Origin of the sequence: Cognatishimia sp. F0-27 (assembly GCF_020667845.1) — a bacterium.
Lineage (GTDB): Bacteria > Pseudomonadota > Alphaproteobacteria > Rhodobacterales > Rhodobacteraceae > JAFMPQ01.
The window spans coordinates 1-57,671 of the sequence record NZ_JAFMPQ010000013.1; the positions used below are offsets into that span (position 1 = coordinate 1).

The following is a 57,671-nucleotide window of genomic DNA, read 5'->3' on the forward strand; positions in this document are numbered from 1 at the left end:
CGCGGCGCGGGACTTGCCCGCGCCGCGTCTTGGCGGCATTGTGGCCATAGTCCAGCGGAAAAGAACCCATGCGCCTGATCGATCCGTCCCATCCGTTCTATCGCCCGGCGTGGCGTCGTTACCTGCTGGTCGCGGCGCCTTTTGTCTGGGCGGGAATCGAGCAGAGCATGGGCAATGGCATCTGGGCACTGCTCTTTGCCGCGATCGGCGGCTACCTCGCCTGGAACCTGATCATCTCCTGGCGCGGCTGAGCGTTACAGGTCCACCGGATCTCCCGTCTCGCGTGAGCGTGTCGCGGCATCGGCGAGGATCTGCGCCTGCAACCCATCGTTGATGTCCGGTTCGGCGGGGGTGCCGTCGGCAACGGCCTCGATGAAGCGCGTCATCTCGGCCAGGTAGGCGGCCCGATACCGTTCAAGGAAGAAATGCTGAGCCGGGTCGCGGCGAAAGCCAGCCTCGGTGGCGATCTCGACGGTGGTTTCCAGTTGGTTTTCGGCGCGCAGCATCCCCTCCGCGCCATGAACTTCGACCCGTTGGTCATAGCCATAGGCGGCGCGCCGGGAATTCGAGATCTGGCAGATCCGGCCCGTCGCGGTGGTCAGGATCACTGCGGCCGTGTCCACGTCGCCGGCTGTGCCGATCGCCGGATCCACGAGTGCCGAGCCCACCGCATGCAGCCGCACGAAGTCCTCGCCCATCAGGAAGCGGGCCATGTCGAAATCATGGATCATCATGTCCCGGAACAATCCGCCCGAGCGTTCGATATAGGACACGGGCGGCGGCGACGGATCGCGCGACGTGATGGCGACCAGTTCCAGCGCGCCGATGTCGCCGGCCGCAATCCGCGCGCGCAGGGCGGCGAAGTTCGGATCGAACCGACGATTGAACCCGGTCATGAACGGAACGCCGGCGGCGCCAACCGCGTCCATGCAGCGGCGGATGTTGTCGACCGACATGTCGATGGGTTTCTCGCAGAAGATCGCCTTGCCATACCGCGCAGCGCCATGGATCAGGTCGAAATGCGTGTCTGTCGGGGTGCCGATCACCACGGCGTCGATATCGTCCGACCCCATGATCGCCGTTGCGTCGCGCACGGCGCCGCCAGTTGTGGCGGCGAGGGCTTCCGCGGCGGCGGGCATTGCGTCGGCCACCGCGACCACCTTCGCGCCGTCCAGCGCCTTAATGCTGAGCGCGTGGACCTGCCCGATCCGGCCGCAGCCCAGAAGTCCGATCCGTATCGTCATGTCACCCCTTCTCCGATGCGCCGAGCCCGCGGATGACGGCACGGGCCGCCTCGAACACGGGGTCATGGGTTTCCTTGAGGATCGCTACCCGGTCAAAGCGGTCCGGGTCCGCGTTGACGGCACGGCGCAGGGCATTCCCGAAGGCGAGGCGCAGCTCCGTGCCGACATTGAACTTGGCGATGCGAGATCCCGCCGCCAGCGCGGCGCGCTGCGCGAGCGGCACGCCCGACCCGCCGTGAATCACCAGCGGAACCTCGGTGACCGCCTCGATGGCGCGAATGCGTGCCTCGTCCAGCCCGCCTTCGTGATCGGTTTGCAGGTGCACGTTCCCCACGCTGATCGCCATGGCGTCCACGCCGCTGTCGCGGGCAAACACGGCCGCGTCCTCCGGGTCTGTCCCGGCCGACGCATCGCCGCCGGCATAGCCGACAAAGCCGATTTCACCCTCGCACGAGATCCCCGCCTCATGCGCGAGCGCCACCACTTGCGCGGTTTCCTCGATGTTCTGGGCCAGCGGCTTGCGTGAGCCGTCATACATCAGCGATGTGAACCCGCTGTCCAAGGCCTCGCGGCATTCGTCCAGCGTGTAGCCGTGATCCAGATGGACGACGACGGGGACATCGACGCTGTCAGCCAGATGGCAGAACATCTTGCCCAGAACGGGCAAGGGCGTGTGCGCGCGGCACGACGGGCCGGCCTGCAGGATCACGGGTGCGCGTTCGGCCTGCGCGGCCATGGCGTAGGCGCGCATATCCTCCCACCCCAGACAAACCAGCCCCGGCACGGCGTAGCCGCCTCGCATGGCAGGATTCAGAACCTCGGATAGCGTGGCCAAGGTCATTTGAACTTCGCCACCATGTCCATGATGCCGGGGATCGTGTGCAGCTGTTCGGCGTGCGTTGGCTGGAAATATTGTTTCAGGCTGCGCTGTCTTTGTCCGCCGAGGATCGTGAAGTAATACATCTCATAGCCGGGAAGCGCGCAGCAGGGGTGGTAGCCCTTGTCGATCAACACCGTCGATCCGTTGACGATGTGGTAGGCGTCGCCCGGTTCGTTGTCGACGCGTTGCAACATTTGCAACCCCGAGCCGTAGTCGGGCTTGAAGCGGAAATTGTAGCATTCGTCGTGGCGTGTCTCGATCAGGTCGCCCGCATCGTCGCGCCGGTCCGTGTCGTGCTTGTGGCTGGGAAAGCCCGACCAGCCGCCGGCGCCCACGGTGAACAGTTCGGACACCAGCAGGCGGCCCACGCGATCATGGTGGCTGGCGCCCAGAATGTGCTTGATCTTGCGGTGTGTCTTTGTGTCGTCCGACCCGTATTGAACAAGGTCGAGTTCATCCTTGCGCACGGCGAACGGCTTCAGCGTCTCGGCGAATTTGGCGCCGGCGATGAACACCTCGGTATTTGTCAGCGCGGTGATCCGCGCTGCGGTGTCCGTGGGGACGTAGACGCCTTCGGGTTCGCCATCCCAGACATCGGCGCCCCGGTTGCCGATCTCGGCAAAGGTCTGTCCCTCGGTTTCCACCGTGACCGTGCCGGTCGCGGGCACGACGCAGGTTTCGTAGCCGGGCACCCGATAGTCGTGATGCGCGCCTGCCTTCAGCTTGACGATGTTGAAATAGGTCAGCGGCACATGCGCGTCATCGATGTCGACGATCGGTGCGTTCTGGTTGTCGAAGGGGGGAATGTGCATGGTGCTGTCCTTGTCAGGCCGGGGCGTGGCCGGCGTGGTCACGGAGGAAGATGTCCAGTTCGTCGCGCGTGGGCATAGCCGGTGAGCAGCCCACACGCGCGACCACCATCGCGGCCGCGGCCGACCCCCGCAGCACGGCGTCGCGCACGGTAAGTCCCTCGGACAGCCCGGACACGAAGCCGCCCATGAAGCTGTCACCCGCGCCTGTCGGCTTGAGCGCCTCTGTTCGGTAGATGCCGGTGGTGATCTCGCCGTCGGGCGTGATGGTGATCGCGCCCTTCTCGCCCATCTTGTAGACGGCGATCTGCGCGCCCCGCGCGACAAGTTCGCGCGCCTTGTCCAGGCCTCGGTCGTAATCGCCCGCCATGAAGCCGAATTCGACATCGTTGCCGACGATCACGTCGCACAGCGCGCCGGCCTTCGAATAGACTTCGGCGGCGACCTCGGGCGAGGGCCAGGAATAGGGCCGGTAGTCGATGTCGAAGATCAGCGGCAATCCTGCCGCACGGGCCAGGTCGAAGCCGCGGAAGGCGGCGCTGCGAGACGGTTCGGATGCCAGCACCGTGCCGGTGGTGATCAGCGCGGAATAGGCGGAATAGTCCACCCCTTCGACGTCTGCCGCGGTCATCTCGAAATCGGCGGCGCCGTTGCGGTAGATGACCGATTGATGATCCTCGATCCGCGTCTCGACCACCGCAAGCGAGTTGCGTGCCTCGCCGCCAACCGAGCGGACATGCGCGCGGCCGACGCCGTATTTGTCCAACTCGTTCAGGGCAAATCGTCCGATGGCGTCGTCGGACACGCAGGTAACCAGATCGGCCTTGCCGCCGAGCTTGACAAGGGCGACGCCGATATTGGCCGACGATCCGCCAAGGCAGGCAAAAAAGCGGGTCGCGTCCTCGGTCCGGGTGCCGGGCGGATCCGGGTAGAAGTCCATCCCCGCTCGGCCGATGATGATGAAGTGTCCGCCCTTCAGGCGCGTCAGGTCGGCCATCAGACGCCCTGCCTCTGCTTGACGCGCTCGGCCTCAATCTCGGCGTGCTTTTCGCGGACCTTCTCGTTGTCGGATACCTGGGGCGTGCCGACCTCCCACCAGGCATGCCCTTCGGTTGTCCAGCCTTCGTAGGGATCGACCTGCATGCAGATCACGGTGGTCTTGTCAGAGGTTTTTGCCCGCTTGAACGCTTCAGCCAGTTCGCCGGGATGCGCGACGGTCACGGCATCGGCCCCCATCGACCGGGCGTGTGCCTCGAAGTCCACGGCGAAGGGCTCGGGGACGGTTGGACAATCCGCGATCAGGTTGTTGAAGCTTTCATTGCCGGTGTTGTTCTGAAGCTTGTTGATGACGGCAAAGCCGCCATTGTCCAGCACCAACATGATCAGTTTCTTCTGCGTCAGCACCGACGAATAGATGTCGGAATTCATCAGCAGGTAGCTGCCGTCGCCGACAAACACGATGGTGTCGCGCTCCGGTTCGACCTCGGACTGCGCGATGCGCGCGCCCCATCCGCCGGCGATCTCGTAACCCATGCAGGAAAAGCCGAACTCGACGTCCACGGTGCCGATATCCAGCGTGCGCCAGTTCGCCGTGACCTCGGCGGGCAAGCCGCCCGCCGCCGTGACGACACGGTCGCGCGGGTCGCACAATGCGTTCACGACGCCGATGGCCTGCGCGTAGGAATTGGGCCGGTTGCCATGTGCCACGTTGGCGGCGACATAAGCATCCCAGGTCTCGCGCTCGGTCTGCGCATACCGGGTCCAGTCTTGGGGCGCGCGATATCCGGCCAGCGCCCCGTTCAGCGCGTCGAGCCCGAGCTTCGCGTCGCCGACGACGGGCAGCGAGAGGTGCTTGTTCGCATCGTGCCGCCCGACATTCAGCCCGATCATCCGGGCCTCCCTGGCGAAGGCGGTCCAGGAACCGGTGGTGAAATCCTGCAAACGCGTTCCGACGGCCAGCACCACGTCGGCCCGCGCGGCCACGGCATTCGCGCTGTCCGAGCCGGTCACACCAACCGGGCCGATATTGAGCGGATGGGTTGCGAGCAAGTTGGCGCGGCCGGCGATGGTTTCGATGACCGGGATGCCATGGTCTTCGGCGAACCGGGTCAGTTCGGCAACCGCGCCGGAATACTGCACGCCACCTCCGGCGATGATCACGGGCCGTTCCGCAGCTTTCAGGGCCGCCGCCGCATCCGCGATCTCGGCGGCGTCCGGGGATTGCCGGCGGATACGGTGCACGCGCTTCTCGAAGAAAGCCGCCGGGTAGTCAAAGGCCCAGCCCTGCACATCCTGTGGCAACGCGAGGAATGCGGGGCCGCAATCTGCCGGGTCCAGCATCGTCGCCAGCGCCGCAGGCAGGGTCTGGATGACTTGCGCGGGATGGGTGATGCGGTCCCAATAGCGCGAGACCGCCTTGAACGCATCGTTCAGACCAAGAGCTGGGCTGTTGAAGTGCTCGAGTTGCTGCAACACCGGGTCGGGCAGGCGGGTCAGGAACGTGTCGCCGCACAGCATCAGCATGGGCAGGCGGTTGGCATGGGCCAGCGCTGCGGCGGTCAGCAGGTTCGCGGTTCCCGGTCCTGCGCTGGCGGTGCAGAACATGAACCGCCGGCGCAAGTGGTATTTCGCATAGGCTGCCGCGGCAAACCCCATGCTCTGCTCGTTTTGCCCGCGATACAGCGGCATCTCGTCCTGCACGGGATACAGCGCCTCGCCGAGGCAGGGGACGTTGCCGTGTCCGAAGATGCCAAAGCCGCCGCCGCAAATGCGCGTTTCGACGCCGCCAATCTCGATGAACTGGTTCATCAGGTATCGCACGATGGCTTGCGCCACCGTCAGCCGGATGGTGTTGCCGGTGCCGGTCATGGTTCCTCCCCGATCGCCTTCGCTGTGGCTTTGTCTTTGTCGCGGTTTCCAGATTGCCGGTTGCGACGGATCGAGTCTCAGGATACGAATTTTGCAACCGGTTGCAACGGGGTTTCAGGCTGGGAGGGTGCCTTGCGCGAAATCGGGATCGGCCTCATTGGAGGCGGCTACATGGGCAAGGCGCACGCGGTGGCGCTGTCAGCCGTGGGCGCGGTGTTCGGCACGGCGCTGCGGCCGCGTCTTGTCTCGATCGCGGCGTCCGGCCGGGCGTCGGCGGAGCGCTACCGTGCCGCTTACGGTTTTGCCAGGGCCGCAGACGACTGGCGTGGTGTGGTGGACGACCCGGAAGTCGAGGCGGTGGTGATCGCCGCACCCCAGGCCACGCACCGCGCCATCGCCGAGGCAGCGTTCGAGCTGGGCAAGCCGGTGTTCTGCGAAAAGCCGCTTGGCGCATCGATCGAGGATGCGCGCGCGATGGTCGCTGCCGCCGAGGCATCCGGCCTGCCCAACATGACCGGATTCAACTATGTCCGAACGCCCGCCACGCGGTTCGTGCGCGACCTGTTGGCGGAGGGTGCGATTGGGCACGTGACGTGGTTCCGGGGGGAGCATACCGAGGATTTTCTGTCCGACCCCGCGACTCCCGCGAACTGGCGCACCAGTGGACGGCCTAACGGCACGATGGGCGACCTGGCGCCGCACATGATCAACTGCGCGCTGGCGCTGGTGGGCGATATGACCGAGCTGTCGGCGCGGATCGAGACCCTGCACCCCACGCGACCCGGGCCGGGCGGGCCGGTTGCCGTCAACAATGACGATCACGGGCAGATGATGGTGCGGTTCGCGTCAGGTGCGATGGGGCACCTCTATTTCAGCCGCGCGGCGACAGGCCGCAAGATGGGCTATGCCTACGAGATTCACGGCACGCGCGGCGCGATCCGCTTCGATCAGGAAGATCAGAACTCTGTCTGGCTGTATCGCGCCGAGGGCCCCGAGGCGACCCGCGGCTTCACCCGTATTCTGACCGGCCCGGCGCATCCCGATTACGAGCCGTTCTGCCAGGGGCCGGGCCACGGCACCGGTTACCAGGATCAGATCATCATCGAGGCGCGCGATTTCCTGCGCGCCATCGAGACGGGCGAGCCCGTCTTCCCGACCTTTCGCGACGGGCTCGCCGTGGCCCGCGTGATCGAAACCGCCTTCGCCTCGGCCGAGGATGGTCGTTGGCATGCAATCCTGCAGGAGTGACCCGCACATGACAATCCGCATCGGCAACGCCCCCTGTTCGTGGGGGGTCGAATTCGCCAATGATCCACGCAACCCGGACTGGCGTTCGGTGCTGAAGCAATGCGCCGAGGCCGGTTACACCGGGATCGAGCTTGGCCCCGTGGGCTTCATGCCCGAGGATCCCGCGATCCTGTCCGAGGCGCTTGCCGAGCACCGGCTGGACCTGATCGGCGGTGTGGTGTTCCGCGCATTCCATGACCCGGCGCAATGGGACGATGTGCTGGACGGCGCGGTGCGCACCTGCAAGGCGCTGGTCGCGCACGGCGCGCAGCATCTTGTCTTGATCGACTCGATCTCGCCGCGCCGCGCGCCCACGGCGGGGCGACCCGACGACGCCGAGCAGATGAGCTCTGAAGAGTGGACCGCCTTTCGCGATCGCATCGCGCATGTCGCTCGCATGGGGGCCGAGGAATACGGCCTGACCGTGGGCATCCACGCCCACGCCGCGGGCTTCATGGACTTCGAGCCCGAGCTGGAGCGCCTGTTGGACGAGGTCGACGAGAGCATCCTCAAGATCTGCTTCGATACCGGCCACCATTCCTATGCCGGGTTTGACCCTGTGGCCTTCATGCGCCGCCATATCGGCCGGATTTCCTACATGCACTTCAAGGATATCGACCCGAAGGTGAAGGCTGACGTGATTGCCGGCGGCACGGGGTTCTACGACGCCTGCGGACGGGGGATCTTTTGCAATCTCGGCCAGGGGGACGTGGATTTCCCGGCCGTCCGGCAGATCCTGTTGGATGCGGGATTTGAGGGATGGTGCACGGTCGAGCAGGATTGCGACCCGACGCTGGACGTGTCGCCGATCGACGATGCCCGGGCGAACCGGGATTACCTGGCCTCGATCGGCTTCTGAGAAGGACCAAGGCAGATGACAAAGCTGAACTGGGGCATGATCGGTGGCGGCGAAGGCAGCCAGATTGGCCCGGCACATCGTCTCGGGGCGCAGGCGGACGGGAACTTTGCTTTTGTGGCAGGGGCTCTGGACGCCGACGCCGCCAAGGGGCGCGCCTACGCCGCGCGTCTGGGCATTTCACCCGACCGTGCCTATGGCGACTGGCGCGAGATGCTGGAGGGCGAGCGCAACCGCGCCGATCGCGTGGATCTGGTGACCGTGGCGACGCCCAATTCCACCCATTTCGAGATCACCAAGGCGTTCCTCGAGGCCGGCTTCAACGTGTTGTGCGAAAAGCCCATGACGATGACCGTCGAGGAGGGCGAGGAAATTGTGCGCGTGGCCCGCGCGAGCGGCAAGATCTGCGCGGTAAACTACTGCTATTCCGCCTATCCGATGGTGCGCGAGATGCGCCAGATGGTGCGCACCGGGCAGGTCGGGAAGGTGCGGCTGGTGGTCACCAATTTCAGCCATGGCCACCACGGCGATGCCACGGATGCCGACAACCCGCGGGTGCGTTGGCGCTACGATCCGGCGATGGCGGGCGTGTCCGGGCAGTTTGCCGACTGCGGCATCCATGCATTGCACATGGCAAGCTTCATCGTCGGCGACGAGGTCACGCGCGTCTCGGCCGATTTCGCCTCGACGATCGCCAGTCGCGTGCTGGAAGACGACGCGATGGTGAATTTCCGGATGGCGGGTGGCACGGTTGGGCGGCTTTGGACGTCCTCGGTGGCGATCGGCCGGCAGCACGGTTTCGACATCCAGGTCTTCGGTGAAACCGGGGGCATGCGCTGGGCGTCCGAGCAGCCCAATCAGGTCTTCTATACGCCGGTCGGAGGGCGCACCCAGATCATGGAAAAAGGCGAGGCGGGTCTGAGCGACGAGGCTGCGCGTCTGAGCCGGGTCGCCATCGCCCATCCCGAGGGCTTTCCGCTGGCGGTCGCCAATATCTACATCGACCTGGCTGCGGCGATCCGGGGCGAGGTCCGGGATGGTCTGCCCTCGGCGGAGGACGGTCTGCGGTCCATGGCAGCGGTCTACGCGGGGGTCGACTCGGCCAGGGCCGACGGGGCCTGGGTGGACGCGCGTCCGCCGATGTTCCGCTAGGCCCTCATCAGGCGGGGGGCGCGCGCAGCGTTCCCCGCTCGATCACCTTGCAGGAAAACAGCCGGGTTTCCGGGTGACGGGACGGCTTTTCGATCGTCGCGATGACCAGGTCGATCGACGCCTCGATTATCTCGGCCACGGGTTGATGGATGGTGGTCAGGTCGATCAGCTGCCACGCGGCCATTTCCATGTCGTTCAGTCCGATCAGGCCGATATCGCCTGGCACGCTCAGCCCTGCTTCCCGGATTGCGCTGAGCGCGCCGATCGACAACACGTCGTCGCCGCAGAAGTATGCCTCGGCCGGGTCCGATATCAGGCATTTGGTCATCTCGACCCGGCCCGCGTCAAAGGAATAGGCTGTCGCGTAGCTGAGTGTCGCGGTCACGTCGCGGTGCTTGCCGAGTGCGTCGAAGAAGCCAAGCGCGCGATCCTGTGTCGATGTCGCCGCCTCCGGCCCGCCGAGGAACGCAACCCTGCGGTAGCCGCGTGCGACCAGCGTTTCCGCCGCCATGCGCCCGCAGGCGATGTTGTCGATCCCCACGACATGGACCTGCGGCGCGCTGCGATACCGCCCGAAGGAGTGCACCACCGGCACGCCCGCGTCGCGGAATGCCTGCGCGAAGCTGGGCGGCAGGGTCGATGACGCCACGATCACGCCATCCACCGAATATTGCCGCAGCATCCGGACCGAGTTCGCCGGATCGGTTTCCTCGCTGAGATTGACCAGCAGCGGACGCAGGCCGCGTTCTTGCAGGCCGCGGGTGAACCGGTCGAACACTTCCAGGAAGAGCGGATTGTGGAAGTTGTTCGACACCAGCCCGATCAGCTTGGTTCGCCCCGTCGTCAGCGAAGACGCCAGCGCATTGGGGCTGTAGCCAAGTTCTGCGGCTGCCTTTTCGACCTTCGCGCGGGTCTTCTCGGAAACCGAGGCTCCAACCGTGAAGGTGCGGGACACCGCTGACCGGGACACACCGGCGCGTTCGGCAACGTCTTTCAATGTCACTGGCATGGTCAGCGGGTCTCCGGGCGTTAGTGCCGATGCGCGTTATACCTCGTTATCCGAGTGATCGCAGGATGTCATGGCGGCACCTTTTTGCAACCGGTTGCAATGAGGGGCGATTCGGGATTACCGTCATGGAACAGGCGGCGAGGCGAGAGATCTCGTCATGCCTTGAGACCGTCTTTGGGAGGACATCATGAACGGATTTTTCAGGACCGTTGCTACGACGGCCATCGCGGCCGCGGCGCTGATCGGCGCGACGACAGCGCATGCCGAGGGCGAGCGCTACGTGCTGGTCAGCCACGCACCGGACAGCGACAGCTGGTGGAACACGATCAAGAACGCACTGGCTCTGGCCGGCGAGCAGATGGATGTCGAGGTCGAATATCGCAACCCGCCCACCGGCGACCTGGCCGACATGGCTCGCATCATAGAGCAGGCCGCGGCCTCGGGTCCGCATGGCATCATCACTACGCTGGCCGATCCGAACGTGCTGTCCGGCCCGATCCGTGCCGCCGTGGATTCCGGCATCGACGTGATCATCATGAACTCGGGCACACCGGAGGCTGCCCGCGAAGTCGGCGCGCTGATGTATGTCGGCCAGCCTGAATACGATGCGGGCTTCGCCGCCGGTCAGCGCGCCGCGGACGACGGCGTGCAGTCGTTCCTGTGCGTGAACCACTACATCAGCTCGCCATCCTCGTCCGAGCGTTGCCAGGGTTTCGCCGACGGCCTGGGTGTCGAACTGGGCAGCCAGATGATCGATTCCGGCCAGGACCCGGCGGAAATCCAGAACCGCGTGATGGCCTACCTGAACGCCAATCCCGGCACCGACGCGGTGTTGACGCTGGGGCCGACCTCGGCCGATCCGACGATCCTCGCGCTCGAGCAGATGGGCCTTGCCGGCGACATCTACTTCGGCACCTTCGATCTGGGCGGCGACATCGTGCAGGCGATCCGCGACGGCATCATCCAGTGGGGCATCGACCAGCAGCCCTTCCTTCAGGCGTACCTGCCGGTGGTCGTGATGACGAACTACCACCGCTACGGCGTCCTGCCGGGCAACAACATCAACTCGGGGCCCGGCTTCGTCACCGCCGATGCGCTCGATCTCGTGTCGGAACTGGCGGGCGAATACCGCTGATCTGTTAAGTCCGGGGACGGGCGCCCGCTATGGTGCCCGTCCTCTTCGTCACAGAAACGAGGGTTGAGTCATGGCTGAGACCGGGCAGGGGGCAGTGGCTGCCCCGGTGAAAGACGAGCGTGTCAAGGAGACCTCGGCGCTGCGCAAGGCGCTGATCCGTCCCGAACTGGGCGCCATCGTCGGCACGATCGCCGTCTTCATTTTCTTCATTCTCTTCGCCGGCGACAGCGGCATGTTCAACGCGCAGGGCATCCTGAACTGGTCGACCGTGTCGGCGCAGTTCATGATCATTGCCGTCGGCGCGTGCATGCTGATGATCGCGGGCGAATTCGACCTGAGCGTCGGTTCGATGATCGGTTTCGCGGGCATGTCCATCGCGCTGATCGCGGTCACGCTGCAATGGCCCGTCTGGATCGCGATCCTGCTGACCTTCGCGCTCTGCGTCGCCATTGGGGCGCTCAACGGGTTCATCGTGGTGAAGACCGGGTTGCCCAGTTTCATCGTGACGCTGGCCTTCCTGTTCATCCTACGCGGCTTCACCATCTTCTTCCCGCAACTGATCGAACGGCAGACGATCATCGGCGGAATCTCGGACGCGGCCGAGGGAGATTGGCTGGCCCCGATGTTCGGCGGCAAGATTGCCGGCCCGTTCTTCGATTGGCTGGCGTCGATCGGCGTCATCGACGTGTTCGAACGCGGCACCCGGGCCGGTCAGCCGATCGTGGATGGTATTCCGATGCTGATCGTCTGGGCCCTGGTTCTGGTGGTTGTCGCGCACACCATTCTGACACGGACCCAGTTCGGCAACTGGATCTTTGCCGCCGGCGGCGACGCGCAGGCCGCGCGCTACGTCGGCGTGCCGGTGAACCGGGTTAAGATCCTGATGTTCATGTTCACCGCCTTTTGCGCCACCGTTTTCGCCACCTGCCAGGTGATCGAGTTCGGGTCCGCCGGGGCCGACCGAGGACTTCTGAAGGAATTCGAGGCGATCATCGCTGTGGTCATCGGGGGCGCGTTGCTGACGGGGGGCTATGGCTCGGTCGTGGGCGCGGCGCTCGGCGCACTGATTTTCGGCGTGGTGCAGCAGGGGCTGTTCTTCGCCGGCGTGGAATCCAGTCTGTTCCGGGTGTTCCTGGGGGTGATCCTGCTCTTCGCGGTGATCCTGAACACCTACATCCGGCGCATCATCACGGGAGAGCGGTGACATGGCCAGCTTTGACCACAACCCCATCGTCGAGATGAAGGGCATCGAAAAGCATTTCGGCCCGATCATCGCCCTGAATGGTGTCAGCTTCGATGTCCGGCCCGGCGAATGCCATTGTCTGCTGGGCGACAACGGCGCGGGCAAGTCGACCTTCATCAAGACCATGTCGGGCGTGCACAAGCCAACAAAGGGCGAGATCCTCTTCGAAGGCCGCCGGATGAACTTCGACAGCCCCCGCGACGCCATGGAAGCTGGCATCGCCACCGTTTACCAGGATCTCGCGATGATCCCGCTGATGAGCGTGACGCGCAACTTCTGGATGGGCCGCGAGCCGATCAAGAAGATCGGCCCGATGAAATTCATGGACTTCTCCACGGCCAACGCCGTGACGATGGAAGAGATGCGCAAGATGGGCATCAACCTGCGGTCGCCGGACCAGGCAGTGGGCACGCTGTCTGGCGGCGAGCGTCAGACGGTCGCCATCGCGCGCGCGGTTTATTTCGGAGCCAAGGTGCTGATCCTTGACGAGCCGACGTCCGCACTCGGGGTGCGGCAGACAGCGAACGTGCTGTCCACAATCGACCGAGTGCGCAAAACCGGCATCGGCGTCGTCTTCATCACCCATAACGTGCGCCACGCGCTGGCAGTGGGCGATCGGTTCACCGTGTTGAACCGGGGACGGACTCTTGGCACTGCGCAGCGCGGTCAGATCAGCCCTGAAGAGCTTCAGGACATGATGGCCGGCGGACAGGAGATGGTCGAACTGGAATCTTCGCTCGGGGGCACCGTCTGACATGGGCGATCTGTTGCGCCGCCCCGCCGTGACGCAAGGCCGTATCCACAATCTGGCGCCGGAAGGCGCAGGGTGGGGGTATGTCGGCTTCGACCTTTGGCGGCTAGCCCCCGGGCAGACCGCCGAAGGGCTGCTGGACGACCGCGAGGCGATACTTGTGCTGGTCGAGGGCAAGGCCCGTGTCAACGCCGCTGAAACCGATTTCGGCGAGATGGGCGACCGGCTGGACGTGTTCCAGCGCACCCCGCCTCACTGCCTGTATGTGCCCCCCGGCGCGCCTTGGGCTGCCGCTGCAACCACCGCCTGCACGGTGGCGGTGTGCAGCGCGCCGTCGCCGGGCGGCCGGCCGGCGCAGCGGCTCGGGCCCGATGGCATCCAGTTGGAGCCGCGCGGCCAGGGCACCAACACCCGCTACATCAACAACATCGCGATGGAGGGCCGCGACGTGGCCGACAGCCTGCTGGTGACCGAGGTTTTCACGCCGGCCGGGCATTGGTCGTCCTACCCGCCGCACCGCCACGACGAGGACGACTTTCCCCGCATCACGTATCTCGAGGAAACCTATTACCACAGACTGAACCCCGCCGATGCCTTCGGCATCCAGCGGGTCTTCACCGAGGATGGCAGCCTCGACGAGACGATGGCCGTGTCCGATCACGACCTTGTGCTGGTGCCCAAAGGCCACCATCCCTGCGGCGCGCCTTACGGGGTCGAGATGTATTATCTCAACGTGATGGCCGGGCCACGCCGAAACTGGCGGTTCGAGGCGCATCCCGCGTTCGAGCACCTCGTGATCTGATGATCGCGCGACAGGCGCCGGCTCCACGGGACGGTGCTTTTCCGCAGGTCGCATGGCTGGAACGTAAGCATCCGGCGTAGGCCGCGCTCAGGCGGCTTGGCGGAGCTTTGAGGGTTGCCAATTCCAGGGTAGGAGATCCGGCACCCTGGAGGCCGTCGTGCTGGGCAGCCTCTTGAGGACATCAGCCAGCCAGGCCTGCGGGTCGATGTCGTTTAGTTTCGCGGTGACGATCAGGGAATACATGAAGGCGGCACGATCGCCGCCGCGCTCCGACCCGGCGAAGAGCCACGATTTCCTGCCAAGGGCGACGCCGCGAAGCGCGCGTTCGGCCGCGTTGTTCGTGAGGCAGACCCGGCCATCTTCGATGAAGAGCGTGAAGGCGCCTTCTTGAACATGTAGGTGATCGCCTTGGCGACAGGGTTGTGCCTCGACATCGTGTCCTGCTCGACGTGCATCCAGTTGCGCAAGTCCTCGACCAGCGGACGGGCAGCCGCTTCCGCGCTTCGAGCCGTGACGCCGCGTCCAGCCCGTTGATCTGACGCTCGATGTCGAAGATAGCGTCGATCTTCGACACCGCCTCCAGCGCCACGGGGGAGATGTCATGGGCGGGCTTGCCCTTCCGGGCATTGCCCTTGATGTCAGCAAACTCGAAGAACTTGCGCCGGGCATGGCTCCAGCAGAGCGCGCTCTTGACCGGACCGGGATCGCGGTCCCTGCGATAGAGGTTGTTGTATCCGTCGTAGGCATCGGCCTCGAGGATGCCCTGCCACCCCGCGAGATGCCGGTTGGGGTGGGCCATCTCCCGGTCGCGCGCGAAGTAGAACAGTGCCGCTGGCGGCGCACCACCGGCGAAGGGGCGGTCGTCCCGGACATAGGTCCAGAGCCGTGCCGTGCGTGTCCCACCCTTCGCCAGGAGCGGCACCGTCGTGTCATCGCCGTGCAAACGCTCCGCCCCAAGGAGATGGGTCCGGATCAACGCGTGGATCGGCACGAGCGCGGCGGCACAGGCCCCGACCTGATCCGACAGGATCGACAGGCTGAGATCGACACCTTCCTTGGCGTAGCGCTCAGCCTGCCTGTTCAGGGGTTTGTGCTGACCGAACTTCTCGAACAAAACCATCGCCAGCAGGTTCGGACCAGCCCAGCCTCGGGGCGTGGGGTTGAACGGCGCTGGCGGCTGGCTGATCTTCTCGCACTGCCTGCAGGTGAACTTCTCGCGGACGGTCTGGATCACCATCCACTGCCGCGGAACCACCTCGAGCGTCTCGGTGACGTCCTCGCCCATCTTCACAATGCGGTCCGACCGGCAGCACGAGCAGGTGGTCGGGGCTTCGACCACGATCCGTTCGCGGGGCAGATGATCGGGGAACGGCTTGCGTGCCGGACGGCGGCGTTCGAAGCTTGCGACTGTCGTGGTCTTTGCCGCCTTCTCGGCGGCGATCTCATTCTCCGTCGCGGTAGCCTCGAGTTCTTCGAGCTGCAGCTCCATCTGGTCGATCAGGCGCGCACGGCGCTCGGAGCTGCGGCCATACTGTTCACGTCGAAGCTTGGCGATCTCGAGCCGGAGGTGCTTGATCATCGCCTCGGATGTCGAGACCACCGCCCGCGCCTGTGCCAGTTCGCTCTCGGCGGCTTCGGCACGGGCCTCCGAGGCTGCAAGCGCGGCGCGCAATCTGGCGATCTCTGAGGCAGCATCTGACATGGCCAGGACCTACCACACGAGCACCAAAAAGCCCATGAAAATAAGGTATTAGAGCCTGATTTATCCCGCCTTTGCAGGGCGTTGCGTCCAGCGCGGATTGCGCCAGTCGATCCCTTCCAGAAGGTACCCGTGCTGGGCGTCCGAGATTTGCACGGCCTCGCCGCTTACGCTGGTCGGCCAGATGAACTTCCCTGCCTCGAGCCGCTTGGGATAGAGTGACATGCCCACGCCATCATGCCAGAGCAGCTTGACCAGGCCGCCCCTGCGTCCGCGAAAACAGAAAATTTTGCCGGCATGTGGATCGCGCCCAAGCCCCTGCTGAACCTGCAGGGCGAGCGTGTTCATCCCACGCCGCATATCCGTCACGCCACCGGCGATCCAGACCTTCACCCCTGGCGGAAACGCGATCACGGCCCGTCCACCGCGGCCAGGATCCGGGCAAGCGCTTCGGTATCCACGTCCGACGGCACGATGAGCCGACGCCCATTCGGCAGGGCGATCTCAATCTGACACTCCGAAGGCCGACAGGGATCGCTGCGACCTGCCTGCGACCGTGGAGCGTCCGTCATCACGCTCACCGGCGCGAACGATCCCGCGCAAGAAGACCCAAGCTCACCGTTGCGATACTGACGTCGCCACGTGGTCAGAAGCGACCGGCAAATGCCATGCCGCCGCGCCGTGGCTGCGCCCTGGCGGTGGCCGACAAAGCTCTCCTCCAAGATGCGCAATTTGTCTTCATCGGTCCAGAACCGGCGGCGATTGCCATCGGCAACGGACAGAACTTCGATCTGAGGGCGGCATATAAAGTCGGACATAAAGGCGGACTTACCACTGGATCCTTGTCGCCATCAGGCGGCCCCCGGCGGATGATTACCGTCCAGGTCCCGACGCCGACGTAGTTGTCGTAGTTCGTGTAGGCCTTGAAGCGCGTAGCCGGGGCTGGTCGACGATGCCGGTGGCGTCGTCGACGCTGAGCCAGTGAAATAAGGTGCTGCCATCGGCCGAGACCGCGCAGTGCACAAATGTGCCCATGTCCGAAAAGGACTTTCCGCTGACGATCGTGCAGGATCCCAGCGAGGCGACACTACGCCAGCGCTCTTTGACAATGTGAATTTGGAAGGATTGGACGGGCGCAATGGCCCGTTGAGGCATACTTTGCTTTCGGTTCCTCTCGGCCGACCTTTCCTGGGAGCCCGCTCGCTCAGACCACCTCCGCTGTCAGATCCTGCGCCCGGATCATCGTGAAATCATCCAGCGGGAACAGTTCATCGCTCTGATCTGCGTCGGTCATGTGAACGGTGAAGGACCCGTCCACATCCGCAGCGCCGGTCAGATCCAGACGCGCCTTGAGGAACATCCAGCCGGGGTGTGAGGGATGCTCCTCGACCCAGACATCCAACCATTCGGGGCTGTGGAACCCGATACGATCGGCAGGCGCGGTGCCGTCCGGCGTGACGTCGACGAAGAGCTCCCACATCGGATCCGCGAAGACCGTGTTGAACAGCAGCCAAACCTTCGGAACGGCATAGGTCTCGACTTTGCAGCGCATGCGGATGATCTGGGGCCCGGGATGCAGCGCTTCCCAGTTCAGCAGCTCGACGTTGGCCCGGCCGGTGCCGGAATTCGTGCGCCACTCGCAGGCGGTGGAGGGGCCGTCGAAGCCCTGCTTTTGGGACCAGAGCGCGCAGTTTTCCTTGGCGGTGCCGGAGGTCGAACCGTCGATCCAGCGCGACCAGAGAACGGTGCCGGTCGGATCGTCGAAGGGATCGGCCCATGGTCCTGCGCTTGCGGCGCCCGTCTGGCGCGCCGCATGATGGTGACCACGCAGGATCAGCCTCATGTGACATCTCCGATCGAGCCGACGACAAGCCAGGTATCGGCGGCGTATTTGCGCAGCACCGCGCCCTGCCATTGGGCGGCGATGTCGGCGGACCCGGCCGTGACGCCGTTCAGCGTGACGCCCGCCGACGCAGTGATGCTGATCGGCCCGGCCCCAAGGGCGATCACTTCGATCTCGCTACCGATCGGAAAGGCCACTGTCGCCTCGGCCGGGACGGTCAAGGTTGCGGCGCTGGCGCTCGTCATGTGCACCGAGGCGCCTTCGTCCGCGAGCGCGAGCGTGTAGGCGCCTGCTTGCGCGTTGATCACCCGTCGCGCAAGCACGGCCGGCCCAGCGCCGAGTGTGCCCTGCGCGGTCAGGTCTCCAGCCTCGGTCATCAGGTCCCAGGACCCAGACCAGGACGCGCCGATGCCCGGTTCGGTGGACGCGTCAGCCGTGTGCGCCGCGGTACAGATATAAGTTGCGCCGCCGTTCCCAACGACATCGTTCAGCGCGTAGGCTGTCGCGTCCGCCCACGCCCCACGCCACACAAAGCTCACACCGTCTACCCCATCGGTGCCATCCGTCCCAGCCACCCCGGGCGGTCCCTGCGGACCAGTGGCGCCGTCGGCCCCGTCCGCGCCCGCGGGCCCAGTGGTGCCCGTATCGCCTTTTGCCGCAAGAAGGTCCCAGACGGTCGTCCAAGAAGCGCCCACGCCCGGCTCTGAGGCCGTGTCGGCGGTGTGGTCCGCCGTACAGAGCCAGGAGCCGCCGTCATGCGCAACAGCGTCGCCGGCCGTGTAGCCGGTAGCGCTCGCCCATGCCCCTTGCCACGTGAGCCCGGGCGGCCCCCGAAACGGCCCGGTGTTCTGCCAGGCGGCGCCGTCCCAGACATGCAGATCGCCGGCGATCACATAGGCGTCGCCATGTGACCCCGCCCCCGGCAAATCGCCGGCGCTCGCGAGCGTACCGAGAATGCTGAGCGAGGTGCCGTCTGTGCCATCTGCACCATCGGCGCCGATCAGCGAGGCCAGGAAATCTGCCTCAGACCCGGTGTTGCCAGCGTCGAGCCAGATCTCGTAGGCGCTGGCGCCATCGGCGCCGACGACACCGGAGAGATCGACCCAGGCTGCGCTGTCCCAGGAGACGAGCTTCGTCTCGTCGCTGACCCAGGCGATCCAGCCCGGGGCTGGGATCAACCGCATCCAGGCTCCGTCCACGAAATACGCCACACTCGCGTCCCAGCCGGCCCAGTCGCCCGTGGCAGTTGCAGCAACGACGTAGCGATCCCCCTCAGCGGGGCTCGCGGGCGGCGCCGTCAGATCCCGATCGAGCACGGAGAGCTGCACGATCCCGTCGAGCATGCGCAGCGCTTCGTTGTGGGTGACGTGTTTCTGCGCCTGCGCAGCCAGGAGATAGGGCAACTGCAGGTGAACGGAGGTGTCCGACATGGCATGGCCTCAAAGGTGTAGGGTGACGGTCTTGGGCGTGCCGCGGCCGACAAGGTTGGAGATTTGCGCCACGCGGATGGTCAGCGTGTCGCCTCGGTCCAGCAGACGGCCCCAATCGGATGTCTGCTGCGCGGCGGTGTAGACGGCGCTTGGGCTCGCTGCCGAGAGCGTGCGCTTGACCGCGCTGCCGTCCAGGATGTCGATCTCGTAGGCCTCGCTGTCCTCGACCATGGGCACGTCGAGCCCGACCCAGGAATCAGCGGACAGCGCCCGCGACCGCCGGGTCCATCGGATCGTAAGATCGCCCGGGCTGCGCGGCGTCCGCCAGGGTTGGACGATCTGGCCCGGCGAGAATGGACGCAGGCCGACGGCCTCAGCCGTGAAGTTGCGCGCGACATAGGCGCTGTCCGAGACCGGCAGGCTCGCAGGGCCAATCCGCCAGTTGAAGGGACTGCCGATCTCGGCCTCGCTGGTTGGCAGCGCGACGACCGCCTCGTCCAGCACGACCACACGTGCGCCAACCGGGGCCGGATCGCCCATGGCGTGCACCGAGCCGCGCTGGCCGCGCAGGAGACGGGTGAGCCGATATCGGGTCGGCCCAATGAGCTCCACTGTGCCCGCCTGGACAATCTCCCAGACGCCGGCGCTGCTTTCGATCGCGAGCGGATTCGCTCCGGCGAACAACGCGGTATCGGTGACAGACGTCAGCGAGCCGGAATAGAGATCGACGGTCAGCGTATTGGCATGATCGAAGCGCGAGGTCGGCCCGGGCGGCAGCGGTTCTGCCAGCACGCCGAGCGTCGCCGGGGCGTCGATGGTGGTAAGGAGCGCGAATCCGTCTTCGGAGGGGCTGCGCATGACGGCCAGCTGGCCCGGCCAGGGTTTGGCAAATGCCGCGACCATCGGGCGGTGGGCCGGGACGTCTTCGGTGAGCTGCGGCAGATCCATCAGAACGACGATCGGCGTGCCGTAGCTTGTCGGTGTCGCAGGAGTGCCGGCCCGTGATGCGCCGGGCGGCCCACCATAGGCGCGGCTGTCTTGCCGGAGAGCTTCGACGCCACGCGCGCCCTGGTCGGCGATGGACGTCAGGCGCAGGACCAGATCGCGCTCGTCATGGCGAAGAGCCACGACATCGGCGGGGTCCAGCGCGAGGCGCGAAGGCGGAAGCTTGAACGCAGCCCGCTCCCGTTCGATCCACATCTCGTTGAGCTGTCGGAGACACTGCCGCTCGGCTCCGCCCAGAGACACGGCCAGCGGGAAGGTCTCCAGCGCGATCCGCGTTGAGTCAACCGTAACCCGGCGCGCCTCAACCTGCGCGGGGTCCATGTCACCATCGGCGCGGACGACCTGCCATTTGAGGGCTTGAGACAGTTCGGTTTCCTGGCTCCGGGTCAGCTCAAGGACATCGCCTCGATCGGTTGTCACAAGATCGTCCGGGTGCAGCGCGACGGTCGGGTTGCGCCCGCGCATCACGAACTTGATCAGGCCTTCGCTCTCGACCGCATCGAACCCGAAATACCGCGCCAGCGTGGAGATCGAGGCGCGCGGGCTCTCAAGCGCATTGATCACCATGCCCTCGATGGCGCCGGTGAGACCCGAGGCATCGACGCGGTCGGCCGGCAGTCCCGCCCGCTCGCAGAGATGGGTCACGAGTGCGGGCAGCGGGCTGCTGCCCATGCGTCCGGTCAGCCACGGCCCGAGGGCCCAGCGGTCGGTGTCGGGCCAGAGATGGGCGAGATCCGGGAAATGCGGCCAGGGCCGCGCGTCCCAGCCCCACGCGGCGGAGTTCGCGAGATCGAGCATGCCCGCGGGCGCTTTCGCGGGATCGACCCAAACCGCAAGCACCGCCTCGAGCCAGGCGCGCTGGATCGCATCATCGCGCCAGCCCCGTGAGAAATACGGCAGGGGCGCGCTCGGCACCGACGGATCGGACAGCGCCGCAGGTTCGTTCGCGCCACGGTCCACGGCGGGGCAGCCGAACGCCGTGAAGCGGATGGGCTTGGATCCCGCGATCCAGGCGGTGGGATTCGTCGCCTCTGTGCCACCGGGACGTGAGAAATGCGGGTTGGCCCACCAGCTCCGGAGATCCTTGGGGCGAAATACCCACGGCTTGCTGAGCGGGTCGGTGATCGCCATGCGGATCTGCGCCTGTCGGTCGTCCTCGCTGGCATAGCGCCAGGCATGGTGTTCGCCGGCGAGCACATTGGCCGTGAAATAATCTCGGTCGTGGATACCGGACCACCCGGCTTGCGCGTCCAGATGCTCGGTTCCATCCCGCCAATCGGCCAGGGGCGGGAAATAGTCGATGCCGACAAAGTCTATGTCTGCATTTGCCCAAAGCGCATCGAGCGGGAAGTAGACGTCGCCGCTGCCATCGTCAGGGACATGCGCGCCGTATTCCCGCCAGTCGGCCGCATAGCTGATCGCGGTTCCGGCTCCGACGACGCTTCGCACGGCCGCCGCAAGGCTCACGAGTTCGGCGACAGCGGGATAGGTGCTGGTGTCGGATCGCAGGGAGGTAAGACCGCGCAACCCGCCGCCCAGAAGGATCGTGTTCACGCCACCGGCGGCGACCGCCAGATGCGCATAGTGCAGCACCATGCGCCGCCAGCCCCATTCCGCACCGCCGGTCCAGGAGACGGTCTCCCGTGAGACAGAGAAATCGGATGAGCTCGCTGTGCCAAAGAAGGCCGCGACCTGCGCGGCGGCCCCCGCCGTCTTTTCCACGGTGCCAGCGAAGCCCGGCGCGGGAGATCCTGTGATCCGGCTGCGTGACGGAAGGGCCTCCTGGCCGGTGGATCCGGCGTTGTCCGAATACGGGTCGGGTAGCGCGTTGCTCTCGGGGATGTCCATGACCAGCGTCGGGGAGAGCGTCACCCGGTAGCCGCGGGATTTGAGCTCGCGGATGGCCTCGACGACCGCGTTGTCGGAGGGCGTGCCGCCAAACACCGGAGTGCCGGTGCCGTCGAGCGTCACAACCGCGGCGTCTTCAAGCGCAACGCCATTCACGGTCCAGACCAAGGGTGTTGTCGTGCGCGCCGTGGCCTCGACCTTCGGTCGGATCTGCCAGTGACCGGCGCGGAGATCGTCGCCGAACCAGGGGATGACGAGCGTCACGGCTTCGACATTCGGCAACGCGGCCGCAAGTCCGTCAAGCGCCACGTTGAGGTCCGCCACGCCGGCCCTGGCGTGCACATTGACGGAAATCTCGCTGCCGGGCGTGCCGCTGCGCACGGGAGTTGTGGCAAGCCCAAACTCGCCGGAACCCGGCAATATGGCGACGGACCGGATCAGCGTCTCGGCGCCGGCGCTGCCGCCAAGCGCGCGGGTCACCTCGAAGGAGAGCTGCGGAAGGCGATTGCCGTGATCCTTGAGAGGTATGTCTTCGAAGAGGACATAGGCCGTGCCGCGATAGGCCGGCGCGCTGTCGGGGCCCATCTTCGCCGCGATCAGCGGATCGGGGTCCTGGATCTCGGAGCCGGAATACCAGCGCAGGGTGATGGCGGAGGTGTCGAGCAGCTTGCCATCGGCCCAGATGCGTCCCAGCCCGGTGATTGGGCCTTCGCACACCGCCACTGCAAAGCTGGCGAAGTAGAGATATTCGGTGGTCTTGACCTTGCCGCCACCACCGCCGCCTTTGCCGCCACCGCCCTGGCTGGTTGTCTTCGTCTCCTCGCGAAAATCCGTGGCCCAGATGACCTGGCCGCCGAGACGCATGCGACCGAACACGCGCGGGATGACCGCGCCCTCGGTCGAGGATGTGATGCGCAGCGTATCGAGCCTCGGGCCTTCGATGCGTTGGGTCGGCGCCAGCGACGAGACGATCCAGCTGTCGACGGCCGAGCCGATGGTCGAGCCGACAAAACCGCCGATCGTTGCGGCGCTGACACCAAGAAAGGCGCCGCCGATCGAGCCGCCGAGGGCAGCGCCTGCGGCGCCAAGAACGAGCGTTGCCATCGCTCAGCCCGTCGGCTCGGGAAACTGGAACGCGGCCACCAGCCGGCGCTGCCAGGCCGCACTCAACGGCTCTTCGAGCACGCCGAGGCGTTCATAGGCATGGATGAAGCGCGCGGGCTCGGTCAGAATCCCGAGATGTTTGGCCAATGCGCCCGCGCGCATGCGGAAGACGAGCACGGTGCCAGGCGCGCGCTGGTCGACCGGCACTTCCGCCATGACGGTGCGTGCCAAATCGAGGATCGGCTCGCGCTGTGCGATCTCGCCCCAATCCCGCGAATAGGGCGGCATGGCAAAGGGCTCCGGGCCGATGGTCTCGCGCCAGACGCCGCGGATCAGCCCGAGGCAATCGCAGCCGACCCCCTTGAGACTGGCCTGATCGTGATAGGGCGTGCCCAGCCAGCCACGCGTTGCGGCGACGACGCGGTGTGATTGGGCCGTCACGAAAGCACCTCACCGGTATGCCCACCGCTTTTGGTGGCAAAACGGATCATGGCGTCCTGGCCGGGCATATGCGGAAAGCCCCGAAAATTGGCCGTGTTGGCGAACTTGGCGCTGCAGGTCGCCAGACGCTTGTCGCAGCCCGCGCGCAGGATCGCGGTGTCGCCCACCGCAATTGCCCTGACGGGCGCCTCGAGAAGCGTGATGGCGACATCAGTGCCGGTCAGGTTATGCGCCCGGACCTCCGCGCGCCGTCCTGCATTGGCCCCGGTCGACCACCCCGCAATGCCAAGAGTGAACCATCCCTCGGCAAAGCCGTCGAGGCCGCTGACGGTGAAGGTGCGGTCGCCCGTCAGCCCGATCACGGTGCACGTTCCCTTGAACGCAGGGTTCTCCAGGTCGACCCCACAGCGCGCATCGCCGCAGACAGCATCGCAGGTCGCCTGGAAGGTCCGGCCGACCGTCTGGTTCAGGACATGTGCCATGGAGCGGATCTCGGCCACGAAGGCGAGCCGTCCGCGACGGATCTCGCCGATCGACCCGCGCCGCATGAGCACGCGCTGCGTGGTATCCGACCAGTTCACACGCCAGGCCTCGACCTCGGCATCGTCCCAGAGCCCGTCGAGGATGTCGGTCTCCGTGATGCGATCCGAGCGCAGCACGCCCTCGGCGTCCTGGGAGTCCATCGAGAGGTCTGTACTGCCGCGGATCTCGGACGCGGTAAGCCCGCTCTCGGGCTCGTAGGCTTGGCCGTCGATGACCAGCATGCGGTCGTGATCGGTGAAACCGAAAATCACCCCATCCTTGCGCGTGAGGCGCCAGCACCAGGCGAGCGTGGTGGTCCCGCCGTCGAGATGCGCCTGCAGGTCTGAAGACAGGCTCTTCATCGGCAGGTCCCGGTCATGCGGGTGTCGGTGTCGACGACCCAGCGGCGCCAGGGCTGCGGGACGGCCGCAATGGTCTCGGCCGGCGGCATGGCTATACGGGCTTCTGCGTACGCCATGCAGCCTGCGTCACCACTGGCCGTCATTGTCGCGCAGCTGCTGAGCGTCATCGCGGCCGCGAGCATCGCGCAGGGCATCGCGGCCGCGGTCCAGCGCCTCAAAGGTCTCTGCATTGGACTGAGCCTCCTCGTCTTGCCGGCCGGCGTGGCGGCCGCGCAGAAAAGCGGTGATGACGGCAGCCGCAAGCAGCGCCACCGTTGTGCTCCAGCGCCTGAACCAGCCAATCATCGGATCCCCTCCGCCCAGAGCTTCAGGCGCTCGCGCGCGATCCAGGCCGCGGCCAGCACCACGACACTGACCGTGCCGGCGAGGACGATCTGTGCGGTCGCGTCGAGCTGTCCGATGACCGGGATCGCGCCCAGGACTGCGGTGCCCGCTGCGCCGCCCGCGGCTTGCAGCGTGGTCGATTGCGCGCGGCTGGTGCGGGTCATGCGGCGGAAGCCCAGCACCTGATCGCGCGGATAGCGGGCCTCGCTGACCTGGTTGCGCTGGTTGCCGCCGACCACCACGACGTGGGCGCCCTCGAAGCGGACGAAGAAGCCGACATGGCCCTGCCAGCCATCGGGCGATCCGCGCCAGAAGATCACCAGATCGCCTTCGCGCGCGTCTTCGTCGGCAACCGGCCTGCCCCAATCGAGATAGGAGCGCGCGGTGAGCTTGCCGGTATGCGGCAGACCCGCCCGTTTGAGCATGGCGCCGACGAAAGCGGCACACCAGGCGGTGTCGTCCTGCATCGTCGGGAAGCCGACCTCATCGAAATAGGCATCGACCTTCGGGTTCGAGCCCTCGGCCCATTCCAGGGTGCCGAGCTCGGCGCGAGCGAGTGCATAGGCCTTGCGCATAGGGCATCTCCTCAAAACAAAAAGCCCCTGCGTTAGCGGCGCAGGGGCGGATCAGTTGGTGTGTTCGGGTTGAGTCGCGTCAGGGCGTGAGCGAGAACGGCGCGCTCACATGGGTGGTCTGGTCGGCGCCCCAATGCCAGGAGGCCAGGAGGACGAAACTTCGATTCGGATAGGTGGCCTGCAGGCTTTCCACCGTGCAGCTGTCGCTGCCGACCCAGACGGGCAGCGGGATGGCGTAGGTCGCGCGGCCCGCCTGGTATTGCCAGGAGCCGTCGCCGGTGCAGCCCGGCACGGGCCGGCGAGTGTCGGCAAAGAGCACCGCGGCGTCCCATGCGGCGTAGAAGAACCCGCTTTCGGCGTCGACTGTGCGGTCCTGCAAGACGCAGCCGTCATAGGTCTCGCCCTGCCAGTCGCAGGGATCGTCCGAGACGGTCAGGCTGTGCACGCGGATCGGGGCTGGATCGATCACCCTCTGGATGTCTGGGAGTGAATAGCCGACCACCGCGCTCATCAGGCCGGCCGCGACCATTGTTGGGGAGACAACTTGCATGTCAGATCCCTTCTGCGATGAGGCGGATCACGTAGCTGGCCGAGCCCATGGCCGCGCCCACGGCCGTGACCATGATCCACCAGATCAGGCGCTCCAGCCGGATCTCAGTGCGCTCCAGCCGGCGCAGGGCATCGGCCATGGTCGCCTGCAGGCGGCCGAATTCCGCGCCGCGCTCGCGCCAGCGCTGCTCGTCGTCTTGCGTCATGGATGGTCTCGCAGAGGCGTTCAGGTTTGAACCAGATTGAGCGTGAAGCCCGTCGGCGGTCCGCCGAGGATCTTGGGCGTGGGGCCCAGATCATGCGTCACTGTCAGCGCGCCATCGGTGCTGCTCGGCGTCCCGGTCCCGTCGTTGAAATACAGCAGGAAGGGATCGCCCCCACCTTGGGGCGGCAGGAGCCCGGTGAGCGTGACCGCCCCGCGCAGATTGGTGGCGTTGTTGATGTTGATCCCCTTGTCGGCCTGGCCGGTGGCGAGACAGGCAATCGCGACGTTGGTGAGCGTCACATCGTTGACCTCGTCGAAGACGAGGAGCCAGTTGTCGCCCGAGAGATTGGCGTCGGTGACGGTCCAGTTCTCCAGCGTCAGCCCGTCGACATGCAGGAAATACATGCCCGTCACCTCGGTGCCGGGCTCCGGGCTCGCTGGGAGGCCCGTCGGTCCCGTCGCGCCTATGGTCCAGTCCTTCAGGAGGAGGCCCTTGGCCTGCATCCGGCTGCCGGCATGGCTGTTGTGACGGATGTCGAGCCAACGGTCGCGGATGTTGATGGCGTCGACATTGCGGATGACGACATCGCGCATGAAGAGATCGCTGTGCCGGCTGTTTTGCTTCATGTTCAGGATGCGCCAGCAGCCGTCGATGGTCAGCCCGTCCACGGTTACGTCCCAGGCGCCGGGCACGATCGAGAGCGCGTTGCCGTCATAGTCCTGCACCGTGTTGTCGAGCACCTGGATGTTCTCGTCAAAGATAAACTTGTTGTTGCCGATCCGGATCGCATCCGTCGCCTCGTCGGGGTTCAGGTCTGGGCTCACGGCGGCAGACGTGCGGTCCCGGGTGACGAGGTTCCGGCGGATGATGATGCCGGTGTTCCAGTTCCCATGGGTATCGATCGACGAGCTGGTGTCGTCGGCGCAGTGGTTGTCCTCCGCGATGCAGCCGCCGGAGCTCGACCAGAACTCGATACTGTGCCGGCAACCCTCCAGGTAGGAGTTCCGCACCACCGAGTTGCGCTCACCCTTGCGGAAGGAGACGCCATAGCCTTCGCCGGCATCGATGGACCCCGGCCGCCCAATGGTCAGGTTGTCCATGACATTGCCGTCACCGGTATCGAACCGCACCGCCTGGCCCGTCCGCCGGAAGTCGGTGGTCTTGGCGGGGTCCATGTCGAAACTGGCATCCCGGATCGTGCTGCCCACCATGAAGCGGCACCAGATGTACTGGTGATCCCAGGCGGACGCGCTGCCATGGGCCTTGGCGCCCACGAAGCTGCCGCCCTTCAATATGAAGTTTTCGACCGGGTCGACCTTGAAGGCGAAGGCCTGCCAGGCCACGAGCTTGTTCTTGCCCAGCGTGCCAGTCAGCGTGACCGTGTTACCGGTGATCGCTGCGATTTGGTGCAGCTCTTCATTGATGGCAATGAGCGTGCCGCCGTAATCGGCTGGATAGGTGATATCGAGATCCGGCCCGATCTGGTTCGGATCGGGCGAGAAATCCATGAACTGGTTATTGAGATAGCCGGGCAGTTCGGCCGTGCCGACCACCAGCCAATCGCCGACCGAAAGCCCGGCCGCGTTCGCCATGACGATTGTGCTGGAGCCCGCAGCGGCGTTGGCCTGCAAGAGCGAACCCTGCAAAAGCGTTACGGTGGATGGATCCGAAGTCTCCCAACTGCCGACCGGGTTGTCCTTCGGGACATCGATCTCGAGCGGATCGGCCACGGTGATGGTCTTGGCCACAGGGTCGGTCGCGGCAACGAAGCAAGTCGTGCGGCTTTCGTCGGGATGGTAGTTCTTGCGCGTTGTATTGGTGCGAATCTCGATGATGGATCCCGGCACAGCAGCCGTCAGAAGCGCCTCGGTGTCGGGATCCGGGGTCTTCAGATACAGCACCGTGTCGCCAGCAGAGGAGTCCGCGCCGATCACCGCCTCACTGCTCATGGCCGGATCTTTGACCTTCTCGCCCCAGATGAAAAACTGGCCCCAGTAATCCGCGCCTTCGCCGCGCTCGATGGTGTTACCGGTGAGATCGAGCGTGATGTTGCGCGCCCGTGAGCTGGGCGGCGGCTGCATCCGGCCAGTTAGGTGGATCGCCCCGCTAGGGCTGTCGAGATCGACGATGGCGCCATCGGGCGCGTCGTTCGGCAGGACATTCTGCAGAAACCACTCAAGTGGCACTTCGGCCGGGAACGCGGTGGCATCGCCCCAGCCGGACCAGTCGGCACCGGCCGCGTTGTCACTAAGGGGCGGGGTTGCGCTGTGATCGGTGAAGACGTCCGACCAGATGTAGGTCGGCAGCGTTGGCCCCACGGGCGGAACGACAGGCTGGGGCACAAGCACAGCCTCTGTTCTCCGCCGGATCTCGATGAGCGGGATGGAGGTGATCGAGCCGAGGCGTTCGAGGCTCAGCGTCACGTCAAGCTCGTCGGTGTCGAAGCGCACCGGCACGTCAAACTGGAAGGCTGCGGTGATCGCGACACCGGACGAAGGTGCCATATCGAAGGTGACAAGGCCGGTGGTGGCGTCGAGGGTCCAGCCGCTGGGCTGCTCGATACTGTCCAGTGCGACCGTCACAGAGCCGGCCACCGGCTTCTCGATTACGCGGGACCAGGTCTGATCGCCCGAGGTATAGTGCTTGACCAGCTGGAATTCCGTCTCCGTCCCATCCCCTACACCGATCAGCTGATCGCTCGCCGCAGGCGCCTGCGATGGCAGGCAGGATTTGTAATCGCCCCAATCTTTAAACCGGAACCCATAGAGTCGGCCGTTCCGGGCCTCGAAAAACGCAACAACGGCGGCAAGGTCATCGGCGCGCCGGAGGCCGTAGGCCAGGTCATACCGCCGACGGGAGTTGGACCAGCTCGCGTTGCGCTCCTCGGCGCCAGACGCCAGTGAGACGATCTGTGTCCGCCGGCTCGGTCCGCCGCGCGCGCCGCGGCTGATGTCATCGGGAAACCGCACTTCGTGGAAGCTCATCAGAGGTTCCTCCGACCAAGGGCCACGGCGCGGGAGATGTCCGCCGCGATCTGCGTGCGGCTCTGGCGAAAGCTCTCGGCATCTCGGGCATTGATGGTGACATTGACGGCGGGCGCGCCGGATGGGTTCCCGTCATAGGCAACCGTTTCCCGGCGCGACAGAACCCGCTCGCCGCGCTGCAGGATTGCGGGAACCTCGTCATGGCGAAGGCCTGTCATGCCGCCGCCATGCATCCGCGGTGCATTGGCGAATGCCATCGCAGGCACCATACGGCTAGGCGCAGGACCGCCAACAAGCCCGCCCGCATGAAACACATTGGCGAAGATCCCGCCCATGTTGCCGAGCGCGCCTGAAAGCGCGTTTGCAATCGGGCCAAGAATGAACTTGCGCGCTCCGATCTTGGCGAGATCGGCAATGATGGAGATGGTTAGCTCGCGGAAGTCCAGCTTGCCCGTCTTGACGAACTCACCGATGGCCTGTTCTGCGCTGTTGAAAGCGGAGACGAGAGCATTGCCGATATCAGCGCCGACCTCGCGCGCTTTCTTGGCATAGTCAGACACCGAGGCGATCACCGCCTCCCATCCGGTTTTTGACTGCTCGGCTCCAGCTCGGGTATCTGCACCCGCCTTCTTACCGGCTGCACCGGCGGCGCTTGCCGCATCCGCCGTGTCCTCCAAAGCCGCATCGAGCCGCTCGGTGGCGACCACCGCCTCGTCGAGCGCCACGTCTTGTCCGGACCCGGACATCAGGTCACGCAACCTTTGCCAGGCGGTCATTGGCCGCGCGGCAGTATCGCCGAGCATGCCGGCGGCCTCACGATACCCATCCGAGCGTCCGCGCGCGGCATCGGCCATGCCGGACGATCAACATGATGGACGCCGGGTGTGTTTCAGTTGCGGGCAGATCGAGCGCTTTCACCGTGCAGGAAATCTCGGGTTTCAGCTCGAGCACCCCCTTGATCTTGGCTGCCAGCACCACCTCGTCGATTGCGGTCGCATCGAGGGCGACATGGTTTTCGAGCTCGACCTCGAAGGCGTCATAAAGCTTTCCATGCTCACGAAACTGTCGTGCAAAATGAAAGCTTTCCGCGTCCTCAAACGTTTCACGCGCATTGAGATAGGTCCAAATGCTTCTGCAGAGCTGGTCTGGCTGCCGGTCGAACTCCTGCGACTGCGCATCATCGAGTTGCTGATCGACGATGGTCGTGAGGGAGGTCACGCCCTTTCCGTCGGCGAGCGCCCGGATTCGGCGTGATCGTTGCTCTGCCGGTCGCAGTTCATCCTGGTCAAATTCAGAGAGCGTTTGGATGAGGTCCAGCCGAAACGCCTCCACGGCACCGTCATCTGTCAGGTCAGATGGGTTATCTGGCAGGGCGAAATCTGGCTCGTTTTCGCCCTCTCGGACGGCAAGCGCTGCTCGAGCAAGGTCGATGCGCGCATCTTCGATCAACGCAAGAATATTTGGACCGATCGGAATTGCTTTGCGCGCCATGAACTCACCTCTCAATGCATGCTGTCTCTCAACTTGATTCAACCTCCGATAATCGTTGACGAAAGGCAGTTCCACAAGGGTCGATGTTCACTACCTGTTCGCATTTCGATTGGCAGTCCAAAGCGCATGTCCCACAAAGGGCTGCCAGGTGGCTTTTGGTTGGTAACGACACCAGCAAGCACGGCCGCCCTAGACATGAAACGACCCAACCCCTTACCACCCGACTATATGACGCCCGCGGGACGCCGCGCCGAGCTGTGCGCCCTGCTGGCTGTCGGGCTGGTTCGCTTACGGATGCATGATCAGGCGGAAGTATCTGACGAAATTGGAGAAAGTAGCCTACACTATCCAGCCAACGAATGGCGTCATGCAACTCCAACTCACCGGAGAGACGCATGACCAAACAAGATCCCATTCCCGCCCGCCTGGCCTCACTCAAGACAACATCGACGCCAGACCTAAAGGCTCAGTGGCGCGACCTGTTCGACAGCGAACCGCCGCCGTTCAACCGCCGCTACCTTGAAAGCCGCCTCGCATATCGCATCCAGGAACTGGCCTATGGCGGCCTGAAGCCAGAAACGGTGAAGCGGCTGGAAGCCCTTGGCGAACAACTTGATGGCGGCGATCGCAAAAAGAGCCGCATCCGGGCAGATCTGACGCCCATCGTCGGGACGCGGTTGATCCGCGAGTGGCAGGGCATCGAGCACGTCGTTACCGTCACCGCCGACGGTTTCGACTGGGAGGGACGGCCCTACAAATCGCTTTCGGCCATTGCCCGCGCAATCACCGGCACACGCTGGAACGGCTGGGTCTTCTTTGGCCTGAAAAACCATCGGAGGGGCGCATGACCAAACCGATTGTCCGGAAACTTCGCTGTGCGATCTACACCCGAAAATCCTCCGAGGAAGGACTCGAGCAGGAGTTCAACTCGCTCCACGCGCAACGGGAGGCCTGCGAGGCCTATATCGCCAGCCAGCGCTCCGAAGGCTGGGTGTTGGTCCGAGATCAGTATGACGACGGTGGCATTTCCGGCGGGACACTCGACCGCCCCGGGTTGCAGCAGCTGATAGCGGACATTGAAGACGGGCTTGTCGATGTGGTGGTCGTTTACAAGATTGACCGTCTCAGCCGCTCGCTGGCCGATTTTGCCAAGCTGGTTGAGGTGTTCGACCGCAATGACGTGACCTTCGTATCGGTGACGCAGTCGTTCAATACCACCACCTCCATGGGCAGGCTGACGCTGAATATCTTGCTCAGCTTCGCCCAGTTCGAGCGTGAGGTGACGGCCGAGCGGATCCGCGACAAGGTTGCCGCGAGCCGGAAAAAGGGCATTTGGATGGGCGGGGTGCCGCCCTACGGCTACCGCGTGGAGAACAGGAAACTGTTGATCGACGACGAGCGCGCCCCGCATGTCCGCTGGATCTTCGCCAAGTTCCTCGAGATCGGCTCTGGCACAGAACTAGCGCGCGAGGTCGCGAAACGCGGCATCCGCACGCCGCGCGGCAACCGGATCGACAAGAAGTACCTCTACAGGTTACTCAACAACCGCGCCTATATCGGCGAGGCGGTCCACAAGGGCGAAAGTTATCCGGGCGAGCACGACGCCATCATCGACCACGAAACGTGGGACCGCGTCCACGCCATCCTTCAGGAAAGCCCCCGCAAGCGCGCCGCACGGACCCGAGCCGAGACGCCGGCGCTGCTGAAGGGGTTGTTGTTCGGGCCAGACGGGGCTGTGTTCTCACCGACACACACCCGCAAGGGCGGCAAACTCTACCGCTACTATGTCAGCCAGACAGTCCTGAAGCACGGCGCGGGATCTTGTCCCGTCGGACGGGTGTCCGCGGGTGAAATCGAAAGCGCCGTCATGGATCAGCTTCGCGCCGTCTTCCGCCAGCCCGAAATCGTGGCCGGAACATGGAAGGCCGCGCGCAAGCATGCCGATGACATCACGGAGACCGACGCCCGGACAGCCCTGCAGAAATTTGACCCGCTGTGGGATGAACTCTTCCCCGCCGAGCAGTCGCGCATCGTGGCGCTGCTGATCGAGCGCGTCGATATCGGCACGGACGGGCTCAATGTCCGACTGCGCGTCGATGGCCTAAGTGACCTTGCGCGCGAGGTGCTTGCAAGCGGCATCGAGGCGGCGGCATGACCAGCAGGACGCCGATCCCGGATACTCTCACGCTCCACGTCCCGTTTCGCGTCGTGAAGCGCGGAGGGCGGAAGGAAATGCAGTTGCCCGAGGGCGCAGAGCTGGTGCGGAGAACTGATAACGCGCTGGTCAAGGCACTCTCGCGTGCGTTCCGGTGGAAGCGGATGCTGGAAACAGGTGACTTCGTGACCATCGCCGAACTGGCGGAACACGAAGGGATCGCGCCGTCCTACATGACCCGCGTCCTACGGCTCGCGCTGCTCGCGCCTGACATCGTGGAGGCGATTTTGGATGGGAAGCAGGGGCCAGAGGTTACGCTGGTGAGAGTGCTGGAGGCTTTCCCAGTTGAGTGGGAGAAACAACGTTTTTCACAGAAAGAAACTACGTGAACGGCCCTCAACTGCCGTTGGTCGTTTCGCAATTATCTCCGGGGCAGCTTCAATAAAGCTGATATCCAGGGCAGCGCGTAGGGCGGCCATTCAAGCCACGGCCAACCAATCCTTCGAGGGTCAGTTTTGCTCAGAAGTAACCAGTCCCTAATTGTGCAGTCTCAGGATCGCTTCCACGACGCGTCGGACACCTAGGATGGGATTTTTCGAACTGATCGTAGCGGGAAGCTCCATGCGGAAAGTGACCGACTGGGCATCCACATGCTGATGGGTGATGACGTCATCGCGCCTCAGGACCTCAACTCCTGGGTCTGCCATGTCGTACCCACGAACGAAGGTCACGCTAAACTTAGTCGTAAAGGGTGCTTCGTTGACCATCGTGGCATGCTCGTATCCGATGCCGGACTCCGTGCCGTAAACAGACACGCGCTTGAGGAACTCGTCGACCAAGCCGCTAGCCCCGGTGGCGTTGAGACGCTCCAGAATGCTCTCCACCAAGAAAGGGATCGACAAAGCTGGCGCATTGAGATCGGCTTGGCACAGGCCGATGCTTACAAGGAGTAGACGCGTTTCACCTGCCGTGTCATCACTGGCAGGGGTAGGTTCAATCTGGTGGATGCCATGGATGGCATGACTTGAGGTTGTGCCAGTAGTGGTTTTTATTTCTACGCCCGTGCCTTCCCATATGAAGTCCCTTGCCGAGCGACGCCAGCCATCCCAAGCTTGCACGATTGGTCCGACCTGAGGATCGGTCGCCCGTCGGCAAAGAGCGTCGAGTAGTAGCAGTTCCCCGATAAGTCCGAGGATCGCATTCTCGGAGATTTCCAAGCGCTTAATGGCAAGTTCGATCAGCGGTTCGGTGACGGCAAAGGCGCGCTCCAAATTGGCATCAGCCTTCTCGCGCAGCAGTTCAGCGGCAATAAATGCACCGACCTGGTCGAAATGCCCCAGCGCAGGCAAGCAAATGCGGTTTGCGCTCAGCGGAGGCAGAGTTTCGCGGTGCCATGCGTGGTAGTGAAGCGCAGTCTTCACTGCGTCGGTCCGGGGCCTTAACTTGTCGCCTGCCAGGAACAGTTCCAAATGGCCTCGACTGTTCCGAGCGATCCCAACCACCTTCGCATCCGTCAACCAAGTAATGGCCCGGTCATCTCCATTTGTGCCCGCCGGAACGACGTTGATCTGGTTTAGAACTGCTTCGTAGCTGGTCATGAGAGTTCCTTCTAAACGATGGAAGCGCCAGCACGGGTAGCGGAAAACTGTTCTGGACCTCCCGCAGGAAGACAGACTCCAACTGCAACCGTGGGATGCTCGTCGTCCGAATGTTGATTGACGTAGAAAAGAATTTGGCCGTCAGAACCGCTGGGTCGCCATCCTGTGTTGCTGCTCGTCGGAACGTCAGCGCAACGATGGTAGTAGTCGAAATAGACGTCGCCGCGATATTGACCCGGTCCGGCGTTGGGGTCACTCGCACCCCAAGTGGTCTCAAGTTCGCCTCCGGCTACCCTCTTAGTTGTGGCGCGTATTCCAAATGGTAGCCGTGCCAACGGACCTTCGGATATGGTGGCACCACCTCCATAACGAATGCCGACCCAGAACCGCGGTCGCTCAGCGTTTTTGCGCGTGAGGTCCGCATATGACCACAGATCGCTGGGCTGGCCAGTGACAAATAGACCCGTAATCGGTCGAGAAAGGCTGGCCGACCAAAGTCGAAGATAAGCAGCGATCGCATAGGGACAGGCTCGCCTCGGCTGATCTCCTTCACCTTGCCTAACCGGCGGGCGATAGAAAGGTGCGTCCGCCAGTGGGGTGATTGCGTTTGCACGGGCTTCGATATTGCTCCAGAAATCCGCGTACAGCCCCTCGTTCCCGGGACGGTAACTGGCAAAAGTGAGGCTATCCAAGAGTTCGGCGGCCTCGGTCAGTTCGAGTGGAACATTTAGGATTCGGCCTCGCAGCACATTTGCGACAGTGAGGTCGCTGGACGGCTTGGCGAAGAGTCCAGCCACGATGTCTGCATTTGGATCCGCCCGCCCACTGTCATTGATGACCGTAACGAAAGGTCGTGCCCCCGGTGACAATGGAAGGTTGCCCAAACCTGCGATCTTGCCTGTGGCTTCGAAATTGAGCCCCTGCAAGACGGTAGGTTTAGGCGCGTCGCTCACCATGCGCTCGATGATGGCGGTTCGAACCGCTTCGTCGACATCGTGATAAGCACTGAAGAGGGAGAGTTGGTCGCTCGAGGCGAAGACGCGGCACAACTCAATATATGACCCGCGGTAGCCAAACCAGCGCTGCATCTGCATTTGGGTGTCTGCCAACGGGTTGGCCGATGAGCGCTGAAACAACGCTGTGGTCATCCCTTCCAGTGTCAGCCCCCGGGCCATTACATTTCCTGAGACGAAGATCGTGCAAAGGTCACGAGCTGCTCTCCATTTGCCGGTTTCTGCATCCAGGGTCGGTACGTAGACAGGGCGATCGTCAGCGTTAGCGTCGCTGTTGACCACGGCGATCCTAGTTCCTGGGATCACCTCCCTGACCAATAGATCTTCGACAGTCTGCCAGTCCGGGAAACTCGACGGTGGCAGAACGTCGAACTCCTCCTCGACTACTTTTGCGGAGGCACGATACTTTTCGAGCCATTGCACCCATGGGGCGGGATCTGCCAGCAGTTGTTTCACCAAGGTTTGCGGAAGCCTGGTATCTCCAGCTTCCAGAATACCTCGAGCCGTGGCTCGATCCTGAATCCCCGCCCAAATCAAGACGTCCTCAGCACCCTTGAAGTGGTGCTGGATTGCCGCAGACGGGTGATACAGCATCGAGTGCGGTGAAGTCACTTTAGTAAGGGCTTCTTCCTTGGTGTCGAACTGCATTGAGAGTGCGGAAGCTGGGCCGAGCTTTCCAGAGCGGTTTAGGCGGATGGCGCCCGCTACCAAAAACGCTCGGACGGCGTCGGCGAGGTCCTGCTGCACGGAGTCGGTGGTGGGCACGCATAGTTTGGCTGCCTCCGCGCGGCGATAGAATACCTCACCGCCGGTGTAGCAAGAACGTATCCCAGCCGCTTCTGGGTAAGTCGATGAGCGAGGGGCATTGAGATTGCCAGGGTCGGTCGTATCTACTGGATGGCCGACGTCAAGTGGCGTGCGAAGAGAGATTAAGAAGTCTCTTGGCGCTAGGGGGTTGTGATCCTCCTGTAGGAGGTTGGCCTGGGGGGTCGCCGTGTAGGCGATGTAGGTCGAGAAGAGATTTTCAGGTGATCCTTGTGGAGGATCCCAGAGGTTTGCGATCGCACGCGGGATCTGCTTCAGGTTGCCGTAAATGGGGTCCTGCGAGGACTCAACTATAGCATCGAGAATAGAGCCATCGTCGGCCTCATCGTCGAGTACGAGCATTTGGACGGTGCGACCAAGCTCCTTAACTTCTTTAAAAACGTTGTCGCGGAGGCTTGCTGCCAGGGCATGCAGATGGTGAGTCTGCTTCATCGCCACTATGATAAGAGGCATGCCCTGGCGCAGCCGTTTTCGAACCTGTGCAGACGATAAACGGTAGGTGGTGTTCAGCGATTGGGTCTGTTCTGACAGAGCGATGCCAGGCGCAGGACACAGCAGGCGACGTTTAACTTTCTGTGCGTTTTCCTCGCCAGAGTCCAACTGCTGCAGCAGCCTCTCATAGGTCTGGCGCCACAAGGAGAGGCGGGTCCCGGCGAGTACAACGATAATGTCGAGGCCATTGTCGATGGCCAAGGCTGAGACACCCAGCATTGAAGCGGTTTTGCCAGACTGGACTGAGCCCATGACGAGTCCCGTGCGCGAGCGGCGGAATGACCACTCTTCGGGCTTCGCGGTGTCGGCGGCCAATATTCCGCGCTGCAAAATGTAGCGAGAGTCTGCCTCAACTGCGGCACGCGCCGTGTCGGTCAAGCCGGCGAGTTGAGCCTTGTACCTCGCCCACCAAGAGTCCGCCTCTTGGGGAGCGGGCGGATTGAAGTAAACGTGCTCGACGAGTGGGGAATGTCCTGGCACCGCTCTCAACTCTTTGGTTCGATGCGCATCCGCTGCAACGACGCGTACCCAGAGGTTCCGAACTGCAGACGCACTGCCTCAGCCGCTTGATCAGGGTCGATTCCCAATAGTTCCAGGAGATTCTTGTTGATCTTGGCGATGTAATCCCACTGCGTTTTAGTCTGTGTCTTTTCTGGGCGTTCCCAGTCTGCGGCTTCTTGACTCGCTGTTCGGATAGCATCTCCATTGGCCTCTAGACGTTCCTCTATGTCGTCTGGCGATGCCGCTAAGGCCATGGTGATGCCGACGAGAGAACCGACTAGTTGGAGTTCCTGCCACTTGGCACCCTTGCCGCCATCCTTGAACTTATCAGACCACAACTCGTCGTGCGATGAGTGGAGTTCGACAGCGTGTAGCAGCAGCGAGAACAGTTTGGTTAACGTCGATGGTTCGGCTAGTGGGTGCGCTTTGTTCTTCTGAATCGCCTTCAGCAAATCGTCGATGTTACGGCTAGTCGATGCCAAGTCTTTCCCTTTAGTATCGTGCACTAGGACCGAGATGACCCAAGCGAGAACCTTAGTACGTTTATAGCGAGTTCCCCCAAAACCGTAGGCTGTCAGCGCGTCACCTAAGCGGCCAAGATCGTCAATACCGGCAAGCGATCTGGAAATTTCGGCAACATCGGTGTTCGGGTCGGCGTCGCCGGCGGCGGCAAGAGTCGCGCGGGTAAGTTCGACCTCGTGGTAGACGGCGTTACGGATCTCTTCTGCATTCAGGTGTACGCCCTGCTTGTTGTAGAGGCGAAAGACCTCATGGATCTGAGCTTGGCTGGCCTGAGTGTATTCAATGACAGGAACGGTGTAGTCCACCGGGTCCTCGAACAACGCTTCGACGACAATTTTCTGATTAGCGACGTCGATCTCCCGAGCCTTAATCTGCGTGTAGTACTTTCCCCGGAGAGGTTCTAGATAGGGGCCAACCAGCCCGCCATCTCCGGTCGTTCGCAGCTTAAATGGGAAGTAGTATTCGTTCTCTAGTGCGGAATTGAGTGCATAACCCTCCAGCGCTTTCCAGGCACGGCGGAAAGCCGGGTAGTCGTCGTTGAACAAATCCGTCAGGTTCCTGTCACCGCGCTTATCGAGACGTCCTTTGTCGTTGAACTTTTTGTCGCTATGCCGAGCGGTGACCTCCGCAACTTTCTGCTTAGCAACGGGGTGCTTTCCCACAAACCGGAGGATGGCTGTGAGCCTCTGCTTGCCGTCGACCACCTCATGCGGCGTAGAAGGTCCGGTTCGCAGCAGAATGACTGATGGCAAAGGAACACCACGCAGGATGGACTCCATCAGGGACTGTCTGTCGCCGTTGCCCCATACGTCACCACGCTGGTATGACGGCGTCAGGTTGGGGGGCTTCTTGGTAAAGTGGTAAATCGACCAAACTGCGGCCTTTGCCGTGACCGGCTCCGGGGTCACTGCTTCCTCCCCCGCGTCGATCTCGGCCCACGCGTCAGCCCACGACTGGGTAGCCATTGCGCGGTTAGTACCCTTGGCCTCAAGTTCTTCAAGATAGTTTCCCTGAAGCCGTACGGCTGCCTCCACGCGCTCGTTTAGGCGCTCGAGCGCGCGAAGACTCAGCGGCGGGTGGGCACCTCCGGGAGCAAGGTGGTCGGTAGGTTCAAGGTTGAATTCAGTGATCAGTGCTTGAAAAAATGGTGCTCCTCCCGTGAGCGGGAGGTCGTCGCTGAGGCTCAGCCAGCCTTGAACCTCAGCCAGTTTATTCATCCACGAGTCAGAGGCGAAGTCGACATCACCACTGCTGAAAATTGACGAAACCGGGGGCACGCCGCTGGGAGTGTCAGAAGCTTCGGAGAGTGTTGCCAACCCTTCGGCGATGCTCTCCAGGAAGAGAACCCGCGGGTCGTCCTCGTCGAAGTCGTCTTCGTGTTCGATACTATCAATCATTCTGCAGCTCTAATTAGTTTGAGGTCGGAGGTTATGGTCGACTTGGGCCTAATGAGCCCGTGCAACAAGCGTTCGGCGATTGCTTTGACAACACGAGCGTTCACTGCGTTTCCCAAGGCTTTGTATGCGTCGATGTCCGAAAAGGGCAGTTGAATACCCCCGAGGCTCTGAAGTTCAGCGCATTCAGCTGGCGTTATGTACCGACGTTCGCCGGCCAAGTTTGCACCGAGGATAGGTACTTGGGTCTGCGTGAAGGCGATGAGACTTGGGGAGGTAGTGGGACGCTTGACCCGCAGCCCTGATGCACGCACCTGCAGCACGAAGTTGTCAATGTTACGGACTTCACCTTGCGCGTTCCACTCCATCTTCTGAAAGCTAGACGGGAAGCTTTGAGGGCTCCATTTTGAGATCCAAGGATCGATCCAGTTTCGGTTGGCTTGGTAGAACTCGCGGTTTTGCCTGATAAAAGTCCGCTTCCACTGCGGGAACTTCAAGTCGCCCGGGCGATTGGCGTGGCTAGGTATCCTCGTCAGTTGTTCGTCGAGCGAGCAGTCGAGGGACTGGCCGAAGCTGCCCTTGAAACCCATGCGGCTAAGACCCCGGACAGGTCTGCGAACCCAAACCCCTGCCGGCGTCTCATCCAAGTAAGGATAAGTTGCCCCAAATTCCATCGACCAGATTGGGAAAGAAGGCAGTTTCAGCGAAGCCGGAGAGCGCCTTAGGAAGTCGCCCCACATGTCAATGGCTCGCAGCGTCTGTTCCGGGATGGCGCGCCCGGAATGCCCTTCTTGGCGCAGCACCCATTGGATTTCGGTTGGACCTCTATGCTTCGTGGGCCAATCAAAATTATCGAGACCCTGTAGCGATCCTACAAAATATGCGCGGTCTCGCACCTGTGGAATGCCGAAATCGTGGGGCGAAAAGTGCTCTACAGCGACGGAGTAGCCGAGTTCCTCCAGCAAGCGAATGATCGTAGTCTTAGTGCGACCGCCGTCGTGCTTTAGGATGTTGGGAACATTCTCCAAGATGAAATGTAGTGGCCGCTTGACGCGCAAAATGTCGTGCACCTTGAAGAAGAGATTGCCCTGATTTGTGTCTTTAAAGCCCAGTTGGTCTCCTGCTTTAGAGAACGGTTGGCAAGGAAAGCCTGCAGTAAGTACGTGGTGATCGGGCACATTGAGGGCTATGATTTCGTCGCTGCTCAACTCATTGAGGTCACCCCAAGCATCGATACCGAAATTGACCTTATAGAGGGCCTTCAGTTTAGGCTCCCTCTCCGCAGCGAACACACCACGCCCGTCCAACTCCTCGAGCGCGACGTGAAAGCCACCCAGCCCAGCGAAGAGGTCGACAAAATGAAATGCCTCTTCACTGGTTCCCATATTTTTGCCCCCTCCGTCTCTGCCTGATTGGGCGAGATTTCTCATGATTTGCTCAATTATTTACATAGCCCCACTTCATGTGGTATGTCCAACGGTCTGTTGATCACTACGCGGACTTTGCTGTGCCTCCCGAAATCTCTCCTCCACGAAGAACTGGAGGCTGGCCCTATCCGCCCTTTCTTCTGGTGCGGTGGAATATAAAGTAACTCCGAAACTTGATCGCTGTGGCTTCTTCAGCAAGAAGCGAAGGTTCGATTTCTGTTCCTTCTGGCCGAACGCCACCCGCGTCGAAGTGCTCAGGTCATGACTCCAGAAAATGCTTCCTTTTCAAGGCTCTCTAAGAAATTCACCAAATGGCAGAAGTCATGAGGTTCAGAGAAAAGCTCGCCGAGAGAACGGATTTTGTGCCGATAGCTGGCACGGTGGTGTTCAGCCCGTTCTGCAAACCCCTTTGAAAACACGGAAATTTTAGGCCACAGCCGGTTCGGGAGAAACGTTTCTCAAGGGCAAGTGGCGGAGGGAATGACACGAACACCAACTTGGCTGTTTTGGCAGTTCGGATCGTGTCTAGACGCCACGAAAACCCCTGAAATTTTGAGAAAAGTGTCCGACCCCATTCCGATGGGCATCGCACTGCCGCGAAGGGTTCCACATGTTTTCGACGGGTTGCGCCAATTCACGCCCGCCCCGCCTATTTCAAACATAGCCTCCGAGCACGCAACATACCGACTTGAATAGGTTTTCTTCTCACGCATTCGTTCTCTTGCGACCGAAGTGTGTTGCGCAAAAGGAGACGAAAATGAGCGAAGTATGTCTGAGTCAGATCGAATTAGCGGCCCGATGGAAGATCAGCCACCGAACACTTGAACGATGGCGTTGGGCCCAGGAAGGTCCGCGATACCTGAAGATCGGGGGCCGGGTCGTGTACAGAGTGTCCGACGTCGAGGCATTTGAACGAGAGGTTCAGAGCTTTCCAGACGAGCTGCCGGCCGAAGGCTGAGCAGTCTACCTCGCCCCTCCCACGGCTGCGACATCGCGAAAAAGACAATCTTACGAAGCATTTCGATTGAACACGACATGACTCCCCGCTAGCGTTCAGCCAGCACAAAAAATGGGCGCGCATATAAATCAAACGCGCCGAGTCGGGAGTGCGAAGTGGATAGTGACAAATCGGAGCTTCGTTGGGGAGTCGCGCAGCGTCTCGAGTTCATCGAGTTCCGATTGTTTTGGGAGGGGCGAGTGAACCGCAGCGACTTGATGGAACAGTTCGGGCTGTCGGTGAACCAAGCTTCCGCCGACCTCAACCGCTACATCGGCTTCGCTCCGGACAACATGGTCTATGACAAGAGCGCGCGGACGTATGTCCGTGGTCCCGACTATGCTGCACAGTTCCTGAAACCTGACGCCAGCCGCTACCTCGCACAGCTACGGTCCTTGGCCGATGGCATCCTCGACAGCGACGATACTTGGATCGCCGAACTGCCATCCTATGATGCTGCGCCAACGCCAGCCCGTGTGGTGAACCCTGTCACCCTGCGATCCGTTGTCGGTGCCATCCGCCGATCCGAGGCCATCGAGGTGAAGTATCAGTCCCTTTCGCGCCCCGAGCCGAGCTGGCGGTGGATCGCACCTCACGCCATCGGGTTCGACGGCTTCCGCTGGCACACGCGGGCGTTCTGTAAGACTGACGAAGTCTTCAAGGACTTCTTGCTTTCGCGCATCCTCCAAACACGCGGCGCTGAAGCCAGCGAAGTCACCTTAGCAGCCGATGCCGACTGGCAAGAGCAGGTCACGCTTGAGATCGGTCCCCACCCTGAACTCACGGAGAACCAGAAGAAGGTGATCGCGCTGGACTACGGGATGCGCGGCGGTAGGGCGAAGATCAAAGTTCGACGCGCGCTGCTTTACTACGCGCTCAAGCGTCTCGGGCTGGACACTGACCCCTCAGCGCGAAAACCCCACGAACAGCAAATTGTTTTGATCAATCGAGACATCGTCGTTGGCGAGCACTACGCCGGTCAGGTTTTGTAGGAATTTTCATGAAAGCGTTTGAATTCGACCATCATCTTATCAGCTCTTACGAACGGTTTTCCCGGTCGTTTAGTTCAATTCGCTCTGACGACCTTCGGGCTGAAATTGATGCGCAATACGATGCCGGGCGCTTTTGGCCTGATGCTTTGCTCTCTCTCAACCCTCGTTTCCTTTCAGGGCCAACGGTAGACGATCTGGTCAAGTCCGGGGATCTGGATGAAGGCACAGGACAGGTCTTTAGGTTTGGAGAAACCCCGCTTCGCTTTCACCGCCATCAGGCTGAAGCAATTGCAAAGGCACAGACTAGCAAAAGCTTTGTCGTAACCACTGGGACAGGTTCCGGTAAATCTCTTTGCTTCTTTGTGCCCATCGTCGACACGATTATCCGCGCGCTCCGAGCGGGCAAGCCACGCAAAACCCGCGCGATCATCGTCTACCCAATGAACGCACTTGCTAACAGCCAACTGAAGGAGATCGACAAATTCATCGGCCAATCTGGGCTGCCTGATGCGCTGAAGCCGGTCGTCAAACGCTATACGGGCCAGGAGAGCCGCGAAGAACGCTTGAAAATTGCAGCCAACCCGCCAGACATTCTGCTGACGAACTACATGATGGCTGAGCTGCTTCTTACCCGACAGGATGAACTCGACTCCCAGGTCATCAGCAATGCTATCGGCCTTGAATTCATTATCCTCGACGAGCTTCACACCTACCGAGGCCGTCAAGGCGCCGACGTTGCCGTACTTGTCCGCAGGCTGCGCGACCGTTGCGCTCCAGACAAAGCCCCCATCTGCATCGGCACATCGGCGACCATGGCCTCCGAAGGCTCCGATGAAAGCAGAGCGCTGGCTGTGGCAAAAGTGGCGACGCGCCTGTTTGGTTCGGATATTGGGCCGGACGCTGTCATCGATGAATCCCTGCAGCGTGCAACAGATGACTCGATTGACCTAGCGCAAGCCAAGGCTGGCCTCGCAGCGGTCCTGGACCAACCGTTGCCGAACAACTTGAGTGATGAAGTTCTAAAGAAGCATCCGTTGGCGGTTTGGGCGGAGCTTGCGCTTGGACTTGATGACGGTTTGGAACTCAAGAGGAAAAAGCCAATCCCCTTCGAGGAGGCGGTCATGCGCCTCGCCGACGATAGCGGCGTTGAAGTAGGCCAATGCCGGACAGCGCTCGAGGCTTTCCTGACCCGTGTCAGTCTGCCCGAACACGAACGTGGAGGACCAGGTGAAGTCGCGTTCCTCGCGTTCAAGTTACACAGGTTCATATCTGGAGCTGGCGAAGTTTTCACAACTTTGGCTTCGCGGCCACGGACTGTGCTCTTCGAGGGCCAGCTCGAGGATCCAGAGTCTCCAGGCGACCGCCTATATCCAACGCGTTTCTGCCGAAGCTGCGGGCACGAGTATCACGTCGTCACGAAGAGCGACAACGACGGTCAGATCAAATTCTTGCCCCGGAACATTGATGACACTCCACTGGAAGCTGATGAAGACGACGACGTCGCTGGATACCTTTGCCCGATCCCGGAAACTGATCCGGAATTCGCTTTTAACGGTGATCTGGACAGTTACCCGGAGAGTTGGAGGGAAGAACGCAACGGCATTGAACGCCTTAGGTCGTACCGGAAAAAGCGGGCGCCGGTGTCCTATGTCGTCGGCTCGGATGGTCGGCATGGCGCGGGAGGAAATGATTTCTGGTTCATACCGGGGAAGTTTGCTTTTTGCTTATGCTGCCAGGATGAACCGAACCAAGGCATGCGGGAACGAAGCAAGCTGGCGGGCCTGTCAGGCGAGGGACGGAGTTCGGCAACGACCCTGCTGATTTCGAGTGCCCTCGAGTGGATGAACCATCCGGAAAGCGGCGTTCCAGAGACGAAGAGAAAGCTTCTTGGATTCACCGATAACCGCCAAGATGCGGCCCTACAGTCGGGAAACTTCAATGACTTCCTTTTCGTGAGCTTGCTGCGTGGAGCAATTCTCCGCGCAATTATTGCTGCTGGTGACGAAGGTCTTACCGAGGATGAGTTTGGCTTGAGAGTCGTCAAGGCTCTTGGTTTTACCTCCGCCAATAAAGACGCACGTGCCCACTGGATGCTTGATCCTTCCTCAGGTGCCGTCATTCGAGAGGATGCACAACGAGCACTCGCAAAGGTTCTGGCGCATCGGGTCTGGACGGATCTGCGGCGCGGTTGGCGATATACCAATCCGAGCTTGTTCGTATTGAACCTGTTGGATGTTGAGTTCGTTGGCCTCAGGGACATTGCTTCGGACCGTGAGCGCCTGATGACCGTGTTGCCAGAGCTGGGCGAACTTGATGAGGAACAACGAGCCGAAGTGTTGAAAAGAGTCCTCGGTGCCATGCTGGAGGGCCTGGCGGTGAACACCGAAGCGCTGGACCTGACGGTTCTTGATGGTGTCGCTCAGAAATCGCGATCTCTGCTGCGGTCGCCTTGGGCAATTGATGCGAAAGAAAATCCACGTGGGCGTTCATCCTTGCTTTTGCGAGCCCCCGGAAAGGGTGTAATCGGCCTGCGTGAAGAGCAGACTCTTTTGCGTGCGGGCCACAACTCGCGCATCGCTCGATTGATCAACAAAAAGAGCGTCATCGGCACGAAGCTCGGGAAAGAAGACTACCTCGAGTTCTTCTCGCGTCTTCTCGAGCTACTTGCAGACGAAGGCGTGGTCGCCCCAGTCGAACTTGATGCGGATCTGGTCGGATGGCGGTTGACACCATCGGCTGTGAGGCTCGTCCCAGGTGCGGCTCTTTCGGATGAAGGCAAGCGTGGAAACCGCTATTTCCACGATCTGTACGCTTCCATCGCAAACGACCTTGCCTCCGGCCAGAGCGCATATTGGGGGTTGGAGGGCCGCGAACACACCGCACAGGTATCGCAAAAGCAACGCGAGTGGCGGGAGTGGCGCTTCAGGTTCGAAGAAGATGACCGCGCCAACCTCAGCACGTCAGAATATCGGGCCGAGATACGCGCTTCCGGTGAGTCCGACCAATTTCTGCCCGCATTGTTCTGCTCGCCTACTATGGAACTCGGCGTGGATATCTCGGCTCTGAACGCCGTCTATCTCCGCAACGTCCCACCGACTCCAGCAAATTATGCACAACGCGCTGGTCGCGCAGGACGCTCGGGTCAGGCGGCAGTCGTCGTAACTTACTGCGCATCCGGCTCACCACATGACCAGTATTTCTTTGATCGCCGCAACGATATGGTTGCAGGCGTTGTCCGCCCTCCAGCCTTGGACATTACCAACGAAGAATTGGTGCGCTCGCATCTGCACGCCGTTTGGCTCGCCGAGGCAAAACTCGCCCTTAAGCCTGATATTCCAGATATCCTTGATCTCACAGGAGCAGGCTATCCGCTCAAAGAGGAGGTCCTGTCTGTAATCTCAAAGTCTGATCTGGCCGCACGGGCCCGTTCTCCGATGAAGCGGGTGCTGGATCAGATCTTGGCAGCGGACGACGGTTCAGCACCAGTTTGGATGGGTGAACCTGAAGAATTTGTACTTCATGTCGCAATGAACGCGCCGAAGGAGTTCGATCGCGCATTTGATCGCTGGCGCGAACTCTACAACTCTGCGCGCACGCAACTGGCGGAGGCTAACGCGCGATCAGAAATCACGGGGCTTTCCGGCTCCGATCGTCGCAAGATCAAGGCTGCGCAAATGCAGGCGAGCGATCAGCTGGCGATCCTGGAACAGGGCAAAGCGTCAAACGGCTCGGACTTTTACTCGTACCGTTACCTGGCCACAGAAGGTTTTCTTCCGGGGTATAACTTCCCGCGTCTGCCACTTTATGCATTTGTGCCAGGGGAAGGGAAAAGCGGCTCGTTTCTGTCGCGCGCACGCTTTTTGGCGATCTCGGAATTCGGCCCCCGAAGCCTCATCTACCATGAGGGCCGCGCATATCGTGTCATGAAAGCCAAGCTCCCGCCCGAGGCGCGCGAAGGCGACGGGTCGGAACTGGCCACGAAAGACATCTACATCTGCCCGAACTGTGGCGCATGTCACGAAGGTGAGGTCGAACGCTGCCACGGCTGTGACACCCACATGGCTGGAGAAGTGCCAGTCAAACGCACGCTTCGGATCGACAACGTCGAGGCAGCGCCAATTGAGCGTATTACTGCCAACGATGAAGAGCGGGTACGCCAAGGCTTCGACATTCAGACCGTTTTCGCTTGGCCCACAAAAGACGGGCAGCTTCAGGTGACGAACGCCGAGTTCAAGTGCGGTGACACCTCGTTGCTCGCGCTTCAGTATGCAAACAGCGCGGAAATCAGCCGCCTCAACAAAGGCCTGAAGCGCCGGAAGGATCAGACCGTCTTCGGCTTCAACATCGATCCTCGAACCGGTTATTGGGCAAAAGCGGAAGACGAAGACGCAGAAACCGATACGCCGCCCGATGTTGTAAGACCTGTAAAAATCGTTCCAATCGTCCGGGATAGGAAGAACGCGCTGCTCTTCCGCTTCACGAAGCCGGAAAGCTTTGATCCTGAAACGATCACCACTGTTCAGCATGCACTGATGCGGGGCATTGAAGTGGTTTATCAGCTTGAGGAGGGAGAAATCCTCGGTGAACCTCTTCCCGCGCGCGACAACCGCAGAGCTATTCTTGCCTATGAGGCAACTGAGGGCGGAGCCGGGGTCCTTAACCGCCTGGTCGATGACCCGAAGGCGATCAGCGAAGTTGCGCGGACAGCACTCGAACTCATGCACTACGAGAACATTGAAGCCTCAATCAAGGCAGGCGACGCGCAGCTTCTGACTGAGAAAGCTGACGATGCATGTGTGCGCGGTTGCTATCGTTGTCTTCTCTCGTATTTCAACCAACCTGATCACGAACAAATAGACCGAAGCAGCACAGAAGTAGCGCAGCTGCTGATCGACCTGGCGCGGGGGCAGACGCTTTTGGAGGCTCGCGCCTCCTTCGACGGCTCCGCGTCTCCGTGGCTAAAGGCTTTCGAAGAAGCGGGACTTCCGCATGTGGATACCATGCCGGTGAAATTTGGCGAAACCGACGTGGAATTCGCGTGGCGGGGTCACGGCGTCGCCGCAACGGCCAACTCCGTGTCGCCTGAAATGTCTCAAGATGCTTCGAGCAAAGGTTGGGAGCTGGTTTCGCTGCCAAGTTTTCCGGACGCCAGTGTGCCCGAACAACTCATTGATCTACTCAAAGGATAGGCCATGACGCTAAGCTTTTCACCTGGCGATCTTGTCCTTGCCCGCGGTCGAGAGTGGGTTGCTCTTCCAGCACCGCGGCCGGGCATTCTTGCGCTTCGCCCCCTCTCGGGAAACGAGAACGACGTAGTCATCCTAGATCCTGAACTGGAAATCGCGAGCGTCGCGGCGGCGAGATTTGACCTGCCTGACGACGCGCGATCCACAGTACAAGCCAAAGCGGCACTCCTTGCCGATGCGCTTAGACTGACCTTGCGTCGCGGTGCAGGGCCATTCAGGTCCGCCGCTCAGCTTGCCTTTGAGCCGCGAACCTATCAGCTTGTCCCACTACTGATGGCCCTGCGGCTGCAGGTGCCCCGCTTGCTGATCGCTGACGACGTAGGGATCGGCAAGACCATCGAAGCAGGTCTCATCCTTCGTGAACTGATGGATCGAGGTGAAGTCGATGCCTTTTCAGTCCTCTGCCCGCCTCACCTCGTGGATCAGTGGATTATCGAGCTCAAGGATCGTTTCGGCATTGATGCGGTTCCGGTGACGTCTGGCACTGCGGCCCGCCTTGAACGCAACCTACCACTCGCCCAAACGCTATTTGACGCCTACCCATTCACGGTCGTCAGCCTTGACTACATCAAGGCAGAGAAACGCCGGGAGGGGTTTGCGCGTGCCTGTCCCGACTTTATAATCGTAGATGAAGCGCATGCTTGCGTTGGAACGCATAAAGGGAAGCAGCAACGCTTCGACTTGCTCCAGGGGCTGGCAAAGGATCCAGAACGCAGGATCGTCATGCTCACGGCCACGCCGCACTCCGGAGATGAAGAAGCATTCGCGCGCTTGCTGTCGCTGATTAATCAAGAGTTCGCCTCAGTCGATTTTGACAATGCGCGTTACCGCGAGCGCCTGGCGCGGCACTTGGTTCAGCGGCGCCGGGTCGATCTCATCGAAGGGGATTGGGACGAGGATCGCTCTTTCCCGAAGCACGAAACAACCGAGTTCCCTTATCGCCTTTCAGCCGACCATTTGGCCTTTCAAGAGTCTGCCATCGACTACTGCCTTGAAGTTGTCTCGAAAGCTGGTGATCAGAAGAAGGATCAGCGGCTCGCTTTCTGGGGCACCCTCGCCTTGATGCGATGCGTGGGCTCTTCTCCAGCTGCGGCGCTCAGCGCCCTTAGAAATCGTGCCTCAAACGAAGCGGAGCGTTTGGAGCCACAAATCTACGACGAAGATGGCGACGACGAAGACGCTGTTGATGTTGAGCCCAATACGGTCTTCGCGAACGATCCGGCTCTTCAAGCTCTCCTAGATCAAGCGACCAGTCTTTCGGCTACAAAGGATCCCAAGCTTGATGCGCTCGTGAGTGCGCTGAAGCCGTTGCTCAAAGCTGGCGCCAATCCCGTCGTGTTTTGTCGCTACCTGGCAACGGCTGAACACGTGAAGGAAGGCCTTCGCAAGGCTTTTCCGAGACTGACCATTGAGGCCGTCACCGGGGAGCTGACACCGGACGAGCGACGGGACCGTGTCTCGGAGATGTCGATCGAAGATGGTGAGAAGGACATTCAGCGCATCTTGGTGGCTACAGATTGCCTGTCTGAAGGGATAAACCTTCAGCAGTTATTCGATACGGTTGTGCATTATGACCTCTCCTGGAACCCGACCCGGCACCAACAGCGCGAAGGTCGGGTGGACCGTTTTGGTCAACCCGCCGAGCTGGTTCGCTCCATCATGATGTTCTCGCCAGACAGCGCTATCGATGGCGCTGTCCTCGACGTCATCTTGCGCAAAGCAGAGGAAATTCGGAAGGCAACAGGCGTAACTGTTCCGCTGCCCGATGAACGCGGCCCCGTCACCGATGCACTCATGGCCGCGATGATGCTTCGTCGCGGTGGTCATAAACAGCTGACATTTGACTTGCGTCTGGATGACGGCACGCATGCAATGGATGCCCGTTGGCGTGATGCGAGCGAGAACGAGAAGAAATCCCGTGCGCGCTTTGCACAGAACGCAATGAAACCGGCCGAGGTGGCGCCTGAATGGAACAAGGTCAAAGATCTGCTCGGCTCGCCGGATGATGCCCGGCAGTTCGTCGAGCGAGCCATGTCTCGCTTTGGTGTGCCTCTCGAAAAAAAGCGGTCTCTATACGTCGCGCATGTCCATGCGCTGCAGGAAAGCCTGAAAGAGAAATTGGGGCAACGAGGGCTCGAAAAATCCGTGAAGCTCGCCACCGCGGAGCCCGCGCCTTCGGGCACGTCGCTGTTGACGCGTACCCATCCCCTGACAGCCGCCCTCGCAGAAAGCCTTGTGGAGGCGTCTCTGGACCGAGAAGCCCTGCCAGATCTCGGCATCGGGCGCGTTGGCGCTTGGCCCACACCGGCAGTCTCAGCAATGACCCGTCTCGTGCTTCTACGGATCCGCTACAAGCTAACCATCCATTCCCGCAAGGAAAGACTGCTACTCGCAGAAGAGGCCGCACTCGTTGCCCTTCAAGGGAACAGCATTGTCGCAACAGGAGATACCGCGCGTGAAATGTTGAACACGCCAGCAACTGCTGATCTTGCGCAGATTGCGCGAGACCGGATGGTGAACAACGCAAAGTCGGAGTTACCCGTACTCATCGAAGGACCGCTGGCAGGATTCGTGAAAGAGCGGGCGGAGGAGCTCGTCGGAGATCATGCACGACTGCGTGCTGCCGCTGGATCCGCCTCGCGTGTCAGCGTGGAGGCTGTCCTTCCACCTGACGTCATTGGACTGTTCGTATTGATGCCGGGCGAGGTTTAAGCATGACCCGCAAACCCATTACCGATATGTCCGCCTGGCCCTCTCTTAGCCTCGAAGGTAATCTCATCGCGCCGGCCATGATCGCAAAGATCGATCAGCGGGCCGCGCCTGAACAGGCCCCGGAGGACTACTCCGTTCGAAAGGGCCTGACGATCCGCGAAGAAATCTCGACGGCTTTCCGCGTCGGACAGTCTCATTTCGATGCCTTCGCCAAGATCGAGACACCAACTCAGGATGCCACACGGCGTTTTGTTTCGAGCTTCTTCAAGGAAACCTTCGGATACGATGATCTGGAGGCTGCTGACGCACCCATCGCCCTGATCGCAAGCGGGCGCGTGCCGTTCGTCGTGGTACCGACGTCCGAAACGCTCGACCGTCGTAGTCCGACCTTGTCCGTCGACCGGTCCCGCTCCCCAGCGTTCGCCCTTCAGGACTACCTCAACGACAAGGACGAGGCGCTTTGGGGTATTGTAACCAACGGCACCCATCTGCGCCTCATGCGGGACAACGCCTCGCTGACCCGCCCGGCCTATATCGAAGCTGACTTGGCGCAAATCTTCTCAAACGAGGACATCGCCTCCTTCGCCGTCCTTTGGCTGCTGATCCACCGGTCCCGTTTCGGCAACGAAGGGACGCCCGCCACAGACTGCCCGCTTGAGCGGTGGCGAGAGACCGGCTCCAAGGAAGGCGAAGTTGCCCGGGATCGCTTGGCCGACCAGGTTCAAATCGCGCTCAAGGTGCTCGGCTCCGGTTTCCTCGAAGCCAACCCAGACCTTTCGACGAAACTGAAATCCGGCGAAGTGAACCTGACCGAGTGGTTTAATGAACTCCTGCGTCTCGTGTACCGCCTGATCTTCCTCATGGTGGCCGAGGATCGGAACCTTCTGCACCCCACCAACGCCAAGACCGACGCCCGCGCGCTTTACGCCCAAGGATACTCCCTCGCAGCCCTGCGCAAACAATGCTACCGCGCCGCGACCTGGGACAAGCACCATGACCGCTACGAAGGCGTCAAGATTGTCTTCAAAGCGCTCGCCCACGGCCAACCAGCACTCGCCCTCCCGGCGCTCGGCGGTCTCTTTGCGGACGACCGTCTTCCCCACCTCGAAACCGCCCGCCTGCGCAACAAGGCGTTCATGGAGGCGCTCTACCGCCTGTCCTGGCTCTCCGACAAAACCGGCATGGTCCCGGTCAACTGGCGCGCGATGGAGACGGAGGAGCTGGGCTCGGTCTATGAATCCCTCCTCGAACTGCAGCCACAGCTGGGCGATGACGGCAAGACCCTTGTCTTCGCCTCCGAGGCCGCCGAGCAGAAGGGCAACCAGCGCAAGACCACCGGCTCTTACTACACGCCCGACAGCCTCGTGCAGGCGTTGCTCGACACCGCGCTCGACCCGGTGCTGGACAAGACCGAGCCAGACAAGCTGCTGAAGCTAACCGTGATCGACCCAGCCTGCGGCTCGGGCCACTTCCTGCTGGCCGCCGCCCGTCGGATCGCCACGCGCCTTGCGCGGCATAGGGCCGAGGGCACGCCTGCGCTGTCCGACTTCCGCCATGCCCTGCGCGATGTCGCGCGGTCCTGCCTGCACGGGGTGGACCGCAACCCGATGGCGGTGGAGCTGACCAAGGTCGCGCTCTGGATTGAGACGGTGGACCCCGGTCTTCCCCTCGGCTTCTTCGACGCGCAGATTCGCTGCGGCGATGCTCTGCTGGGGGTGTTCGACCTGAAGGTGCTGGAGGAGGGAATCCCCGATGCCGCCTACAAGCCGCTGACCGGCGACGACAAGGACACGGCCAAATACTACAAGAAAGCCAATCAGGACGCGACCAAGGGGCAAGGCGGGTTCGACTTCGGCACCGGCCAGGTCGCCATGCCCGAGATGAAGCCGATGGCGCTGGATTTCTCGGGCTTTCGTGATCTTCCCGAGGATACGGTGGAGCAGATCGGGGCCAAGGCCAAACGCTTCAGGGAACTGCGCAAGAAGCAGGGCTTTGTGCGGGCGACGGCGGCGGCGAACCTCTATGTCGCGGCCTTCCTGCTGCCTAAAGTGGGCGGCGCGCCCGCGGGCCCCTCGGCCAGGACTGTGCCGACGACCGAGGAGCTGTGGATGGCCCTCAATCAGGGCAAGATGCGCCAGGCGATGGTGGATGCACCCAAAGCGGCGCGCAAGGCGCGTGCGTTCCACTGGCCGCTGGAATTTCCAGACGTAATGCAGCGCGGTGGGTTTGACGCTATTATTGGCAATCCCCCGTGGGAAGTCATGCAAATCTCGGAGCAAGAGTTCTTCGCGTCAATTCGACCAGAAATTGCAAATCTAACCGGAGCACGCAGGAAAAAGGCAATCTCGGATCTTAGGCAGGATGACCCTGAACTATTTGAGGAATTCACAATCGCAAAACGCACAGGTTCAGCGTTAACTGAATTCGCTCGTGGGAGTAATCGCTTTCCCCTTACGTCGAAGGGAAAGATCAACTCTTTTTCACTTTTTGCCGAACTTATGCTTGGCCTCACGCGACAAGGTGGTTTTTCCGGCTTGATCGCGCCATCAGAGATTTTCACCAGTGAAACACTCGAGAGCTTCGTGAGGCACGTGGTCGATCAACATCTAATCCATAGCGCAATCGGGTTTGAAAACGAAGAGTTCCTGTTCTCGGGGATCGCAAACATTGTTCGCTTTTCCCTAGTCACCTTTTCACGAACGAAGCGTAAAGAAGCTATCTTTGCGAATCTGCTGAGGCAGCCTGCCCAGATTCAGGAGATGGAACGCATTGTACACCTTACCAAGGAAGACATCCGTTTATTGAGCCCAATCAGCGGAATTCTCCCTGTCTTTAGAGCAAAGTATGACGCCATCCTCAGCAAAAAGGTCTTTACGAAGGTGGGAGTCTTGTTCGACCCCTCTCGCGTACCAGAAGCTAATCCATGGGGGATTCACTCAAGACAGGGTTTTTTCAACCTCACCTCAGATAGTTCGAAATTTTTGACAAAGGATGATCTCGATCTGCCGCAGAATGAGGGTTTACTTCCGGCAAAGTTTTCGCAGAACGGCAAGGACATCGTCCAAATGTACGAGGGAAAATACGTTTGGCACTATGACCACAGATTCAGCTCATACCATAACCTTGGCAAAAAGAAGGGGCGTGGCGGAAGAGGACTGCCACCAACGGAAATACAGGAATATCAAGATGTCGATTTTGAGATTGAACCAAGATACTGGATTGATGAAGCTACCGTAAAATCCGCTTCCTTAGACCAAAGCTGGTCAAGGGACTGGCTTATTGTTTGGCGAGACATAACCAATGCAAAAGTTGAGCGCACAGTAGTTTTTTCAGTGATCCCTCTGTGTGGTGTTGGAAACACTTGTCAAATCCTGTTCTCCAAAGAAAAACCACAATTACAAGCAGCACTTCTCGCCAACCTTAACTCAATTGTTTTGGACTACTTCGCTCGACAGTTTGTCGGCGGTCGGCATCTTACGTTCGGATATGTGCAACAATTGCCTGTCTTTTCAGCAGATTTCTATGACTTGGATAGGCTAAACTGGATTCTAAAACGTGTTCTTGAACTCACATACACCTCGCACAGCCTCGCCCCCTTCGCCAGCGATCTGGGCTATGACGGCCCACCCTTCGTCTGGGACGAGGACCGCCGCGCCGACCTGCGCGCCGATCTCGACGCCTTCTACGCCCGCGCCTACGGCCTGACCCGCGACGAACTGCGCTACATCCTCGACCCCGCCGACGTGAAGGGCCCCGACTACCCCTCGGAAACCTTCCGCGTCCTCAAGGAAAAGGAAATCCGCACCCACGGCGAATACCGCACCCGCCGCCTCGTCCTCGCCGCCTGGGACCGGATGGAAACCAACGGCGAATTCACGGCGATGGGGATGTGATGGTCGAAGCGCCCCAAACCTTTGTCACGCGGCAAGAGTGCGACAAGATCGCGTTCCAGAACGGGTTTCGCAGGACCCATGGCGAAACTGACGGATGGCGGCATTATACCTCGACCACCGCGCAAGGGTCTATCTGGTTGGCTGCCGAGCACACCGGCACTTGGCAGCTTTCAATCGATCATGCTGGTGTGTTGGCAGAGATCGGGCTTGAGGTTTCTGATGCCGACGGCCCGGGCCTCGCGCGGTTTCGCTTCACATCGCTGACCTCGCTCTATGCCGTCATGCCCCGCCTATACGAACTCGCGGTAAGTCTCCCCGACGCCCCCCTGCAAGAGTTCCTCCACCGAACGAAGGGGATGCCAAAGACGACCGAAGCAGAGCGTCTGGTGGTGCAGCGTGTTGGACAGGGGATATTCCGAGACCGTCTGATCACCTACTGGCAGGGCAGTTGCCCCCTGACAGGCATAACCGACCACGCCTTGCTGCGAGCCTCACACATCAAGCCTTGGAAGGATTGCGAGAGCGACGAGGATCGACTGGACGTGCACAACGGCCTGCTTCTTTCGGCGCTCTGGGATGCCGCGTTCGACCGCGGCCTCGTTACCTTCGATGACAGCGGCCGCCCAGAGTTTTCGATCCAGCTGAGTGAAGCAGCCGCTGCTGAGTTGCGATGGCAGGCCCCAATTCGCCTGACAGACAAGCACCGTGCCCGCCTGGAATGGCACCGAAGCGAAGTGTTCGAAAAAGGCGCGGCGGTCGTCGGGTCTGTGACAATTGATTGATGGAGAAGCGCCGTGAAAATTTCGACGATACTTGACCACATTGATAGCGGGCACATGGCGCTGCCAGAGTTCCAACGCGGCTATGTGTGGAACCGTGACCAGGTCCGAGGTCTCTTCGACTCAATGTACCGACGTCATCCGGTCGGGGGGCTGCTTGTATGGGCAACCGAAGCGAAGACGGCGGCTCATCGTGGCGATGGCCCCATCGCAGCAGGTATCGTCAAACTGTTGCTGGATGGGCAGCAGAGAATGACATCGCTCTATGGGGTTGTGAGGGGGCATCCGCCGAAATTCTTCGACGGCAATCCTCAAGCGTTCACGGGACTTCGTTTCCACCTCGGAACAGAAACCTTCGCCTTCTACCAGCCAATCAAGATGCAGGACGATCCGCTTTGGATCGATGTTACGGCCTTAATGCAGGCTGGCACTGCTGGCCTTGGCAGTTTTGTTGCAAAGCTCTCTGCTGACCCTGAACAGGTCGCAAACGTCGGTGACTTCGTAGGCCGATTGAGCAAGCTGCTCAGCATCACTGACATCGACTTGCACATCGAAGAGGTCACCGGTGCTGACAAGACGCTCGACATCGTCGTCGACATATTCAATCGCGTAAACAGTGGCGGGACCAAGCTTTCGAAGGGCGATCTCGCCCTTGCCAAGATCTGCGCCGAATGGCCCGACGCCCGCGACACCATGAAAGCGAAGATCAAGGACTGGTCGGACGCAGGATACCATTTCAACATCGACTGGCTGTTGCGGTCAGTGAACACCATTCTCACGGGCGAAGCGAAGTTCAGCTATCTTCACGACAAGGACGCGATCGAAATTCAGGACGGCCTGAAACGATCCTCAAAGCATATCGACACATCGTTGAACTTGATTGCCGGACGCCTCGGCCTCGACCACGATCAAGTGTTTTTCGGCCGTTTCGGCGTTCCAGTGATGGTCCGATATATGGATAAGAAGAACGGCGGCCTAGACGCGAAAGAACGGGACAAACTGCTATTCTGGTTCGCGCAAGCTGGGATGTGGGGCCGCTTCTCGGGCTCAACCGAAACGGTCATCGACCAGGATCTGGCCGCACTAGAGGGGCCTAGTGGCGGACTCGACGCGCTTATAGAACAGCTGCGCCTCTGGCATGGAGGCCTGAGAGTTGAACCGGGTCATTTCACTGGCTGGAGCCTCGGTGCTCGCTTCTACCCCGTCCTCTACATGCTTACGCGCATGGGGGAAGCTTCCGACTGGGGAACGGGTTTGCCACTCAAGGCGAATATGCTGGGCAAAATGAGCCGCCTCGAAGTCCACCACATCTTCCCCAAGGCCCAATTGTACAAACGGGAGTATCGTCGCGCTGAAGTGAATGCGTTGGCAAATTTCTGTTTCCTGACTAAAGACACCAACCTGAACATCAGTGATCGGTTGCCCGAGGACTACTTTTCCGAGGTGGAGGCGAAACACCCCGGTGTTCTGGCGTCACAATGGATCCCGATGGACCCCGCGCTCTGGAAGATCGAACGCTATCTTGACTTCTTGGAAGCACGAAAGAACCTACTGGCTGCCGAAGCAAACAAGTGCTTCGAAGAGCTTCTGCATGGCGACACGCAATGGCTAGCCGCAGGGACGACACCCCCCGCTGCGACGACTTCCGGACCAATCGGTGGGATTACCAGCGAAGCCGAAGAGCAGGAGCTGGAAACCCTAAATCAGTGGGTGGAAGACCAAGGCCTGCCGCGTGGGCTGGTCGCCTTCGACTACGCGGACCCTGAAACTGGTGCGCAAAAGGCTGTCTTTGATCTAGCCTGGCCGGAAGGCCTTCAGCCCGGATTGACGGGACCAGTTGTCGTACTGTTGAACGAGACTGCAGAAGTACTGGCTTTGGCTAGCTCGGCTGGGTTCCGGTGCTTCACCGCGGCGGCAGAGTTCCAAGCATACGTTAAAACTGAGATTTTAAACTCAGAGGCTGCGTAGGCAGAAATACATCGGAAGCGAGAGGTCGGGTACCGGGCTTCGGGTGTTCCTGAAAACAGGTCGGCAACTGAGTGACAGTCCCACTACAATGACCCGCACGCGCGCGCCTGATCCCGGATCACAGCGTAGTCACCCATCATCTGAACGATGGCCGATCCGTCCGGCAGCATCGCCAATTCTTCAGCCGCCTGCGCCTGAAACTCCCGACTATATTCCACAATCGGCGGGCATGCCGCCACGCCGCCTTTTTCAAATCCCGCCGTTGCGCAGCCGGTCAACCAGCTCGTCGCGATTGCGAGGACGACGAGCCGCCGCCTCCAGCATCTGGCGTTGGATTTCATTGGCCTTCTCCGTGGTTTCGAGACGTTCAGCGATCCGCCCGACGTGCTCCCCGGTGCGGCGGATCGACAGGAGAAACAGGACAATGGCGACCGCGATGGCACCGTAGCGCAGTACGGCCCTCGCCCATGGAGCGGCGGCGATTCCGCCGAAAAAGGTCGCGATCATCGCCGCCCCCGCTTCCAATCATCAAGGCGGGCGTAGATCGTGACCGCGATGCCGCCGAGCGCGACAGCGATGAAAACCCAGCGAAGCGTATCGAGATACGGCACAAGCGGCAGGATCGCGGATTGGGTCTCCGCCAGGACGCTCTGGGCGACTTCGACCCCGGCTGCGCCC

The 57,671-nt window shown here is 61.8% G+C and carries 44 protein-coding genes and 2 pseudogenes (1 of these 46 running past the window's edge); 18 read left to right on the plus strand and 28 right to left on the minus strand.

Annotated features, from left to right (window positions below; genetic code table 11):
• Positions 1–68 precede the first annotated feature (68 nt).
• Positions 69–251 (plus strand): hypothetical protein, encoded by a 183-nt coding sequence (locus J1C49_RS08785; protein WP_227445449.1) that lies wholly within the window; start codon positions 69–71, stop codon positions 249–251.
• 3 nt (positions 252–254) lie between these two features.
• On the opposite strand, the gene iolG is transcribed toward J1C49_RS08785, so the two are convergent.
• Genes iolG through iolD form a run of 5 tightly spaced genes read right to left on the minus strand, consistent with a single transcriptional unit; the run spans position 255 to position 5,801 of the window.
• Entirely contained in the window at positions 255–1,244 is a 990-nt protein-coding gene (iolG, locus tag J1C49_RS08790; protein ID WP_227445450.1) for an inositol 2-dehydrogenase, read from the minus strand.
• 1 nt (position 1,245) lies between these two features.
• Positions 1,246–2,085 (minus strand): class II fructose-bisphosphate aldolase, encoded by an 840-nt coding sequence (locus J1C49_RS08795; protein WP_227445451.1) that lies wholly within the window; start codon positions 2,083–2,085, stop codon positions 1,246–1,248.
• Positions 2,082–2,936 carry a 5-deoxy-glucuronate isomerase gene (locus J1C49_RS08800; RefSeq protein WP_227445452.1) on the minus strand — a complete coding sequence of 285 codons (855 nt, stop codon included), beginning with the start codon at positions 2,934–2,936 and terminating at the stop codon, positions 2,082–2,084. The genes J1C49_RS08795 and J1C49_RS08800 overlap by 4 nt, the downstream gene beginning before the upstream one ends.
• Positions 2,937–2,949: 13 nt before the next feature.
• A complete protein-coding gene (gene iolC, locus J1C49_RS08805) occupies positions 2,950–3,930 on the minus strand; it encodes a 5-dehydro-2-deoxygluconokinase (RefSeq protein WP_227445453.1) in 981 nt (326 codons plus the stop codon).
• On the minus strand, positions 3,930–5,801 hold the full coding sequence (gene iolD / locus J1C49_RS08810) for a 3D-(3,5/4)-trihydroxycyclohexane-1,2-dione acylhydrolase (decyclizing) (protein ID WP_227445454.1): 1,872 nt from the start codon (positions 5,799–5,801) through the stop codon (positions 3,930–3,932). Before iolD ends, iolC begins: the two co-directional genes overlap by 1 nt.
• Positions 5,802–5,933: 132 nt before the next feature.
• Between iolD and J1C49_RS08815 the strand changes: the two genes are divergently transcribed.
• Genes J1C49_RS08815 through J1C49_RS08825 form a run of 3 tightly spaced genes read left to right on the plus strand, consistent with a single transcriptional unit; the run spans position 5,934 to position 9,096 of the window.
• Entirely contained in the window at positions 5,934–7,049 is a 1,116-nt protein-coding gene (locus tag J1C49_RS08815; RefSeq protein ID WP_227445455.1) for a Gfo/Idh/MocA family protein, read from the plus strand.
• Between the two features lie 7 nt (positions 7,050–7,056).
• Positions 7,057–7,947 carry a TIM barrel protein gene (locus tag J1C49_RS08820; protein WP_227445456.1) on the plus strand — a complete coding sequence of 297 codons (891 nt, stop codon included), beginning with the start codon at positions 7,057–7,059 and terminating at the stop codon, positions 7,945–7,947.
• Positions 7,948–7,962: 15 nt separating this feature from the next.
• Complete coding sequence (locus J1C49_RS08825) at positions 7,963–9,096, plus strand: Gfo/Idh/MocA family protein (protein WP_227445457.1); 1,134 nt, start codon at positions 7,963–7,965, stop codon at positions 9,094–9,096.
• Between the two features lie 7 nt (positions 9,097–9,103).
• Here the strand turns inward: J1C49_RS08825 and J1C49_RS08830 are convergent, their stop codons facing one another.
• Positions 9,104–10,105 (minus strand): LacI family DNA-binding transcriptional regulator, encoded by a 1,002-nt coding sequence (locus tag J1C49_RS08830; RefSeq protein WP_227445458.1) that lies wholly within the window; start codon positions 10,103–10,105, stop codon positions 9,104–9,106.
• 187 nt (positions 10,106–10,292) lie between these two features.
• Here J1C49_RS08830 and J1C49_RS08835 point away from each other — a divergent pair, with 187 nt between their 5' ends.
• From J1C49_RS08835 to iolB, 4 genes are all read left to right on the plus strand, one after another.
• Positions 10,293–11,240, plus strand: coding sequence for a sugar ABC transporter substrate-binding protein (locus J1C49_RS08835; protein ID WP_227445459.1), 948 nt, complete (start codon positions 10,293–10,295; stop codon positions 11,238–11,240).
• A gap of 70 nt (positions 11,241–11,310) precedes the next feature.
• The gene (locus J1C49_RS08840; RefSeq protein WP_227445460.1) at positions 11,311–12,444 is read left to right on the plus strand and encodes an ABC transporter permease; all 1,134 of its coding nucleotides are present in this window, start codon (positions 11,311–11,313) and stop codon (positions 12,442–12,444) included.
• Between the two features lies 1 nt (position 12,445).
• Positions 12,446–13,237 carry an ATP-binding cassette domain-containing protein gene (locus J1C49_RS08845; RefSeq protein ID WP_227445461.1) on the plus strand — a complete coding sequence of 264 codons (792 nt, stop codon included), beginning with the start codon at positions 12,446–12,448 and terminating at the stop codon, positions 13,235–13,237.
• Position 13,238: 1 nt separating this feature from the next.
• Positions 13,239–14,036 carry a 5-deoxy-glucuronate isomerase gene (iolB, locus tag J1C49_RS08850; protein ID WP_227445462.1) on the plus strand — a complete coding sequence of 266 codons (798 nt, stop codon included), beginning with the start codon at positions 13,239–13,241 and terminating at the stop codon, positions 14,034–14,036.
• A gap of 87 nt (positions 14,037–14,123) precedes the next feature.
• Here the strand turns inward: iolB and J1C49_RS08855 are convergent.
• From J1C49_RS08855 to J1C49_RS08930, 16 genes and pseudogenes are all read right to left on the minus strand, one after another.
• Positions 14,124–15,738 (minus strand): annotated as a pseudogene (locus J1C49_RS08855) (IS66 family transposase).
• Positions 15,739–15,798: 60 nt separating this feature from the next.
• Positions 15,799–16,149, minus strand: a complete 351-nt coding sequence (gene tnpB, locus J1C49_RS08860) for an IS66 family insertion sequence element accessory protein TnpB (protein WP_227445463.1) — start codon at positions 16,147–16,149, stop codon at positions 15,799–15,801.
• On the minus strand, positions 16,146–16,553 hold the full coding sequence (locus J1C49_RS08865) for a transposase (protein ID WP_227445464.1): 408 nt from the start codon (positions 16,551–16,553) through the stop codon (positions 16,146–16,148). The genes tnpB and J1C49_RS08865 overlap by 4 nt, the downstream gene beginning before the upstream one ends.
• Positions 16,554–16,939: 386 nt before the next feature.
• Positions 16,940–17,578 (minus strand): hypothetical protein, encoded by a 639-nt coding sequence (locus J1C49_RS08870; protein WP_227445465.1) that lies wholly within the window; start codon positions 17,576–17,578, stop codon positions 16,940–16,942.
• The gene (locus J1C49_RS08875) at positions 17,575–19,008 is read right to left on the minus strand and encodes a DUF2793 domain-containing protein (protein WP_227445466.1); all 1,434 of its coding nucleotides are present in this window, start codon (positions 19,006–19,008) and stop codon (positions 17,575–17,577) included. The genes J1C49_RS08870 and J1C49_RS08875 overlap by 4 nt, the downstream gene beginning before the upstream one ends.
• 9 nt (positions 19,009–19,017) lie before the next feature.
• Positions 19,018–22,965, minus strand: a complete 3,948-nt coding sequence (locus J1C49_RS08880; RefSeq protein ID WP_227445467.1) for a glycoside hydrolase/phage tail family protein — start codon at positions 22,963–22,965, stop codon at positions 19,018–19,020.
• A gap of 3 nt (positions 22,966–22,968) precedes the next feature.
• Positions 22,969–23,406 carry an NlpC/P60 family protein gene (locus tag J1C49_RS08885; protein ID WP_227445468.1) on the minus strand — a complete coding sequence of 146 codons (438 nt, stop codon included), beginning with the start codon at positions 23,404–23,406 and terminating at the stop codon, positions 22,969–22,971.
• The gene (locus tag J1C49_RS08890) at positions 23,403–24,290 is read right to left on the minus strand and encodes a DUF2163 domain-containing protein (RefSeq protein WP_227445469.1); all 888 of its coding nucleotides are present in this window, start codon (positions 24,288–24,290) and stop codon (positions 23,403–23,405) included. Before J1C49_RS08890 ends, J1C49_RS08885 begins: the two co-directional genes overlap by 4 nt.
• A gap of 126 nt (positions 24,291–24,416) precedes the next feature.
• Positions 24,417–24,635 (minus strand): hypothetical protein, encoded by a 219-nt coding sequence (locus J1C49_RS08895; protein ID WP_227445470.1) that lies wholly within the window; start codon positions 24,633–24,635, stop codon positions 24,417–24,419.
• The gene (locus J1C49_RS08900) at positions 24,632–25,249 is read right to left on the minus strand and encodes a TIGR02594 family protein (RefSeq protein ID WP_227445471.1); all 618 of its coding nucleotides are present in this window, start codon (positions 25,247–25,249) and stop codon (positions 24,632–24,634) included. Before J1C49_RS08900 ends, J1C49_RS08895 begins: the two co-directional genes overlap by 4 nt.
• A gap of 79 nt (positions 25,250–25,328) precedes the next feature.
• Complete coding sequence (locus J1C49_RS08905) at positions 25,329–25,799, minus strand: hypothetical protein (protein ID WP_227445472.1); 471 nt, start codon at positions 25,797–25,799, stop codon at positions 25,329–25,331.
• Between the two features lies 1 nt (position 25,800).
• A complete protein-coding gene (locus J1C49_RS08910; RefSeq protein ID WP_227445473.1) occupies positions 25,801–26,004 on the minus strand; it encodes a hypothetical protein in 204 nt (67 codons plus the stop codon).
• A 20-nt stretch (positions 26,005–26,024) separates the two neighbouring features.
• Complete coding sequence (locus J1C49_RS21945) at positions 26,025–28,085, minus strand: right-handed parallel beta-helix repeat-containing protein (protein ID WP_370639390.1); 2,061 nt, start codon at positions 28,083–28,085, stop codon at positions 26,025–26,027.
• A gap of 279 nt (positions 28,086–28,364) precedes the next feature.
• Positions 28,365–28,988 (minus strand): annotated as a pseudogene (locus J1C49_RS08920) (TIGR02217 family protein); the annotation flags it as partial.
• Positions 28,988–29,842: a phage tail tape measure C-terminal domain-containing protein gene (locus J1C49_RS08925; protein WP_370639387.1), complete on the minus strand. Its 855-nt coding sequence runs from the start codon at positions 29,840–29,842 to the stop codon at positions 28,988–28,990. The gene J1C49_RS08925 and the pseudogene J1C49_RS08920, both read right to left, overlap by 1 nt.
• Positions 29,802–30,554: a hypothetical protein gene (locus J1C49_RS08930; protein WP_227445474.1), complete on the minus strand. Its 753-nt coding sequence runs from the start codon at positions 30,552–30,554 to the stop codon at positions 29,802–29,804. The genes J1C49_RS08925 and J1C49_RS08930 overlap by 41 nt, the downstream gene beginning before the upstream one ends.
• Positions 30,555–30,874: 320 nt before the next feature.
• Between J1C49_RS08930 and J1C49_RS08935 the strand changes: the two genes are divergently transcribed.
• Genes J1C49_RS08935 through J1C49_RS08945 form a run of 3 tightly spaced genes read left to right on the plus strand, consistent with a single transcriptional unit; the run spans position 30,875 to position 33,023 of the window.
• Positions 30,875–31,327: a DUF2924 domain-containing protein gene (locus tag J1C49_RS08935; RefSeq protein ID WP_227445475.1), complete on the plus strand. Its 453-nt coding sequence runs from the start codon at positions 30,875–30,877 to the stop codon at positions 31,325–31,327.
• A complete protein-coding gene (locus J1C49_RS08940) occupies positions 31,324–32,634 on the plus strand; it encodes a recombinase family protein (RefSeq protein ID WP_227445476.1) in 1,311 nt (436 codons plus the stop codon). Before J1C49_RS08935 ends, J1C49_RS08940 begins: the two co-directional genes overlap by 4 nt.
• Positions 32,631–33,023 (plus strand): hypothetical protein, encoded by a 393-nt coding sequence (locus J1C49_RS08945; RefSeq protein ID WP_227445477.1) that lies wholly within the window; start codon positions 32,631–32,633, stop codon positions 33,021–33,023. The genes J1C49_RS08940 and J1C49_RS08945 overlap by 4 nt, the downstream gene beginning before the upstream one ends.
• 147 nt (positions 33,024–33,170) lie before the next feature.
• On the opposite strand, the gene J1C49_RS08950 is transcribed toward J1C49_RS08945, so the two are convergent.
• From J1C49_RS08950 to dcm, 4 genes are all read right to left on the minus strand, one after another.
• The gene (locus J1C49_RS08950; RefSeq protein ID WP_227445478.1) at positions 33,171–34,232 is read right to left on the minus strand and encodes a PD-(D/E)XK motif protein; all 1,062 of its coding nucleotides are present in this window, start codon (positions 34,230–34,232) and stop codon (positions 33,171–33,173) included.
• A gap of 11 nt (positions 34,233–34,243) precedes the next feature.
• Entirely contained in the window at positions 34,244–36,763 is a 2,520-nt protein-coding gene (locus tag J1C49_RS08955) for a Z1 domain-containing protein (protein WP_227445479.1), read from the minus strand.
• A gap of 284 nt (positions 36,764–37,047) precedes the next feature.
• Complete coding sequence (locus J1C49_RS08960; RefSeq protein ID WP_227445480.1) at positions 37,048–38,982, minus strand: DUF262 domain-containing protein; 1,935 nt, start codon at positions 38,980–38,982, stop codon at positions 37,048–37,050.
• The gene (gene dcm, locus J1C49_RS08965) at positions 38,979–40,409 is read right to left on the minus strand and encodes a DNA (cytosine-5-)-methyltransferase (protein WP_227445481.1); all 1,431 of its coding nucleotides are present in this window, start codon (positions 40,407–40,409) and stop codon (positions 38,979–38,981) included. Before dcm ends, J1C49_RS08960 begins: the two co-directional genes overlap by 4 nt.
• Positions 40,410–41,163: 754 nt before the next feature.
• Here dcm and J1C49_RS21950 point away from each other — a divergent pair.
• The 7 genes from J1C49_RS21950 (at position 41,164) to J1C49_RS08995 (ending at position 56,993) form a co-directional block, all read left to right on the plus strand.
• A complete protein-coding gene (locus J1C49_RS21950; RefSeq protein ID WP_248408550.1) occupies positions 41,164–41,364 on the plus strand; it encodes an AlpA family transcriptional regulator in 201 nt (66 codons plus the stop codon).
• 155 nt (positions 41,365–41,519) lie between these two features.
• Positions 41,520–42,395, plus strand: a complete 876-nt coding sequence (locus J1C49_RS08970; protein ID WP_227445482.1) for a WYL domain-containing protein — start codon at positions 41,520–41,522, stop codon at positions 42,393–42,395.
• An 8-nt stretch (positions 42,396–42,403) separates the two neighbouring features.
• Positions 42,404–47,584 (plus strand): DEAD/DEAH box helicase, encoded by a 5,181-nt coding sequence (locus J1C49_RS08975; RefSeq protein WP_227445483.1) that lies wholly within the window; start codon positions 42,404–42,406, stop codon positions 47,582–47,584.
• Positions 47,585–47,587: 3 nt separating this feature from the next.
• Entirely contained in the window at positions 47,588–50,353 is a 2,766-nt protein-coding gene (locus J1C49_RS08980; protein ID WP_227445484.1) for a DEAD/DEAH box helicase, read from the plus strand.
• Positions 50,354–50,355: 2 nt separating this feature from the next.
• Positions 50,356–54,246: an N-6 DNA methylase gene (locus J1C49_RS08985; protein ID WP_227445485.1), complete on the plus strand. Its 3,891-nt coding sequence runs from the start codon at positions 50,356–50,358 to the stop codon at positions 54,244–54,246.
• The gene (locus tag J1C49_RS08990; protein ID WP_227445486.1) at positions 54,246–55,028 is read left to right on the plus strand and encodes an HNH endonuclease; all 783 of its coding nucleotides are present in this window, start codon (positions 54,246–54,248) and stop codon (positions 55,026–55,028) included. Before J1C49_RS08985 ends, J1C49_RS08990 begins: the two co-directional genes overlap by 1 nt.
• A gap of 12 nt (positions 55,029–55,040) precedes the next feature.
• The gene (locus tag J1C49_RS08995; RefSeq protein ID WP_227445487.1) at positions 55,041–56,993 is read left to right on the plus strand and encodes a DUF262 domain-containing protein; all 1,953 of its coding nucleotides are present in this window, start codon (positions 55,041–55,043) and stop codon (positions 56,991–56,993) included.
• A gap of 249 nt (positions 56,994–57,242) precedes the next feature.
• On the opposite strand, the gene J1C49_RS09005 is transcribed toward J1C49_RS08995, so the two are convergent.
• Together J1C49_RS09005 and J1C49_RS09010 are read right to left on the minus strand one after the other, a co-directional pair.
• Positions 57,243–57,500 carry a hypothetical protein gene (locus tag J1C49_RS09005; RefSeq protein WP_227445489.1) on the minus strand — a complete coding sequence of 86 codons (258 nt, stop codon included), beginning with the start codon at positions 57,498–57,500 and terminating at the stop codon, positions 57,243–57,245.
• Positions 57,497–57,671, minus strand: partial view of a D-Ala-D-Ala carboxypeptidase family metallohydrolase gene (locus tag J1C49_RS09010; protein ID WP_227445490.1) — the end only. Its footprint extends 500 nt past the window's final position; 175 of the gene's 675 nt are visible here — the last part of the coding sequence; its start codon lies beyond the right edge, outside the window — the gene reads right to left on this strand; the stop codon is at positions 57,497–57,499. Before J1C49_RS09010 ends, J1C49_RS09005 begins: the two co-directional genes overlap by 4 nt.

Excerpts from the sequence above, each read along its gene's own strand:
- J1C49_RS08785 (WP_227445449.1), top strand. The coding sequence starts at position 69 with ATGCGCCTGATCGATCCGTCCCATCCGTTCTATCGCCCGGCGTGGCGT.
- iolG (WP_227445450.1), bottom strand. The coding sequence starts at position 1,244 with ATGACGATACGGATCGGACTTCTGGGCTGCGGCCGGATCGGGCAGGTC.
- J1C49_RS08795 (WP_227445451.1), bottom strand. The coding sequence starts at position 2,085 with ATGACCTTGGCCACGCTATCCGAGGTTCTGAATCCTGCCATGCGAGGC.
- J1C49_RS08800 (WP_227445452.1), bottom strand. The coding sequence starts at position 2,936 with ATGCACATTCCCCCCTTCGACAACCAGAACGCACCGATCGTCGACATC.
- iolC (WP_227445453.1), bottom strand. The coding sequence starts at position 3,930 with ATGGCCGACCTGACGCGCCTGAAGGGCGGACACTTCATCATCATCGGC.
- iolD (WP_227445454.1), bottom strand. The coding sequence starts at position 5,801 with ATGACCGGCACCGGCAACACCATCCGGCTGACGGTGGCGCAAGCCATC.
- J1C49_RS08820 (WP_227445456.1), top strand. The coding sequence starts at position 7,057 with ATGACAATCCGCATCGGCAACGCCCCCTGTTCGTGGGGGGTCGAATTC.
- J1C49_RS08825 (WP_227445457.1), top strand. The coding sequence starts at position 7,963 with ATGACAAAGCTGAACTGGGGCATGATCGGTGGCGGCGAAGGCAGCCAG.
- J1C49_RS08830 (WP_227445458.1), bottom strand. The coding sequence starts at position 10,105 with ATGCCAGTGACATTGAAAGACGTTGCCGAACGCGCCGGTGTGTCCCGG.
- J1C49_RS08835 (WP_227445459.1), top strand. The coding sequence starts at position 10,293 with ATGAACGGATTTTTCAGGACCGTTGCTACGACGGCCATCGCGGCCGCG.
- J1C49_RS08840 (WP_227445460.1), top strand. The coding sequence starts at position 11,311 with ATGGCTGAGACCGGGCAGGGGGCAGTGGCTGCCCCGGTGAAAGACGAG.
- J1C49_RS08845 (WP_227445461.1), top strand. The coding sequence starts at position 12,446 with ATGGCCAGCTTTGACCACAACCCCATCGTCGAGATGAAGGGCATCGAA.
- iolB (WP_227445462.1), top strand. The coding sequence starts at position 13,239 with ATGGGCGATCTGTTGCGCCGCCCCGCCGTGACGCAAGGCCGTATCCAC.
- J1C49_RS08865 (WP_227445464.1), bottom strand. The coding sequence starts at position 16,553 with ATGTCCGACTTTATATGCCGCCCTCAGATCGAAGTTCTGTCCGTTGCC.
- J1C49_RS08870 (WP_227445465.1), bottom strand. The coding sequence starts at position 17,578 with ATGAGGCTGATCCTGCGTGGTCACCATCATGCGGCGCGCCAGACGGGC.
- J1C49_RS08875 (WP_227445466.1), bottom strand. The coding sequence starts at position 19,008 with ATGTCGGACACCTCCGTTCACCTGCAGTTGCCCTATCTCCTGGCTGCG.
- J1C49_RS08880 (WP_227445467.1), bottom strand. The coding sequence starts at position 22,965 with ATGGCAACGCTCGTTCTTGGCGCCGCAGGCGCTGCCCTCGGCGGCTCG.
- J1C49_RS08890 (WP_227445469.1), bottom strand. The coding sequence starts at position 24,290 with ATGAAGAGCCTGTCTTCAGACCTGCAGGCGCATCTCGACGGCGGGACC.
- J1C49_RS08895 (WP_227445470.1), bottom strand. The coding sequence starts at position 24,635 with ATGATTGGCTGGTTCAGGCGCTGGAGCACAACGGTGGCGCTGCTTGCG.
- J1C49_RS08900 (WP_227445471.1), bottom strand. The coding sequence starts at position 25,249 with ATGCGCAAGGCCTATGCACTCGCTCGCGCCGAGCTCGGCACCCTGGAA.
- J1C49_RS08905 (WP_227445472.1), bottom strand. The coding sequence starts at position 25,799 with ATGCAAGTTGTCTCCCCAACAATGGTCGCGGCCGGCCTGATGAGCGCG.
- J1C49_RS08910 (WP_227445473.1), bottom strand. The coding sequence starts at position 26,004 with ATGACGCAAGACGACGAGCAGCGCTGGCGCGAGCGCGGCGCGGAATTC.
- J1C49_RS21945 (WP_370639390.1), bottom strand. The coding sequence starts at position 28,085 with ATGCAGCCGCCGCCCAGCTCACGGGCGCGCAACATCACGCTCGATCTC.
- J1C49_RS08925 (WP_370639387.1), bottom strand. The coding sequence starts at position 29,842 with ATGGCCGATGCCGCGCGCGGACGCTCGGATGGGTATCGTGAGGCCGCC.
- J1C49_RS08935 (WP_227445475.1), top strand. The coding sequence starts at position 30,875 with ATGACCAAACAAGATCCCATTCCCGCCCGCCTGGCCTCACTCAAGACA.
- J1C49_RS08940 (WP_227445476.1), top strand. The coding sequence starts at position 31,324 with ATGACCAAACCGATTGTCCGGAAACTTCGCTGTGCGATCTACACCCGA.
- J1C49_RS08945 (WP_227445477.1), top strand. The coding sequence starts at position 32,631 with ATGACCAGCAGGACGCCGATCCCGGATACTCTCACGCTCCACGTCCCG.
- J1C49_RS08950 (WP_227445478.1), bottom strand. The coding sequence starts at position 34,232 with ATGACCAGCTACGAAGCAGTTCTAAACCAGATCAACGTCGTTCCGGCG.
- J1C49_RS08960 (WP_227445480.1), bottom strand. The coding sequence starts at position 38,982 with ATGATTGATAGTATCGAACACGAAGACGACTTCGACGAGGACGACCCG.
- dcm (WP_227445481.1), bottom strand. The coding sequence starts at position 40,409 with ATGAGAAATCTCGCCCAATCAGGCAGAGACGGAGGGGGCAAAAATATG.
- J1C49_RS21950 (WP_248408550.1), top strand. The coding sequence starts at position 41,164 with ATGAGCGAAGTATGTCTGAGTCAGATCGAATTAGCGGCCCGATGGAAG.
- J1C49_RS08975 (WP_227445483.1), top strand. The coding sequence starts at position 42,404 with ATGAAAGCGTTTGAATTCGACCATCATCTTATCAGCTCTTACGAACGG.
- J1C49_RS08980 (WP_227445484.1), top strand. The coding sequence starts at position 47,588 with ATGACGCTAAGCTTTTCACCTGGCGATCTTGTCCTTGCCCGCGGTCGA.
- J1C49_RS08985 (WP_227445485.1), top strand. The coding sequence starts at position 50,356 with ATGACCCGCAAACCCATTACCGATATGTCCGCCTGGCCCTCTCTTAGC.
- J1C49_RS08990 (WP_227445486.1), top strand. The coding sequence starts at position 54,246 with ATGGTCGAAGCGCCCCAAACCTTTGTCACGCGGCAAGAGTGCGACAAG.
- J1C49_RS09005 (WP_227445489.1), bottom strand. The coding sequence starts at position 57,500 with ATGATCGCGACCTTTTTCGGCGGAATCGCCGCCGCTCCATGGGCGAGG.